The organism is Waltera acetigignens, assembly GCF_025567015.1.
Classification (GTDB): domain Bacteria; phylum Bacillota; class Clostridia; order Lachnospirales; family Lachnospiraceae; genus Acetatifactor; species Acetatifactor acetigignens.
The window spans coordinates 1-51,335 of record NZ_JAOQJO010000024.1 but is presented as its reverse complement, the minus strand read 5'-3'; the positions used below and the strand labels follow the sequence as shown (position 1 = coordinate 51,335).

Genomic DNA, 51,335 nt, shown 5'->3' with positions numbered 1-51,335 from the left:
AGTACACACTTTTTGAACCGAAAACAAGAAAAACGCTTCTGGAGTGCTGACCAAAAGCGTTTTGTCTACAGTCTGAGGCATACGCGAGTATGCCTTTTTTGTTTGATGAATGGAAAGTTACGCTCATTGCGGTTGGTAGTTTCAAATCCACGAACGTCCACAGCAAACGGAACATCCTTCCGCGGTGGGCATCGCGGCATTTATTATAGCCTACGTTACGAAATGCCCTGTAATTTACGTTTTTTCTCTGCTGAGCCCCGGGAGTTTCCGACAAGCGGGGCGTAATTCATGTTTTTTCTCTGCTGAGCCCCGGGAGTTTCCGACAAGCGGGGCGTAATTCATGTTTTTTCTCTGCTGAGCCCCGGGAGTTTCCGACAAGCGGGGCGTAATTCGTGTTTTTTCTCTGCTGAGCCCTGGAAGTTTCTGACAAGCGGGGCGTAATTCGCGTTTTTTCTCTGCTGAGCCCCGGAAGTTTCCGACAAGCGGGGCGTAATTCGTGTTTTTTCTCTGCTGAGCCCTGGAAGTTTCTGACAAGCGGGGCGTAATTCGCGTTTTTTCTCTGCTGAGCCCCGGAAGTTTCCGACAAGCGGGGCGTAATTCGTGTTTTTTCTCTGCTGAGCCCTGGAAGTTTCTGACAAGCGGGGCGTAATTCGTGTTTTTTCTCTGCTGAGCCCTGGAAGTTTCTGACAAGCGGGGCGTAATTCGTGTTTTTTCTCTGCTGAGCCCTGGAAGTTTCTGACAAGCGGGGCGTAATTCGTGTTTTTTCTCTGCTGAGCCCTGGAAGTTTCTGACAAGCGGGGCGTAATTCGTGTTTTTTCTCTGCTGAGTCCCGAAGATAAAACCCTCCGCAATGAGCCACGCTATTCATAAGATTGTCAGCATAAAACGCTGCCAATCTTATTTCATATCGCGGCGTTCGCCGCATCTCGGCATAAGTAAAGACAGCGAATCATGCGCGAGCGCCCATCGCTGTCTTCACTATGCCTATGCGCGGCTCATTGCTCGCGTAACTTTCCATTTACCGATAAAATTCCACCAGAGAATCCAGCTTTGCGGACATATTCATCATCATGGCATCCAGGACGGTGATGGCGGTCATGCATTCCATGACGACTACAGCTCTGGGGACGATGATGGGATCGTGGCGGCCGCGGATGGTAAGCTCTGTATTTTCACCGGAGCAGTTCACAGTCTGCTGGGGGCGGAAGATGGAAGGAGTGGGCTTCACGTAAGCTCGGATGAGTAAGGGGCTGCCATCACTCATGCCACCTAAAGTTCCGCCGGAATGATTGCTGGCCTTGACAACTTTACCGTTCTCCATGCGGAAGGGATCGTTGTTCTCGCTGCCGGTATGGCGGGCTGCTTCGGCACCGTCACCAAGCTCCACAGCCTTAACGGCACCGATGGACATAATGGCCTTCGCCAGATTGGCATCCAGTTTCTCAAAGACCGGGTCTCCGATTCCGGCGGGAAGACCTTCCACGAGGCATTCCATGCAGCCACCAACGGAATCGCAGTTTTCTCTGGCCTGGTGCAGATAAGCACAGGCCTTTTCGTCAGCCTCTGCATCCGGCATGGCAGTAATGGTGGAGCGGGCAGTGTCCCGGTTATATTTTGCAGGATCCGCATCGATGGGGCCGATGGAACGGGTATAGGCGAATACGGTAATACCCATCTGTTCCAGAATCTTTGCAGCAATAGCTCCGGCCGCCACACGCCCGATGGTCTCACGACCGGAAGAACGGCCACCACCTCGATAATCCCGAAAACCGTATTTGGCATCAAAGCAGTAATCTGCATGGCCGGGACGGTAATTCTCTGCAATCTCGCTGTAATCTGCGGAGATCTGGGAGGTATTGCGGACCATCAGGGAGATGGGAGTACCGGTGGTCTTTCCGTCAAAGACACCGGACAGAATCTCCACCTGATCGGCTTCTTTACGTTGTGTAGTGATAGCACTGGTGCCGGGTTTACGGCGATCCAGATATTTCTGAATCTCTTCTTCGGAGAGAGGAAGTCCGGCGGGACAGCCGTCCACGACGACACCCAGTGCCTTTCCGTGGGATTCTCCCCAGGTAGTGATCTTGAAAATGTTACCAAATGTTGAACCGGCCATGACAGTTCTCCTTTTTCCACTGTTCAGAACCTCACCCATGCATTCGCAAAAGCGCACGATGAATTGTGCGTTCCGGTTGCTGCACAGTTAATTTTGCTCATTTATGGAGCGGTGACTCTATTCGAGTCACCTTACGAATCATAAAACTGCTATTTACATGCAAGCATGACATATCAGTTTTAACGATCCTTAGAGGTCAGAATAGTTACTTTTTATCATAAATTATACGCAATTACTGAAAAAATCGCAACTTTTTTATAGAAAAAGGATGCAACACAAAACAAAATATGCTATCATATGACATAAGTACTAACGGGAAGTAAAAGGTCGACACGGGAATGGAAAAAACTACGGAAGAAAAAGCCAGAGCGAAACTTCTGAAATTGGGCAGAAAGAACAAATGGAACAGAGCGGTAGCAGTGCCGTTGCTGTTTTTTGTGATGTCTTTTTTTCATATCCGGAATTATTGCCACAACAACGGAAAGCGTTTTGCAGTGATGCTCGGTACCTTTTTCCTGTTTGCGGTTTATAGCAGCTTTTCTTTTCCGGCCTTTATCACCGAGGATACCGGAACGGATTATGAACTGAAAAATACCGACACCCAGAACATCTCTCTGGCAGAGGAAAAGGAACCGGATATGGCAGGTCTGGAACTTTTGGAGGATGAGGATGTGTTGGAACAGTCGGATTACAACAGCACTTCCCATGGGTATGCACTGGTGGATAAGTATGACGCTTCCGATATTCTGCAGGCGTCCGAGGCTATTGTGAGCGAGAATGCGGATGCTGAGAAGACCGGAGAAGACGGCAGTGTGACAGAAGACGATAACGCAGAGCAGGAGGAATTCCGTTCCGATGACTGGCGTCTGGTTCTGATCAACAAACAGAATTCCATTCCGGATGATTATACGTTCCAGCTAGGTACTATCAAAGGAAAGATGCAGTGCGACAAGAGAATTCTGGAAGATCTGCTGGCTATGCTGGAAGCGGCGGAAGAGGACGGTGTGAATCTGACCATCTGCTCTCCATACCGGGATCTGGAATATCAGCAGATGTTGTTTAACCGCAAGATCGAGCGCTATATGAAGCGTGGTATGTCCTATATGGAGGCGTATCAGCTGTCCAGTCAGGCGGTGACCGTACCGGGAGCCAGTGAGCATCAGATCGGTCTGGCACTGGACATTGTCTGCAACGACTATATGTCGCTAGACGAAGGCTTTGGAGATACGAAAGCAGGAAAATGGCTGGCAACCAACAGCTGTCGTTTTGGCTTTATTTTACGATACCCTGAAGGCAAGGAAAACATCACGGGAATCGAATATGAACCCTGGCATTTTCGTTATGTGGGCAAGGCCGCAGCAACGGTGATTATGGAACAGGGAATCTCGTTAGAAGAATTCTGGGAGGAATATGTAGAAGATGTATCGATTGATTAAACAGGAAGGACGTGCCAAGAGAGGCGAATTTACCACTGTACACGGCGTGATCCAGACACCTGTATTTATGAATGTGGGAACTGTGGCTGCCATCAAGGGCGCTGTGTCCACAGCAGACTTAGAGCAGATCGGGACCCAGGTGGAACTGTCCAATACCTATCATTTACACGTAAGACCGGGAGACCAGATCATCAAGCAGATGGGCGGCCTTCATAAATTTATGTCCTGGAACAAACCGATCCTGACGGATTCCGGTGGATTTCAGGTATTTTCTCTGGCGGGGCTGCGCAAAATCAAGGAAGAGGGCGTAACTTTCCGCTCTCATATCGACGGACACAAGATTTTCATGGGTCCGGAGGAGAGCATGCAGATCCAGTCCAATCTGGGATCTACCATTGCCATGGCTTTTGACGAGTGTGCCCCCAGTAAGGCAGACCGGATGTATGTACAAAATTCCGTGGAACGTACCACCAGATGGCTGCAGAGATGTCAGGCGGAGATGAAGCGCCTGAACAGTTTAGAGGATACGGTGAACCCACACCAGCTGTTATTCGGCATCAATCAGGGGGCTATCTATGAAGATATCCGTATCGAGCATGCCAAGCGGATCGCTGAGATGGATCTGGACGGTTATGCGGTCGGCGGTCTGGCAGTTGGCGAGACCCATGAGGAAATGTACCACATTCTGGATGAGGTGGTACCTTATCTCCCGGTGAACAAGCCAACCTACCTTATGGGTGTGGGTACCCCGGCTAATATTCTGGAGGGTGTAGAACGTGGTGTTGATTTCTTCGACTGTGTATATCCGACGAGAAACGGACGCCATGGACATTTATATACCAACCATGGAAAGATTAATCTGTTTAATGCCAAATACGAACTGGATGGCAGACCCATCGAAGAGGGCTGCAACTGTCCTGCCTGCCAGAGATACTCCAGAGCTTATATCCGTCATCTGTTAAAGGCGAAAGAGATGCTGGGTATGCGTCTTTGTGTACTCCACAATCTGTATTTTTATAATACCATGATGACGGAGATCCGTGATGCCTTGGATGCAGGCCGTTTTGCAGAATATAAAAAACAGAAGCTGGATTCCATGGCTACACCGTTAGAATAAGTTACAACTGTCGGAGTTTAGAGGAATTTCATACAATTTTATGCAAAAAGACTTGCCCCTTAAGCTATTTTTGTGTATCATACTTACTTGTACAGAAAGTTTTACAGGCGTAACACGCCGGAATGGAGGAACAAATGGGTATTTTATTAACTGAGTCAGAGGCTGCTGCAGCAGGTTCCGGAACCAGCATGATCGTTATGCTTCTTGTATATGCAGTATTGATCGGTGCAATGTGGTTTTTCTTTATGAGACCGCAGAAGAAGGAACAGAAGAGAGTAGCTGCAATGCTGTCCAACTTAGAGACAGGTGACTGCGTTCTGACCACTTCCGGTTTCTATGGCATCGTGATCGACATTACCGATGATACCGTTATCGTAGAGTTCGGTAATAACAAGAACTGCCGTATTCCTATGGAGAAATCTGCCATCAGCAAGGTTGAGAAGGCTGGAGAGAACTAAGAAGAAGTGAAAAAGGAGCAATGCCGGGATAAGGTATTGCTCCTTTTTGCATATACGGCACAACTAATGGCTTGATCTATTTTAATGTCCATAATTGCATTTATGTTAATTTTCAATGTTGAAATTTAGTACTGTATCAGTTATTATGAAATAAGTATTTTACGTAAAAATACAGGAAATATCACAGGAAACGAGGAAAATAACACTATGGAGTTACGTATTACCTGTATTCCCGGCGATGGCATTGGACCTGAGATCGTCAGGGAGACAAAAAAAGTCTTGGACAAAGTTGCGCATAAATATGGTCATAAAATGATCTATAAAGATATTCTGATGGGAGGAGCTTCCATTGATGTCCATGGAGTCCCTCTGACAGAGGAAGCGATTGCGGATGCCAAAGCAGCAGATGCGGTGCTGATGGGATCCATTGGCGGCAACACTACTACCTCTCCCTGGTACAAGCTTCCTCCAGAGAAGCGTCCCGAGGCGGGACTGCTGGCACTGCGTAAGGCATTGAATCTGTTTGCTAATTTAAGACCCGCAGTACTTTACGATGAACTGGCAGCAGCGTGCCCTCTGAAAGAGGAGATCAGCAAAGCCGGATTTGACATGCTGATCATGAGAGAGCTGACCGGCGGACTTTACTTCGGTGAGCGTAAGACTATCGAAGAGAACGGTGTGAGAAAAGCTATTGATACCCTGACCTACGATGAGAACGAGATCCGTCGAATTGCTATCAAAGGTTTTGATATTGCCAGAAAGCGGAAAAAGAAAGTTACCAGCGTGGATAAGGCTAACGTACTGGATTCTTCCAGACTGTGGAGAAGGGTTGTAGAGGAAGTGGCAAAGGGCTATCCGGATGTCACTCTGGAACATATGCTGGTAGACAACTGTGCCATGCAGTTAGTTAAGGATCCTGCCCAGTTTGATGTTATTTTGACGGAGAACATGTTCGGAGATATTCTTTCCGATGAGGCAAGTATGGTGACCGGTTCCATCGGAATGCTGGCCAGCGCCAGCCTGAACGACACGAAGTTCGGTCTGTACGAGCCCAGCCACGGTTCTGCACCGGATATCGCAGGAAAAGATATTGCAAATCCTATTGCTACTGTACTCAGTGCCGCTATGATGCTCCGTTACAGCTTTGATTTGGATGAAGAAGCGGATGCCATTGAGGCAGCGGTGAAAAAAGTATTGCAGGACGGCTACCGCACCATCGACATTATGTCTGAGGGCTGTACACAGGTAGGCTGTACCGAGATGGGTACCCTTCTGGCAGAAAGAATCTGACAACAATTAAGCGGTTACATTTGCGAATAGAGAAGAGAAAGAGAGACAAAGATATGAGAAGTGATTCTGTAAAGACAGGAACTGCCCAGGCACCCCACAGAAGTCTGTTCAATGCCCTGGGATTTACCGAAGAAGAGAGAAGACGCCCCATGATCGGTATCGTCAGCTCCTTCAATGAGATCGTACCCGGACACATGAATCTGGATAAGATCACCGAAGCTGTAAAAATGGGCGTAGCCATGGCCGGAGGTATGCCGGTGGTATTCCCCGCCATTGCTGTATGTGACGGTATTGCCATGGGACATGTGGGAATGAAATATTCCCTGGTGACCAGAGATCTGATCGCCGACAGTACTGAGTGTATGGCTATGGCACACGGCTTTGACGGTCTGGTATGTATCCCCAACTGTGATAAGAACGTTCCCGGTCTGTTGATGGCAGCAGCCAGAGTGAATATTCCTACGATCTTCGTATCCGGCGGTCCCATGTTAGCCGGACATGTACACGGACAGAAGAGAAGCCTGTCTTCCATGTTCGAGGCAGTGGGAAGTGTGGCAGCAGGTACCATGACCATGGATGAACTGGCAGAGTTTGAGGAAAAGGTGTGTCCTACCTGCGGTTCCTGTTCCGGTATGTACACCGCGAACTCCATGAACTGCCTGACCGAGGCTATCGGTATGGGACTGAGAGGCAACGGCACCATTCCTGCCGTATATTCCGAGCGTATCCGTCTGGCAAAACATGCCGGCATGAAGATCATGGAACTGGTAGAGAAAAATATCCGTCCCAGAGACATTATGACACCGGAAGCATTCCAGAATGCACTGACGGTAGATATGGCGCTGGGCTGCTCCACGAATACTATGCTGCATCTGCCCGCTATTGCAAGAGAAGCCGGCGTGGAACTGAATCTGGAGATTGCCAACGAGATCTCCGCCAAGACTCCGAACCTGTGCCACCTGGCACCGGCGGGCCCTACTTATATGGAAGATCTGAATGAAGCAGGCGGTGTCTATGCGGTAATGAATGAACTGTCCAAGAAGGGACTTTTGAACCTCGATTGTCTGACAGCAAACGGCACTACCGTAGGCGAGAATATTAAGAATTGTGTAAACAAGAATCCGGAAGTCATCCGTCCTGTGGAAAATCCTTACTCCCAGACCGGAGGTATCGCTGTACTGAAGGGGAATCTGGCACCGGACAGCGGCGTAGTCAAGAGATCCGCTGTAGCACCTGAGATGCTGGTACACGAAGGCCCTGCCAGAGTATTCGATTGTGAAGAAGATGCTATTGATGCTATCAAGTCCGGTAAAATCGTCGCAGGCGATGTAGTAGTGATCCGTTACGAAGGCCCCAAGGGAGGCCCCGGCATGCGTGAGATGCTGAATCCTACTTCTGCCATCGCAGGAATGGGACTGGGTTCCAGCGTGGCACTGATCACGGATGGACGTTTTTCAGGAGCATCCAGAGGAGCATCCATCGGACATGTATCCCCTGAGGCAGCAGTGGGCGGCCCAATCGCACTGGTGGAAGAGGGAGACATCATCCGTATCAATATCCCGGAGAACAAGTTGGATGTACTGGTATCTGACGAAGAACTGGCAGCGAGAAGAGCAAAATGGCAGCCCAGAGAACCCAAGATCACCACAGGCTATCTGGCAAGATATCATGAACTGGTGACCAGCGGCAACCGTGGTGCGGTACTGGAAGCACCTTCTCAGAAGAACTAAGCAATCATTAAATAACCGGAGGGATTTTGAAATGCAGTTAACGGGATCGGAAATTCTGGTAGAATGTCTGAAGGAGCAGGGGGTAGATACCGTATTCGGTTACCCCGGCGGAGCAATCCTTAATATTTATGACGCACTTTATAAGCACAGTGGGGAGATCAAACATATTCTGACTTCCCATGAACAGGGGGCGGCACATGCGGCGGACGGCTATGCGAGAGCTACGGGAAAAGTAGGTGTCTGCATGGCTACCAGCGGTCCCGGCGCCACGAATCTAGTCACTGGTATCGCTACGGCTTACATGGATTCTGTACCGATGGTAGCGATCACCGCCAACGTTACCTTGCCTTTACTCGGTAAGGACAGCTTCCAGGAGGTGGATATCGCCGGCGTGACCATGCCTATTACGAAGCATGGCTATATTGTGAAAAATGTGGAGATCCTAGCAGATACCATCCGCAAGGCATTCCATATTGCCAGAAGCGGCAGACCGGGCCCTGTGCTGATAGATATTACGAAGGATGTGACTGCGGCAACCTGCGAGTATACACCTGTGACCATTCAGCCGGAGGAAAGAGTGACCCGCTACACCAGAGAAGAACTGATGCTGGTAGCGGAAATGATACATAAGGCAAAGAAGCCGTATATCTATCTGGGCGGCGGTGCTATTATCTCCGGAGCAAGTGCAGAGGTGGCAGAGTTCGCGGAACTTATCGATGCACCGGTATGCGATACCCTGATGGGAAAAGGCGCTTTTGACGGCAGAAGCGAGCGCTATACAGGAATGATCGGTATGCACGGCACCAAGACTTCCAATCTGGGCGTCAGTGAGTGTGACCTGTTAGTAGCACTGGGAGCCAGATTCTCAGACCGTGTGACGGGTAACCCGAAGAAGTTCGCGGAGAACGCAAGAATCATCCAACTGGATGTGGATGCTGCGGAGATCAACAAGAATATCCGTGTGGATGCATCTCTGGTAGGAGATCTGAAGAAGACTCTGACCGAATTAAATGCCTGCCTGTCGAAACAGGAACATCCCGAGTGGATGGCACATATAACGGAACTGAAGGAAAAATATCCTCTGAAATACGATGACGAAAATCTGTCCTGTCCTTATATCATGCAGGAGATTGACCGTGTAACGAACGGAGAAGCCATCATCACCACAGACGTGGGACAGCATCAGATGTGGGCGGCACAGTATTATCATTATACGAAGCCCCGTACCTTCCTGTCTTCCGGAGGATTAGGCACCATGGGTTACGGTCTGGGAGCCTGCATCGGTGCGCAGATCGGACAGCCGGATAAGGTCTGCATCAACATTGCAGGCGACGGATGTTTCCGCATGAACATGAACGAACTGGCTACTGCCAGCCGTTACAACATTCCCATCATCCAGGTGGTCATCAACAATCAGGTGCTGGGTATGGTGAGACAGTGGCAGACACTGTTCTATGGGAAACGCTATTCCCAGACAGTACTGAAGGATAAGGTGGATTTCTGCAAGGTGGCAGAAGGACTGGGCTGTACCGCCATCCGCGTGACCAAAAAGGAAGAAGTGGCACCGGCCATCGAGAAGGCCATTGCCCTGAAAGCACCGGTACTGATCGAGTGCATGATCCCGGAGGATGATAAGGTATTCCCCATGGTTCCGGCAGGAGCCCCCATCAGCGAAGTGTTTGACGGAGATGATTTGAAAAGGCAGTCCTGATGAAAAAGACGACGAAAAGATTAGTTTTGGCAGTACTTTTATTTTTGCTGTTATTACTGACCGGATATTTTATTCTGGCATTTTATTACAGAGAAGGCTTCTCTGTAAATACCTGGATCAACGGTGTCTACTGTACCGGAAAAACGGTGGAGGAAGTGAATTCGGAGCTTTTGTTGCGTACAGAGGCTCCGAATATTGTCATCGTGGACAGAGAGGGGACAGAGTATACAATCTCTCTTGCGGAAGCAGATTATCAGGCAGATTACAGTAACGTACTGGAACATTACCGGCAGGAACAGAATCCGTTCCTGTGGGTGGACAATGTTCTGTTTCACTCCCGGAGGGAACTTTCTCCCACAGTGACCGTGGATGTGGATGGGCTTCGGAGAGCTTATGATTCTCTGGAATTTGTACGGGCCGAACAACAGAAGAACAAGGATTACAGCCTTGCCCGGGATTCGTCGGGCGAGTACGTCTTCACGGATGGACTTGCGGGACGCATTGACTTGGAGAAGGCTTTTTTGGCGTTGGAGAACACAGTAGAAAACGGGCAGGAGACGTTAAACCTGTCAGATAGTGGCTGTTATTATGACATCACTCCAAATGAGAACCAGAAAACTCTGCGGAATCTCTGGAAGGAGATTGAACGTTATCAGAGATGTGATATTGTCTATTGCTTTGGACAGGAGAGACATCCGGTGACGGCAGCGGACTGTGCCTCTTTTCTGGTGACGGAGAATGGTCTGCCGGTGACGGATCAGACCGGTAACTTTGTACTGGATGAAGAAGCCGTGACGGCGTATGTAGAGCAGCTGGCCGAAAAGTATGACGGTTATGGCCGTACCAGACAATTCCACAGTACCAGAGGAGATGTGATCACCATCGAGGGCGGCACCTATGGAAGCAAGCTGGATCAGAAAAAAGAGACTGCATACCTGATGGAGCATCTGCTGGATGCCGGTGTACATACGGGGACACAGCAGTCCCATGTTCCCACTTACGAGAGAGAAGCTTTCTGTTATGGCAGGGATGACATCGGAGATACCTATATCGAAGTGGATATGACACAACAGAAAATGTACTATTATGAAAAGGGGGAACTGCGGCTGGAGACGGATGTGGTGACCGGCAACATGCGCAGACGTATGGGAACACCGGAGGGGGTGAATTTCGTCTATAACAAGCAGAAGGACAGAGTACTGCGGGGACCGGGCTATGCCTCCCCTGTGAAATTCTGGGTACCTGTAAAGGGCAGCATCGGTATCCACGATGCCAGCTGGAGAAAAGAGTTCGGAGGGGACATCTACCAGACTGCCGGTTCCCATGGCTGTATCAATACACCGAAGGACAAAATGGAAGAATTGTACGACATGGTACAGATCGGTACCCCTGTCGTAATGTTTTATTAATAAAACAGACATTTTCTGACAAAATGTGTGCGGGATGCGAACATTTTGAAAATAATTTAACAATGTAGTTGACTAAAGCAAATGAAAAGCTTATTCTATACCTATGCTTTTTATAAAAAATTTAGAAAATATCGAGGAGGTCTTTGAAAATGGCAAGAGTGTATAACTTTTCCGCAGGCCCTGCAGTACTCCCTGAGGAGGTATTGCAGGAAGCAGCCGATGAAATGCTGGATTATAGAGGAACCGGCATGTCCGTAATGGAGATGAGCCATCGATCTAAAGCCTATGATACGATCATTAAGGAAGCGGAAGCTGATCTCAGAGAACTGATGAATATCCCGGACAACTATAAGGTACTGTTTTTGCAGGGTGGTGCGAGTCAGCAGTTTGCCATGATCCCCATGAACCTGATGAAGAACCGTGTGGCAGACTACATCGTAACCGGTCAGTGGGCGAAGAAGGCATATCAGGAGGCTTCCCTGTACGGCAAGGCAAATAAGATCGCTTCTTCTGAGGATAAGACCTTCTCTTATATTCCCGATTGCTCCGATCTGCCCATCAGCGAGGATGCCGATTACGTGTACATATGCGAGAATAATACCATCTACGGTACGAAATTCAAGACCCTGCCCAATACCAAGGGTAAGCCCCTGGTTGCAGATGTATCCAGCTGCTTTTTATCCGAGCCGGTAGATGTGACAAAATACGGTGTGATCTATGGCGGCGTACAGAAAAATATCGGACCTGCAGGTGTGGTTATCGTGATCATCCGTGAGGATCTGATCACCGAGGATGTGCTTCCCGGTACACCGACCATGCTTCGTTATAAGATCCATGCAGATGCGGATTCTCTGTACAATACGCCTCCCGCATACGGCATCTACATCTGCGGCAAGGTATTTAAATGGCTGAAGAAGATGGGCGGTCTGGAGGCAATGAAGGAGCGCAATGAGAAAAAGGCGAAGATCCTGTATGACTACCTGGATGAAAGCAAGCTGTTCAAGGGAACCGTCCGCAAGGAAGACAGATCCCTGATGAATGTTCCGTTCATTACCGGTAATGAGGAGTTAGATGCCAAATTCGTCAAAGAGGCGAAGGAGGCAGGCTTCGAGAACCTGAAAGGTCACAGAACCGTAGGCGGCATGAGAGCAAGTATCTACAATGCGATGCCCATCGAAGGTGTGGAGAAGCTGGTAGAGTTCATGAAGAAGTTTGAAGCGGAGAACGCTTAAGGGGGAGAAAAATGTTTCAGATCAATTGCCTGAATCCCATTTCCAAAGTGGGACTGGATCGTCTGACAGCAGACTATAAAGTAATCGATAATATGAATGACGCAGAGGGCGTTCTGGTCCGCAGTGCTTCCATGCATGAGCTGGAGCTGCCGGAAAATCTGCTGGCAGTAGCGAGAGCCGGTGCCGGAGTCAACAACATTCCTCTGGATAAATGTGCGGAAAAGGGTATCGTAGTATTCAATACTCCCGGTGCCAACGCCAATGGCGTAAAGGAACTGGTGATCGCTGGTATGCTGTTAGCTGCCCGTGATGTGGTAGGCGGTATCGAATGGGTCAAGGCATCCAGGGATAATGCGGATATTGCCAAATCTGCAGAAAAAGAAAAGAAGAAATTCGCCGGTACGGAAGTAATGGGCAAAAAGTTAGGTGTCATCGGTCTGGGCGCTATCGGCGTTAAGGTGGCCAATACAGCAGTAAGCCTCGGTATGGAGGTCTATGGCTATGATCCTTATGTATCTGTCAATGCTGCATGGAACTTAAGCCGTTCTGTCAAGCATGTGACGAATGTGGAAGAAATTTATGCAGACTGTGATTACATTACGATACATGTACCGCTTCTGGATTCCACAAAGGGTATGATCAACAAGGAAGCTATCAGCAAAATGAAAGATGGCGTGGTCCTGTTAAACTTTGCAAGAGATCTGCTGGCAAATGAGGCAGATGTCCTGGAGGCATTAAAGAGTGGCAAGGTAGCCCGTTATGTATCTGATTTCCCGAATCCTACGACAGCAGGACAGCCCGGCTGTATCGTGATCCCTCATCTGGGCGCAAGCACCGAGGAATCCGAGGATAACTGTGCGAAGATGGCTGTGGAAGAACTGATGGATTATCTGGAGAACGGCAATATCCGCAACAGCGTAAATTATCCTGCCTGCGATATGGGCGTATGCAGCCAGGCCGGAAGAATTGCAATTTTCCATAAAAATATTGCCAATATGTTGAATCAGTTTACCGCAGTGATCGGTGAGAAGAACATCAATATCTCCGATATGACCAATAAATCCCGCGGTGAAGTGGCATATACCATGCTGGATATTGAAAATGCGGCAACACAGGATCTGGTAGAATCCTTACAGAAGATCGACGGTGTCTTCCGCGTACGTGTGGTAAAGTAAGACATTTGTCTGAATAGCAGAAAAATATGCAGGCATCGGCTATAAAAGGCCGGTGCTTGCTTTACGTTTCCGGTGTAATGCCAAAAACAGCGGAAATAGTGGTAAAATCAGTGTAAAATGTCAGAAACTTACAGACATTTTTTCGTAAAAGCGTTGTATGATATGAGGGAATCTGTTATACTTGGCATGGACCAAAGACGTAAGCCACAAGAGAAAGAAGGAACAAAACAGATGAAATTTGATATGCATTGTCATACAAAAGAAGGATCTATGGATGGAAAGGTTCCTATTGACGATTTTATTGCGGAATTGATCCGCAAGGGTTTTAACGGTATGCTGGTCAGTGATCATAATTCTTATAATGGTTACCGCACGTGGAAACGAAATATAAAAGATCAAAAATTTAAAGACTTTGTGGTGTTGAAGGGGATTGAATACGATACCATTGATGCAGGACATATTCTGGTGATCATGCCGGAGACCATTAAGCTGAAAATTCTGGAGCTTCGTGGATTGCCGGTGCAGATCCTGATCGATATCGTGCATAAGAACGGTGGAATATTAGGGCCGGCACATCCCTGCGGAGAGAAATATTTAAGCTTCACCAATACCCTGAAGAAGCGGAATCAGATGGCGGTGATGAATCAGTTTGATTTTCTGGAAGGCTTCAATGCCTGTGAGAGTGTAGAGAGCAACCATTGCGCAAAGGTACTGGCGGAAATGTACGCACTGCCAACCTTCGGTGGAAGCGATGCTCACAAAACGGACTGTATCGGTATGGCGTATACCGATATACCAGAGAAGATCAGTTGTGAATCCGATTTGATCCGGGCAGTGAAGCTGGGAGAAGGAATCAAATGCGGAGGCTCCTATTACCGCGGCACTACCAAGGAGAAAATCGGAAAAGCCAATAATATTCTGGTACAGTCCTTCTGGTTCTACAACAGACTGGGAAGCCTGTACCGGCATCACAGAAGAAAGGCAGAAATGCATAAGATGGTATAGGTCCTTTGGGCCTATACTTTTTTTATACACATCGTAATCTAAGTTCATAAATTCTTAAGATGCTTTTACTATAGAAATAGGGTATAATGTGCATAGATAAGTAAGAAATATGGATTGCTCCGTAGAACTTGCTGTCAGGGGGAACCCGTAGGATTACAGACCGTAATAAAGAGGAGAAAAATGTATGAGAAAAAATTTAAGGGGCAGAAAAGCAACTGCGATTGCTCTGGCATCCGTTATGGCAATGTCGCTTGCAGCCTGCGGCAAGCAGGATGGATCGAATCAGGGGGGACAGACAGAACAGAAGGAATATGTATATGTTCCCGAATACCTGGAGCTGGACGATAATACGAATTCCAGCTACAGTAACATGACAGTACAGGGGGATAAACTGTATTATACAAATTACCAATGGGATGAAGCTTCCGGTGAGAGCAAGGTCGTGCTTGGAGCTTATTCGCTGACAGACGGTTCCAGGGAGGACCTGCCGATCACCATTAATGCTGACGGCGGTGGGATCTATTCCATGCAGGCAGACGCAGAAGGTAATATTTATACTGCGGAATTTGAGTGGAATGCCACAGAAGGTGATGACGCTTATACACAGCAGACGACGGTATTGCACAAGTACGATGCATCCGGTACGGAACTGATGGCACAGGATATCACGGACATCATGCAGCAGGATGAGAACAATTCTTATGTGGGCAGCATGTGCCTGGACGACCAGGGCAGATTTTATATCAGCTCTGATTCACTGATCCGGCTGTTTGGCAGTGACGGACAATTTCAGGGAGCTGTGCAGACGGACAGCCAGTGGATCCAGGGCATGGGAAAAGCAAAAGACGGCAAGGTATACCTGGCTTATTATGACCAATCCGGCAACGTGAAGCTATCCCAGATCGACTTTGACGGCAAAGCATTGGGACAGACATATGATAACTTCCCGAACACGAACGGCAACGGAGGCTTGTGTGCCGGAATAGAAAATGATCTTCTGGTGAATACGGATACTGCCCTGTATGATTATAGTCTCGCAGACCAGAAGACTACCGAAATACTGAGCTGGCTGGACAGTGATATTAACGGCAGTTATGTTACCTATGCCGCAGCCACCGCAGATGGTAAGATCCTGGCAGTGGTCAATGACTGGAACACAGGGGAAACTGACCTGGTGAAGCTGACCAGAACCAAGGCCAGTGAGGTGGCACAGAAGTCCCAGATCACGATCGGAACCCTGTATACCTCCCAGAGCCTTCAGGCGGCAGCCGTAGCCTTCAACAAGCAGAGTAATGAATATCATGTCAATATTAAAACATATATTGATGATAATAATTGGACCGAAACTTCCTGGTCAGATGGCATTACAGCCATGAACAATGATATTACCTCCGGAGCCGGGTGCCCGGATATCCTGGATCTGTCCAACCTGGATGTCAAGGAACTGGCTTCCAAGGGTGTATTTGAGGATATGACACCATATCTGGAGAAGAGCAGTGTATTAAGCAAGGATGATTTCTTTGAAAATATTGTAGACAGTTATACCTTTGACGGAAAACTGGTGGGAATTCCCAAGAGCTTCACCTTAAGCACGATCGTCGGCAGAACCTCCGAAGTGGGTGATAAGAAGGGCTGGACCATTGATGATATTATAGCCTATGCAGGCCAGCATGAAGGTGCTTCCCTGTTTGAGGGCATGACCAAGAGCGGCATGCTGTACACACTGTTAGCCTATGATCTGGACAGCTATATTGACTGGGAGACGGGAAAGTGCAGCTTTGATTCGGAAGATTTCCAGAAAGTACTGGAATTTGTCAATACCTTCCCCGAAGAGTATGACTGGCAGAATGATGACAGATCTACACCGGCGAAGATCCAGTCCGGTGAAGTACTGTTGAATATGACAGGCATCTATCAGCTGAACAGTATTCAGGAGGAGGAAGCTATGTTCGGTGAGCCGGTAACCTATATCGGATATCCTACCTCCGGCGGTGGCAGCGGTACTTATATGCAGGCCAGTGAGCTGTATGCGATTACCGCCAAATCCTCCAACAAGGACGGCGCATGGGCATTTATTGAGAACTACCTGAATCAGCCGTTTGATGATCTATATTCCTATGGACTTCCCGCCAGAAAGTCTGCACTGGATGATATGGTGGAGAAGGCACTGAATGTGACATATATGACAGATGAAAACGGTGAGCAGATCCTGGATGAGAACGGGAATCCGATTCCGGAGGACGGTACTTCCGGCATCAGTTACGGAGACTGGGAGTACACCTATCACACTCCTACCGAGGAAGAAATCAATATTCTGAAGGAGCTGATCAGTGTGGCTGAACCTTCCAGTGCAACCGGTAATGATGAGATCACCAATATCATCACGGAGGAAGCGGAAGCATTCTTCAAAGGTCAGAAGTCCGTAGCGGATGTGGCAGGTGTCATTCAGAGCCGTGTACAGGTCTATGTGAATGAAAACAGATAAAGGAAAGGCTTAAAATATCGTGAGCAGACAGCATGTGAAACATACGCGTAAGCATCACAAATTAGATAGAAGAATGCGAAAACTCAAGAGGAGCTCGGGGCTTTTTATAGCCCCCAGCTTCCTTGGAGTTCTTGCGTTCTTTTTTCTACCCTTTCTGGTTGTGATCTTTTATTCCCTGGTGGACAATCCCATCAGTATGAATTTTGTCTTTTTAGACAACTTTAGAAATGTAGTGCAGAATGCCGCTTTCCGTACAGCGGTACATAATACTGCTGTGTTCTCGGCCATTGCCGTACCGCTGGCAGTGGTATTGTCCCTGCTGCTTGCCATTGTATTGGAATCCAAACTTCCGTTCCGGAGCCAGTTCCGTACGTTTTTCTTAAGCCCCATGATGGTACCGGTAGCCTCCATCGTGTTGATCTGGCAGGTATTGTTTCATTATAACGGTGCAGTCAATGATCTGCTGGGAGTCTTCGGCGTAGAGAAGATTGACTGGCTGAAGTCCAGCTATTCCATCATTGTTATCGTAATCCTGTTTTTGTGGAAGAATCTTGGATATAATATGATCCTGTTCATGGCAGCCCTGGCCAGCATTCCCAATGAGCTGCTGGAGGTGGCGAGGCTGGAGAGCGCAACACCGCTGCAGACCTTTTTTTACATCAAGATCCGGTATCTGTCCTCGACTTTTTTGTTTGTGACGATCATGTCCCTGATCAGCTCATTTAAGATCTTCCGTGAGATCTATCTGCTGACCACGGATTACCCTTATGACTCCATCTATATGCTGCAGCATTTCATGAACAATAAGTTCAAGAGTCTGGATTATCAGACGCTGTCTGCAGCGGCCATATTGATGTCCTTAGTCATGATTGTGATCATCGGACTTCTGTTCGCAGTGGAAAATCATTTCGGAAAGGATGTGGAAGGCTGATGGAGCAGAAGATGAAAAAACCTGTCCCACCGGAGCTTAGAAGGGCGATCCGGTTCAAGAAGAGAAAGAAGATATTTGAGAATATCCGCATCAGCATAGCAACAGTGATCGCAGCCTTTTTTGCCATACTGTTCCTGATGCCGATCGTTCTGACGATCACCAATTCTTTCATGTCATCTTCGGAGATATCAGCGAACTATGGTTCCGTATTTGCCACAAATGATAAGGGCGGCAAGGTCTATATTTCCGAAAAAGTGAATTTGAAATTTATACCGGATATTGTATCCTTTAGCCAGTATACTACGGTACTTTTGAAAAGCCCGGAATATCTGCTGAAATTCTGGAATTCCGTGATCCTGGTGGGACCGATCGTACTGTTTCAGCTGATCGTGGCATCGCTGGCGTCTTATGGATTCGCCAGGTACTCGGGGAAGCTGAGGTCATTGGTATTTTTTTCCTATGTGATATTGATGCTGATGCCGTATCAGGTAACGCTGGTACCCAATTATCTGGTGGCGGAAAAGCTGAATATATTAAATACGTACTGGGCCATCTGGCTGCCCGGGATCTTTTCACCCTTTGCAGTCTATCTGCTGACGAAGTTCATGAAGAGAATTCCTGTGGGGGTCATGGAGGCGGCACAGATTGACGGTGCCGGAGAGTGGCAGATCTATCGGCTGATCTGTATGCCATTGTGCAAAGGTGCGCTGTGTTCCGCAGCCATCCTTGTATTTATCGATTACTGGAATATGGTGGAACAGCCTCTGATCCTGTTATCCGATGCGGAGATGCATCCCTTGTCCGTATTCTTAAGCAAGATCAATTCCGGAGAGATCGGACTGGCATTCGCCGTGGCTACGATCTACATGGTGCCCAGCCTTTTAGTATTTCTCTATGGAGAAGAATATCTGGTAGACGGAATTACCTACCAGGGCGGTGTCAAAGGCTAGGATCACTGATTTTTGAGGATATACCGGCATGGATCCGACTGTCGGAGTACAGATAGAAAGAGAAGTATAGAGGAGAAGCAAGATGAACGAGAACGGTGGAAAAAAGAGAAGAGAATGGGTTAAAAATGCAGCCATTATATTCTTGTCTGTAATGTTAGTGCTGACATTTTTCTCCAACACATTTATGAACTATTCCCTTCCGGAGGTGGCGGCACAATATGTACAGTCTGGCACCATCACGGCGAAGATCCGCGGTACCGGTACGGTGGAAAGCGGAGATCCTTATAATGTGAAGATCAGTGAGACCCGTACGATCTCCAGTGTTCTGGTAAAGACCGGGGACAAGGTAGAGAAGGGAGCTCCCCTGCTGTTACTGGAGGATAAGGAAAGCAAGGAACTGACCGATGCCCAGGCTGCGTTGGATAAGGCAATGCTGGATTTTGAGCTGGCATTGTTATCCGGTGACATTTCCAATTCTACCTTCCAGAATGTACAGAACGGAAATGTGGCTTCCATAAACACTTATCAGAGTCGCATTGTGGCGGCGGAGGCAGAGATCGACAGATGGCAGAAGCAGGTGGATGAAGCCACCAACGCAATCAATCAGCTGAAGACCGCACAGGTGAACGTGGATGCCGGAGGAACGCCAGACACCGGTTCGGAGCAGAATAAGGTGAACGCAGCCCAGGCAGCATTAAACAGTGATGAAGTCAAGATTGCGAAAGACAAGATCAGCGAATGGCAGGCAGCTCAGGCCACCTGTCAGGCCACCATCGATAAATACAATGAGAACATTGCAAGTTCGGTATCCGGTAATGGCTTTGTCAATCAGGTGACAGAGGACGAATACCAGCTGGCACTGAAGAACAGGGAACAGTATCAGTCGCTGATCAATGAACGACAGGCATTTATCAATAACAATCCGGACAAGGTGAAAGCATATGATGAGAAGGTAAAAGCGCTTGCAGATGCCAACAAGGCACTGGCAGATAAACAGAACAGCAAGGAGAACAGCACCAATTCCCTGACGGTGCAGACCCAGAACTGGCAGACCGAACTGGATAAACGAAATATCCAGCTGAAAGCAGCACAGGATACCAAGGAACAGCTGCTGAAGGATATTTCCACGGAACTGAATCTGGATTACCAGTTAGACAGTCTCCAGAAGCAGAGAGATGATATCGCAAAATTACAGGAGAATGCGGTAGGTGCCAGCATCGAAGCCCCCATTTCGGGTACCATTACCAGCGTAACAGTCAAGGCAGGAGACGAGGCACAGCCGGATACTGCACTGGTGACCATGCAGCCGGAGGGTAAGGGCTTTACCATGAGCTTCTCCGTGACCAATGATCAGGCGAAGAGACTTTCTGTGGGAGATAAGGCAGACCTGGTGAACTCCTGGAGATACAGTGATATGGATATTACCCTGGCCAGCATCAAGCCGGATACCACAGATCCAGGACAGAAGAAGCTGCTGACCTTTGATATCACCGGAGATGAAGTGACACCCGGACAGTCCTTAAATGTATCCGTAGGACAGAAGAGTGCCAATTACGATCTGATCGTACCCAACAGTGCCATCCGTGAGGACAGCAACGGTAAGTTTATCCTGATCGTGGAATCCAAGAGCAGTCCTCTGGGCAATCGTTATGTTGCAACCCGTGTAGATGTGGAAGTGTTGGCAAGTGATGACACCCAGTCCGCAGTGAGTGGGGCGTTATATGGCTCTGAATTTGTCATTACGACATCTACCCAGCCGGTAGAGGCAGGAAAGCTGGTCAGACTGGCAAATAATTCATAAAAGGTCTTTCAGACGGAAAATAATTTAACAGGAAGGAAGAAACAGATCAGATGTTTCGGATTCGAATACAGAATAAAAAGAAATGCATATGGTACTGCAGTGCAGTAGTATCCTTTCTTCTGTTCCTGCTTTTGCTGGGATGGACCAACCATCTGGCAAATACCCAGGATGCCCAGCAGATGGCCGGACGCTGGAGTGAAAAAAAGGATGTGGCACAGATCAGCTGCTTTTTCTCCTCCAAAGCGGAAGTGACGGAGGATACCATTCAAAGCTTTGAATATTCACTGAAAAATGTGCTGCAGGAGGCCTCTATTACAGAGACCTCAGAGAACCCCAGTGCAAGACTCTGGGTGGATGCCTACAGTGCGGACGGCAAGATCACCCTGGTCAACGGGAAAAATACGCTGGATGCCAATGCCATCGGTATCGGCGGAGACTTTTTTATGTTCCATCCGTTGAAACTGATCACCGGCGCCTATTTTTCCGGTAATGATCTGATGCAGGATTATTGTATCATCGATCAGGATGCGGCCTGGCAGCTGTTCGGCTCTAATGATGTGGTGGGCATGACAGTATATATCGGCAATGTACCCCATATCGTCACCGGTGTGGTGCAGCGCCCGGACAGCAGAATGGATAAAGCGGCGGGACTGAATTCCACGGTGGTCTATGTGTCTTATGAGACACTGTCTGCTTATGGTACGAATAACGGGATCAATCATTACGAGATCGTGATGCCGAACCCTGTGGATGAGTTCGCCTACGGCAAAGTAAAAGAAGGGATCGGCATAGATGAGAAAAACGTTGAGATCGTGGAAAACAGCAGACGTTATTCTCTGCCCAACCGGATCAAAACAATCCTTGCCTTCGGAACGCGTTCCATGAACGGAAAAGCCATCATCTACCCCTACTGGGAGAATCTGGCGAGAGGCTATGAAGACATTATTGCATTGCTTACGGTAGTTATGCTGCTTCTGTTATTATATCCGGTAGTGACCGTTATCTGGTGCTTTGTACACTGGTGGCGCCATAAGGGCTGGACCTTGAAGGAGGTATGGCATACCGGTAAGGATAAGGCAGAGCGGGCTGTGGAACGCCGCAGAGAGAAAAAGCACCCCCACAAGGAGAGGGATGTCCTGGAGGAATTGGAACGGGAACTGGAGGAAGACCCTTATGCAGACAGTGAATTCTCCTGGCTGACGGATGAACCGGCGGAGGAAACAGAGCTTGCGGATGCAGCTTCGGAAGAGCCGGAGAAAGCGCAGACAATGAACATGCAGACAGAGGAAACGCAGACACCGGAGGAGACAAAAGAGGAACAGCAGTCGTAAAACAACAGACACAGACAAGAAAAGGAGAGGGAGAATGAAAAAGAAAGGGAAAAAACTGATCAGTATCGCGTTGACCGTGGCAATGATCGCAGGTCTGACTGCCTGTGGAAAGGGTAACGGCGGGAACGGAAACGGCGGCAGCAGTGCGGCCGATGCCAGTCTTGCAAAACAGTATGTATTTAAGGAACAGGCCCTGGATCTCAATATGGATTCAGACAATATGAATATTGATCTGCTGACCAGAAAGGGAGATACGGTTTACCTTCTGTTTGAGACCTATGAATATTCCGATAACGGCAGTCAGAGTACGCTGCATCTTACTACAATGAAACAGGATGGTACCGTCATTGGCACCGTAGAACTGCCTATGTGGAAGGAAGGAGAGGCTCCGGCTACTCCGGCACCTGCACAGGGCGGTGAGGCTTCTGGGGACGGAAATGAAGCAGTGCCTCTTACGGAGCAGGCGGCCAGCACACAGGATATTGCGGCAGCGGATATGGATGTGGTAGATGCACCGGCAGGGAACAGCAGTTATACTAGCACATCGCTCAACAATTGTACGGTCGGCTCGGATGGAAATGTCTACGGAATACGCAATTACTATAGTGAGACATATTCCGAAGATGATTACAGCAGTACGAATGATTATACATTGATCTGCTGGAGTGCGGATGGGACTATCTTATGGGAAGCTGATCTGAATGATATGAATACAGAAGAAAGCTATTCCTGGGTACATAGTATCATCCCCAATGAGGATGGGACCCTGACACTGATGTTAAGCGGTGATAAAATAGAGAAATGCACTGTGACGGAAGAGGGTATCACAGACCGGAAGGAGCTGCCAGAGGCAGCAGCAACACTTTTCAACAATGCAAGCTCGAATATCATTACGCCGGATGGCAAGCTGCAGATCATCTATTATGATGAGAGCAATTACACGGATATGTATATCGCAACCTATGATCCTGCAACAGATGCGGTATCAGAAGGAATAAAGCTTTCCTCGACACTGACCAACGGCGGTTATTATAATATGGTGCCCGGAGACGGTGACATCCTGTACTATGCCGATAGTAACGGATTGTTTGGTTATAATGTGCAGACACAGGAGTCGAAGCAGATCATGAGTTATATCAATTCAGATCTGGCTGCCGGCAGCCTGAACAATTTCCTGATACTGGACGAGGAACAGTTCCTGGGCTTTTACTATGATAACAACGAAGGCAAAATATGCGGCGGTCTGTTCACCCACGTGAAGCCGGAGGATATCAAGGACAGGATCGTTCTTACACTGGCCGGTAACTATATCGACTATGATCTGAAGAGAAAAGTAGTAGAGTATAATAAGTCCGGTGACACTTACCGTATTGTAGTCAAGGAATACAATACCTACAACACTTCAGAGGATTATACTCTCGGTGTGAAGCAGTTAAATAATGATATCATCTCCGGAGGAATGCCGGATATTCTGGTCGTGGACAGCAATATGTCAATGGACAGCTATATTGCCAAGGGACTGGTGGCAAATGTGGATGATCTCATTGCGGGGGATGAGGAATTATCGAAAAACGACTATCTGCAGAATGTCTGGGATGCGTACCGTGTGGACGGTAAACTGTACTATGTGATTCCTTCCTTCTATATCTCTACTATGGTAGGAAAAGAATCTATTTTCGGTGACCGTACCTCCATTACTATGGAAGAACTGCAGACGATCCGGGATACCATGCCGGAAGGAACCGCACTCTTCAGTGATGAGACCAGAGACAGCTTCCTGTATACCATGATGAATTATTGTGGCAGTGATTTCGTGGATGTATCCACCGGAAAATGTGCATTTGATACGGATAATTTCGTGGCAATGCTGACCTATGCAGCCGGGCTGCCGGTAGAATATGGAGAGGATTACTGGGGAGAGGATTACTGGAATAATTATGAATCCCAGTTCCGTGAGGACAGAACCCTGCTGGATACCATCTCCATCAGCAACATCCGTGACCTGAACGGTACGATCAACGGTGTCTTCGGTGAGGATATCTCCTTTGTAGGCTTCCCGACCGATGGAGACATGGGATCCGTATTATGGGCAGGTAACAGGATGTATGCGCTGTCTGCAAAATCCAAGAACCTGGACGGTGCATGGGAATTCCTGCGCTACTATCTGACACAGGAATATCAGGATAAAATACAGGAACAGGAATACAATCTTCCGGTACTTCGCAGCACCTTTGAGAAGAATGTGCAGGATGCTACGAAGAAGCCGTACTATATGGATGAGAACGGCAACAAAGTGGAATACGATGAGACCTATTACATCAATGGGGAGGAAATACTGCTGCCGCAGCTGACACAGGAGCAGGTGGACAGGATCGTAAGCTTTGTGGAAAGCGTGAACAAGAGAGGATACTATAATGAGGCAATCTCCAATATCATTTCGGAAGAAGCCGGAGCATACTTCTCAGGACAGAAGAGTGCGAGAGATGTGGCAGGTGTCATTCAGAGCCGTGTACAGGTCTATGTAAACGAGAACAGATAAACGGAAGATAGCACTGCGTAGAGCAGAATAGTAAAAGATGGCGGTCTGTTGAAAAACAGGCCGCCATTTATAGCAAGGTGCCTTAGCCAAGGCGGATGGGAATGCCCTGCTTTTTCAGATGTGTCGTCAGGGTAAGCTCCTGTCCGTGCTCCCTTAACCACTGCTTATAGATCCGGTAATCCGGCATGATGCGCTCGACCATGTTCCAGAAGTCCTTCGAATGGTTCATATGAGTCAGGTGGCAGAGCTCGTGGACTACCACATAATCCAGAGGACCGGCGGGACCGTAGATCAGGCGGTAATTGAAGGATAAAGTTCCTCTCGAGGAACAGCTTCCCCAGCGGGTCTTCTGGTCACGGATGGTGATAGTAGTGTAGTGCCCACCGGTGAACCTGTGGTAGTATTCCACACGGTTCGTAAACACTTCTCTGGCAGCATTCCGATATCGGTTTTCCAAAGCCTGCAACCTGCGGAGCTCCGCAACGGTCAGCGGCTGATTGTCATATAGATTCATGAGAGTGCCTTTCACATACAGGGATGTTCATCCTCTGAGTATCGTTGTAAGTTTGAACAGATTAAATATACTGCGTATGGCTTGAAAAGTAAACGCAGAAATTGTAGAATAGTGCGTGACGGCTCGCAGACGAAACGTCTGTTTCGGAAATAAGGCCTGCCGCAAAGCAGTGCAGGCGTATTCATGTGATTTGGAGAATGATAAGGACGGAACCGTTACAGGAAAGGAAAACTGTAAATACTATGGGTAAATGTATTTTGATCGGCGCAGGAGATCTCACGATGGGAGAGCTGTCTGTGACGGAGGAAGATTATGTGATCGCGGTGGACGGCGGCTTAAGCTACTGTGGGATACTGAATGTGGAGCCGGATCTGATCATCGGAGATTTTGACTCGATGAGCGAACAGGAGAAGCTTGCTGTGGAACAGCTACAACAGACCGTTCCGGAGAAGATCTGCCGCCTGCCGGAGTGCAAGGATGACACAGACATGCTGGCAGCTATCAAGCGGGGGCTGGAGCTGGGCTATACCGATTTCCGTATTTATGCGGCCACCGGCGGGAGATTTGATCATACTCTGGCGAATATCCAGTGTCTGCTGTATCTCAAAAATCACGGCGCGGTGGGGTACCTGGTAGACGGTACGGGAATGGTGCTGGTACTGCAGAACGAAGCCGTGCATTTCCGGAAGGAGCTGGAGGGCACCATGTCGCTGTTTGCCCTGACGAAGGAGGCAAAAGGCGTGAATATCCGCGGCATGAAATATTCTTTGGAAAATGCTGTGATCACCAACGATTTCCCCATCGGGATCAGCAATGAATTCCTGGGAGAGGAAGCAGAGGTGTCCGTGGAGGACGGTGAACTGGTATGCATGATCCGGTATTATGAGGATGAAGTATAACCATGGCAGCCGGAAATGTACGCTTCGAAGATGATCAAGGAGGTGGCACCGAATGTCCACCTCCTTGGTGTTTTTGCGAAAAAAATCTTTAGAAAATCTTTCGTTTTTTCAGTAGGTGAAATTAGAAATTATAAATTAGAATCAGAAACAGACAGGGGAGAGGATCCCCTTGCCGCATGTGGCAGAATGAGAGGGAGTCATGGAGAACAATAAATATCATATTCTCATCGTGGAGGATGATAAGGAAATCCGGGATGGTGTGGAAATCTATCTGAAAAATCAGGGGTATCAGGTATGGAAAGCTGCCAACGGTAAGGAAGGACTGGAGATCGTAACACGGGAAGAGATTCATCTGGCTATCCTGGATATTATGATGCCGGTGATGGACGGTGTGACAATGTTAATGAAGCTGCGGGAACAGAATCACGAGTTCCCGGTGATCATGCTGTCCGCCAAGTCCGAGGAAGTAGATAAGATCATGGGATTAAATATGGGAGCGGATGACTATGTGACCAAACCCTTCACACCGTTGGAGCTGTTGGCGAGGGTGAATTCCCATCTGCGCAGATATTCCAAATATCTGACGGCGGTCAGTGGGGAAGAACAGGAAAAATCCCATGTGTATACCATCGGTGGACTGGAACTGAACGAAGAAACCGTGGAAGTGACGGTGGACGGAGAAGCAGTGAAGCTGACTCCTATGGAATTCAAGATCGTACAGCTCCTGATCAAGAATCCGGGCAGAGTATTTTCCGCGGATGAGATCTACGAGCGTATCTGGAACGAGAAAGCAGTCAACACGGATACTATTATGGTACATGTGCGGAACATCCGGGAGAAGATCGAGATCGATCCACGCAACCCCAAATACCTGAAAGTGGTATGGGGTGTAGGTTATAAGATCGACAAACAATAAATGCGGATGTGGGAAACAAAGCGTTTCGGCAGGCAGAGGGAAATGACTGGAGAGGTGTAAGAATGGAACAGGTAACAGAGGCTGTGAAAGAAGCGGAGACAACAGAACACAGAGAACACAGAGAACACAGAGAACACAGAAAGCCCGCAGTCAAATGGCTGATCATCGGATGGATTGTCAGTCTGGCAGCTTCCGGCATTTTTACCGCCTGTTACGGAATCTTCGAGCGCAGGGCGGAGAGCAGGAGAAATGAACAATACATTGCGGATCCGCTGGAGACGTCGAATACGATTACTTATCTGTATCAGAACTGCTATCTGCTCTACCGTGATCTGTACAACAAAGAACACCAGACTTCCTTAAGCTATGGAGAATTATATATGCAGTCCACGGAGGGGAATGAATGGCTCAATGATGACCAGAAGCGGGCAGAAATGGCGGACGGAGATACGGAGGACCTCACCATACCGGAAGGAGAAGATCCCGAAGACTATGTAGCCCAGGGAAGCTTTGCAGTACAGACCAGGGAATACCTGGAAGAGCACTTCAATACCCTGGAAAGCTCCTTTGGTCAGCTGAATAATTTGTATGATTATAGGATCCGGGATACTAAGACCGGAGAGATCCTAAGTAATCTGGCGGATACGGATATTGTGGCGGAGGACCAGAGCTTTTATCTGACTTTTGTATTTGACGACTATGGAAATGATGCCACCTTAGGGAATACGGTGATCGGATCGGATACGACAACCCTTCGCAAGACAGCGGCGGAAGTGATCCGTAATTGCGGTCTTACGCGCATGGTGGATGCCAATATGGGCAGCGAAATCTCTGCCGGTCATAATACCATGTTCCGGCTGGAAATGCCGAGAAATTGTGAGATCACCTACTGCATCTCCAGACAGGCGGCACAGAGTCTGGGACAGAACGGTCAGTATATTTATTATGATCAGGACATGAACAATGTCAGTGTTTACTTTTCCATGGGAGACCAGTATACATCCTACTATCTGTCCGGATGCCAGCAGATGTTTCTGATCCTGTGTCTGTTGATCTTCCTGCTGGCGCTTGTATTGCCGGGACTTGAGGAAGAGAGAGCCTGGGAGAAGGTGGTTCTGCTGAAGCTGCCTGTCGAGGCGATCGTTGTGATCCTTGTGGTGATCGCCGGCATTGGAAGTGAACAGGTGGTAGGACTGGTATCCTGGGTAAGGAGCGGTCATGCGCTGAACACGGTTTTACAGGGAAACAGTGCGCAGATACAGATGTCGACCACAATACTGACCTATGCATTAAATGTTCTGGCAGTGGCAGCCTTGTTTTTCATTGCCTGGTGCTTGGGAGTATCCCTGCGGGCAATGCGGGTTCAGGGAGCCAGAGCGTATTTGAGACAGCACAGCTTGTGCTATCTGTTAGTGCCTTTCTGGAAAAAACTGTGGAGAGGAATGAAGAAGGGATTCTCCATTGGCAGGGATAAGGTGGTGGATGTCTATCATGATGCAGAGCATTTTGATGTGACGAAGGATGCCAAAAAGCTGATCCTGCGGATTGTGCTGTGGAATGCCCTGATCCTGGTGGTGATATGCAGTCTGCCGCTGGGAGGACTGACCATCGCAATCATCTATTCTGTGATACTGTACTTTCTGCTGCGGCGCTATATCAGCAAATTACAGAAAAAGTATGGTTTGTTATTAAAGGCCACTAATGAGATCGCCCAGGGCAATCTGAATGTGACCATTGAGGAGGATCTGGGAGTATTTGAACCCTTCAAGCCGCAGATCTACCGGATCGAAGAGGGCTTTCGTAATGCAGTGGCGGAGGAAGTAAAGAGCCAGCGGATGAAGTCGGAACTGATCACGAATGTATCCCACGATCTGAAGACCCCGCTGACGGCTATCATTACTTATGTAAAGCTGCTGCAGGAGCCGGGAGTGACGCAGGAGCAGCGCAAGGAGTATCTGGAGACGCTGGATCGGAAAGCTTTGCGGCTGAAAGCACTGATTGAAGACCTGTTTGAAGTCAGCAAGGCAAATTCCCGGAATATCACGCTTGATATCCGCGATGTGGATATCGTAAGCATGGTCAAGCAGGTGGAATTCGAGATGGAAGACAAGCTGACGGATGCCGGACTGGAAGTGCGGATGAGCCTGCCGGAAGAGAAGGTCATCGTGCCGTTGGACAGTCAGAAAACCTTCCGTATTTTTGAAAATCTGTTTGGCAATATTGCCAAGTATGCGTTACCCGGCACCAGAGTCTATGTCAACGGTTTCACGGCAAAAGAGGATGTGACGATCATCTTAAAAAATATCACGGCACAGGAGTTGTCCGTATCCGGAGAGGAACTGACGGAACGGTTCGTCAGAGGAGACACCTCACGTAATACCGAGGGCAGCGGACTGGGGCTGGCCATCGCCAAAAGCTTCACGGAACTGCAGAGCGGCAAATTCCGGATCGAACTGGACGGAGATCTGTTCAAGGTGGTATTGACCTGGAAAGTAAAGTCACAGAATGGTCAAAATATGGTTCCCAGAGAGTCTGAGACGGCAGAAAAGAACGAAAACAGTGACTGTTTATCATAAAATCTGTTGCATGATAATAATAAAATAAATCAATGTTTTAATACTAAAACATCCACATTTACGTAGAAATATGTTAAATGTGGATGTTTTCAATTACAAATGAGTGTGCTACAATAATGAAAACTTCAAAGAGAAGTATTACGGATCTGAAGTGTGGAACAGCTGTGCAGAACGCACAAGCTGTATGAAGAGAAAAAGGAGCAGTAAACAATGGGAATGACAATGACACAGAAGATACTTGCCCGTGCAGCGGGTCTTGAGCAGGTACAGGCAGGACAGCTGATCGAGGCACAGTTGGATCTGGTGCTGGGCAACGATATCACCAGTCCGGTGGCAATCAAGGAAATGGATAAAATGAAGGTGCAGGGGGTGTTTGATAAGGATAAGATCGCACTGGTACCGGATCATTTTGTTCCCAATAAGGATATTAAGTCTGCGGAGCACTGCAAATGTGTCCGTGAGTTTGCAAGACGCAATGAGATCACCAATTATTTCGAAGTGGGAGAGATGGGTATCGAGCATGCCCTGCTTCCGGAGAAAGGACTTACTGTAGCCGGAGATGTGATCATCGGTGCAGATTCCCATACCTGTACTTACGGTGCTTTGGGAGCATTTTCCACCGGTGTGGGAAGCACGGATATGGCAGCCGGTATGGCTACCGGTAAGGCATGGTTCAAAGTACCTGCAGCAATCAAATTCAATCTGATCGGCAAACCCGCAGAATGGGTCAGTGGTAAGGATGTGATCTTACATATCATCGGCATGATCGGTGTGGACGGTGCACTGTACAAGTCTATGGAATTTGTAGGGGACGGTATCGCCAATCTGTCCATGGATGACCGTTTCACCATTGCCAATATGGCCATTGAGGCCGGTGGCAAGAATGGTATTTTCCCTGTGGATGAGAAAGCTATTGCTTATATGGAAGAACACTCCAAGCGTCCCTATAAAGTATTCGAAGCAGACCCGGATGCACAGTATGATGCGGAGTATACCATTGACTTAAGCACTTTACGGCCTACCGTGGCCTTCCCTCATCTGCCGGAGAATACACATACCATCGATGAGATCCACGAGATGGACGCCATTGCCATCGACCAGGTAGTCATCGGTTCCTGCACCAACGGACGTATTGACGATCTGCGCACCGCAGCAAAGGTACTCAAGGGCAGACATGTGGCGAAAGGCATGCGCTGCATCGTAATTCCTGCCACCCAGTCCATCTATATGCAGGCCATGGAAGAGGGACTTCTGAAGACCTTTATTGAAGCGGGAGCAGTCGTAAGCACTCCTACCTGTGGACCCTGCCTTGGTGGATACATGGGTATCCTGGCAGAAGGCGAGAGATGTGTCTCCACGACCAATCGTAACTTTGTCGGACGTATGGGACATGTAAAATCCGAGATCTATCTGGCAAGTCCCGCAGTAGCGGCAGCCAGCGCCATCACCGGCAAGATTTCCTGCCCTTGTGAACTGAAATAGATGAATATAAGAAATAGAAAGGTAACGGAAAATGAACAACGCAAAAGGAATAGTTTTCAAATTCGGAGATAACGTGGATACTGACGTTATCATTCCCGCAAGATATCTGAATTCCTCCGATCCTGCAGAACTGGCCACTCACTGCATGGAGGATATTGACAAGGACTTTATTAAAAATGTAAAAAAGGGTGACATCATCGTAGCGGAGAAAAACTTCGGCTGCGGCTCATCCAGAGAGCATGCCCCCATCGCCATCAAGGCTGCAGGTGTCAGCTGTGTCATCGCAGAGACCTTCGCCAGAATCTTCTACCGCAATGCCATTAACATCGGACTGCCCATCATTGAGTGTCCCGAGGCATCCCGGAAGATTCAAAACGGCGATGAAGTCGAGATAGATTTCAATACCGGAGTGATCCAAGATCTTACCACAGGCGAAAGCTTCCAGGGACAGGCGTTCCCCGAGTTCATGCAGAAGATTATCGCCGCAGAGGGACTGATCAACTACATCAACAGTCAGAAATAAATTGAGTGCATGGCTCGTAACGTAGGGTTGCCATAACCCCCACGAACGCCTGCATCGGATGGAACATCCTTCCGGGGTGTCAGGTCTCCCGGAGGGAATTTCCTGACGAAAAGTGACATAGCGGTCGAGAAAATATCACCATCGTCTGACAAACATTCCCGGAAGGACATTCCATCCGCTGCAGGGGTTCTACATTTTCTCATAATGTCTGTACGTCATAGGCATTTCTATTGTTTTGGTGAAAATCGCATCAAAATAGAAAAATCAGTACAAAAAATCTTCTAAATCAAACATTTTTTGTACTGATTTTATTATTTTTCCCATTTTAGCGAAAATAAGCTCTTATAAAAGGCCAAAATCTCCTGTTTTTGTATTTTTTATGCAAAAAAAGGCGTTTTTAATACAAACTTTATTGTACCACTGCCTTATCCACATCAATCACTGCGTAGAAATCCGGGTGGTTCATCTGGATCCGTTTCGTGACGGAGTCAACCACATCCTGATCGGAAACGGGATAATCATAGGGGACTACGATGTCAAAAATGAGGTTCGTGTGGGTCAGTCCCTTGACGATGCGGAAATCATGCATGCTGAGTTTTGGATCGATCTGATCCAGATAAGCTTTTACCTCTGCTTTCAGGGACAGTGTCTCGGGGTCATTGGTGCTGACGGGATCCATGTGGATCACAGCGTTACAGTTTAATTTGCTGCGCAGTTCATGCTCTATGGTATCGATCGTATCGTGCAGGGTCAGAATATTACCGTCGGCAGGAACCTCCGCATGCAGAGAGATCAGAGTCCTTCCGGGGCCGTAATTATGCACGATCAGATCGTGAATCCCGGTGACATCATCATAAGAGAGAACGATGTCGTTAATCTGCTGTACCAGTTCAGGCTCGGGGGGCTGCCCAAGCAGGGGACTGATCGTGTCTTTGGCTGCGACAAATCCGGAGTACAGGATGAACATACCCACCAGCACACCACAGTAACCGTCGATAATGATGCCCGAGGCGGCGGAGACGATAGTGCCGATGAGAACCACGGTGGTTGCTATCATATCGCTCAAACTGTCAATGGCGGTAGCCTTCATTGCCACAGAACCGATCCGGGAACCGATGCTGCGGTTATATAGAGCCATATAGCACTTTACCAGGATCGAAAATACCAGGATGCCGATAATGACAGGGGAGTAGTCAGGAACTTCCGGATGGAAAATCTTACTTACAGAGCTTTTTACCAGTTCGAAGCCCATGAGCACGATTAAAATAGAGACTAACAGCCCGGAGATATATTCGATCCGTCCGTGTCCGAAGGGATGGTCAGAGTCCGGCTTCTGTCCCGCCATTTTGAAGCCTGCCAGCGTAATGATGGAGGATGCTGCATCCGACAGGTTGTTGAATGCATCCGCCGTGATGGCGATGGAATGACTGAAAAAGCCTGCCAGAGCCTTGGTAGTGAACAGGATCAGGTTGAAAAAAATCCCGACGATACCGCAGAGCATTCCATATGCCTGGCGAACGCCGGAATCCGTGACGTTTTCATGATCCCTGATAAATAATTTTGCCAATAATGTAACCATAAGATAACCCCTTTTCCCAAATGAGAGTTTAAGGGATATTTTAGCGCATATGCAGGAAAAATACAAGTAAATCCGGATGATTTGCAGAAAAATGATTTGCAGAAAAAACGCCCAAAGATGCAGATCAAGAAATCTGCGGTTGCTATTGCGCATCCGTCGTTTTCAGTGTATAATCTCGGTGGACGTAATGTAAGCTTTCAGAACGGATCCGGGACGCAGACCATTTTCCGGAGCCGTACTGGTAATTTATAATAATCAAAAGTAAAAATGGAGGAACGATCGATGAGAAAGAAACCGGTTGTATTAATGGTCCTGGATGGTTATGGATTGAATGATAAGGTAGAGGGCAACGCTGTAGCACAGGCCAATACCCCTGTGATGGATTCCCTGATGAAGGAGTATCCTTTTGTACATGGTAATGCCAGCGGTATGGCAGTAGGTCTTCCCGAAGGTCAGATGGGTAACTCTGAGGTAGGTCATATGAATATGGGTGCCGGCCGTATCGTATATCAGGAGCTGACCCGTATCACCAAGGAGATCCAGGACGGCGACTTTTTTAAGAATGAAGCTCTGTTAAAAGCCATTGATAATTGTAAGAAGAACAACAGTGCCCTGCATCTGATGGGTCTGTTATCCGACGGTGGCGTACACAGCCACATTACCCATCTGTACGGCCTGCTGGAGCTGGCGAAGCAGCAGGGCCTGGAAAAAGTATATGTTCACTGCTTCTTAGATGGACGTGATACCCCTCCCGCCAGCGGTAAGAGCTATGCAGAGCAGTTAAATGAAGAAATGAAGAAAATCGGTGTAGGTAAGATCGCTTCTGTAATGGGCCGTTATTATGCTATGGATCGTGATAACAATTATGACCGTGTACAGCTGGCTTACGACGCCATGACCGAGGGCAAAGGTCTGACCGCTGCCTGCGGTATCTGTGGTATCCAGGAGTCTTACGACAGAGAAGAGACCGATGAGTTTGTAAAACCTACTGTTGTTGTAGAAGATGGCAAGGCAGTCGGACTGGTGCAGGACAAGGATTCCGTAATTTTCTTCAACTTCCGTCCCGACCGTGCAAGAGAGATCACCAGAGCCTTCTGTGATGATGACTTCAAGGGATTTGACCGTGTGAGAAAGGATATTACTTTTGTATGCTTCTCCGATTACGATCCTACCATTCCTAATAAAGAAGTGGCATTCCACAAGATCGCCATTACCAATACCTTCGGTGAGTGGCTGGCAGCCCATGACATGAAGCAGGCACGTATCGCCGAGACTGAGAAGTATGCACATGTAACCTTCTTCTTCAACGGCGGCGTAGAGCAGCCCAACGAGGGAGAGGATCGTATCCTGGTAAATTCTCCCAAGGATGTGGCGACCTATGATCTGAAGCCGGAGATGAGTGCTCCTCAGGTTTGCGAGAAACTGCTTGATGCGATCCGCTCTGAAAAATACGATGTGATCGTGATCAACTTCGCGAACCCCGATATGGTAGGTCATACCGGTGTGATCTCCGCAGCCATCAAGGCGATTGAGACCGTAGATGAGTGCGTAGGCAAGGCAGTACAGGCAGTGAAGGATGTAGACGGCGTTCTGTTCATCTGTGCAGACCACGGTAATGCAGAGCAGATGATCGATTACACCACCGGTCAGCCTCATACCGCACATACCACCAATCCGGTTCCGTTCATCCTGGTAAACTACGATCCTGCTTATACGCTGAAAGAGGGCGGATGCCTGGCAGATATCGTACCTACCCTGATCAACGTGATGGGTATGGAGCAGCCAGCAGAAATGACAGGAAAGTCTCTGTTAATTAAAAAGTAATCACCGGAATATTTTCGGTAAGATCGCAGAAACCATAAAAGCAGATGAAGATTCCTCAGGCACTTTGCACGGTGCCTGAGGATTTTGTAACTGATTTTTACATGATATCTTCTTATTAGCAGGAGGAAGAATTATATTATATGGAACAGAAGAAAAATCTGGTAACTCTGGGCAGCACCGGAATCACCGTAGAGAAGAACTCCTTCGGAGCGCTGCCCATCCAGCGGATCTCCAAGGAAGCAGCCATTGGACTGCTTCGCAAAGCCTATGCGGCAGGCGTGAACTTTTATGACACTGCCAGATACTATACCGACAGTGAAGAGAAAGTGGGCGCTGCCTTTGAGGGTATGCGGGACAAAATATATATCGCTACCAAGACAGGAGCCACCACAACAGAAGGCTTCTGGAAGGAGTTGCATACTTCCCTGGAAAAATTAAAAACAGACTATATCGACATTTATCAGTTCCATAACCCGGCATTCTGCCCGAAGCCGGGAGATGGCACAGGATTGTATGAGGCTATGCTGGAAGCAAAGGACAAAGGCATGATCCGCCATATCGGCATCACGAACCATCGCCTGAATGTTGCGCATGAAGCCATCGAAAGCGGACTGTATGAGACTCTGCAGTTTCCCTTCTGCTATCTGGCAACGGACAAGGATCTGGAGCTGGTACAGGATTGTAAAAAAGCAGGCATGGGATTTATCGCCATGAAAGCACTGTCCGGCGGACTGATCAATAATTCAGCAGCGGCATATGCATATCTGGCACAGTTTGATAATGTACTTCCGATCTGGGGAGTGCAGCGGGAGAGCGAACTGGATGAATTTCTGTCCTATATAGATAATCCGCCTGCATTGACACCCGCATTGCAGGCGGTGATCGATCATGACAGAGAAGAACTGCAGGGAGAATTCTGCAGAGGCTGCGGCTACTGCATGCCATGCCCCGCGGGAATCGAGATCAACAACTGTGCCCGCATGAGTCTGATGATCCGCAGAGCACCTTCCGCCGCACAGCTGACAGACGAGATGCAGGCGAAGATGCGTAAGATTGAAGAGTGCCTGCATTGTGGCAGATGTAAATCCAAGTGTCCCTATGGACTGGATACTCCGGCACTGCTTGAGAAAAATTATAAGGATTACTGTGAGATCCTTGCCGGAAAAGCGTATTAACGCATAGCAGATCTGAATAATAACCTTCTTATGGGACATACTTACCTAAGAAAAAGTAAGTTAAGGATGCCTGTAAGGAGGTTTTTTATGGAAAAATATCTGGAGATCGTCGAAGTACATGGAAGGGAGATCCTGGATTCGAGAGGAAATCCCACGGTGGCAGCGATTGTTACTGTGAAGGACAAAGAGACCGGCAGATGCACAAAAGGTATTGCGGCAGTGCCTTCCGGAGCCAGCACCGGACAGTTCGAAGCCGTGGAACTCAGGGACGGTGAGATCAGATATTTCGGTCTGGGTGTGCAGCATGCCGTGAAAAACGTGGATGAAAAGATTGCAAGTGTTTTGGTGGGAGAGAATGCATTGGAGCAGATCCGTATCGACCGGATCCTGCGGGAGACGGATGGCACAGATAATAAAAGTAATTTAGGCGCTAATGCCATGCTGGCAGTGTCCATGGCGGTGGCAAGAGCAGCTGCGGAGGCACTGGGCCTTCCGTTGTACCGTTACTTTGGAGGAATCTCTCCGAGACTTCTGCCGGTACCCATGATGAATATCTTAAACGGCGGAAAGCATGCGGCGAACACCGTGGATTTCCAGGAGTTCATGATCATGCCCGTACAGGCGGAAAACTTTGCGGAAGGGTTACGGATCTGTGCGGAAATTTATCATAATCTGAAAAAACTGCTGGAGGAGAAAGGCTTGTCTACCGGAGTCGGGGACGAGGGTGGTTTCGCACCGGACCTGCCGGATGCGGAGAGCGTGCTGGATTTCCTCGTGGAGGCGATCAATGCTTCCGGATATGTGCCGGGGCAGGATATCAAGATCGCCATGGATGCCGCCAGCAGTGAACTATATAATGAAAAAACGGGAATGTACCATTTCCCGGGAGAGAGTAAGCTGAAGGGAGAGGAAGTCCTGCGGGATACCGGAGAAATGATCTCGTATTATGAACGGCTTGTGGAGAACTATCCCATTATCTCTATTGAGGACGGACTGGATGAAAATGACTGGGACGGTTGGCAGGAGCTGACGAAACGGCTGGGAGAGAAAATCCAGTTAGTGGGAGATGACTTGTTTGTCACAAATACAAAACGGCTGGATGCCGGGATCAAACTTCATTGTGGTAATGCCATTTTAGTAAAGGTCAATCAGATCGGAACGCTGTCTGAAGCCTTCGAAGCGGTGGAGATGGCACACAAGAACGGCTATAAGGCAGTGATTTCCCACAGATCCGGCGAGACGGAGGATACCACCATAGCAGATATAGCGGTGGCACTGAATGCCGGACAGATCAAGACCGGAGCACCCTGCCGCAGCGATCGTGTGGCGAAGTACAACCGGCTGCTTGCCATTGAAGAGGAGTTAAAGGATGCCGCGGCATATATGGAGCCGTTTTGCAAAATCTGAGTGACTGCGCAACAAAATGAAAACTACAAAAAATAAAAAATGTATAAAAAAGAAGAATTTTCTGCACCGGAAATTCTTCTTTTTTTTGAGGAAAACTATAGAGACATACATGGGAGAAAGAAAAAAGAACAAAAATATAATGTGTAAATATACATCATATACTGGAAAATATACACTATATACAGGAATTGAAAAACAGAGACTATTTTTATTGAAAAACTTTTTCATAAATATACAGACAAATGTGCGTAGCACACGAACACGGTGGAGATAAATCAGGAATAAGAAAAACACGGAAACTGGCAGATGCTTCATATGTAATTCAGTTGACAGCCTTGAAAAAGTGTTGTAATATAACAAAAGTCGTTGTCGGAAAAGTAAAGTACATTTTACGTACGTGTATACTTGCATACAAATACGAAAAGTGTATTTTATGAATGTCCGTAGGCAAAAGAAAAGCAAGGAGTTGAAGAGATGCTTAAATATATTGCAAAACGTATCGGTCTGGCGCTGATCACGATTTTTACAGTAGCAACACTCACCTTTTTCCTGATGAACATGGTCCCCGGTGGTCCGTTCCTCTCGGAGAAAGCAGTAAGCCCTGCTGCACAGGCAGCCCTGGAGGCAAAATATGGACTGGACAAGCCTTTGTCCCAGCAGTATCTGACGTATATGAAAGATGCTTTGCACGGTGATTTCGGAGAGAGTCTGAAGCAGAGAGGAAGAACCGTTACTTCTATTATAGTATCCAAGTTCCCTGTATCTGCAAGAGTAGGTGGACTTTCCGTTATCGTAGCGCTGTTGGTAGGTATCCCATTGGGATGTCTGGCAGCTACCCATCGTGGCAAGACGCTGGACAGCGTGATCTCCGTGATCTCCACTTGTGGTATTGCGGTACCAAGCTTCGTTATATGTACTCTGCTTCTGTATTTCCTGGGAAGTAAGGTAAAGATACTGCCCACCTACGGAATCGGTACCTGGAAGCATTATGTGATGCCCGTGATCGCATTGGCATTGTACCCAACTGCTTATATTATGAGACTGATGCGTTCTTCCATGCTGGATGTTCTGGGGCAGGATTATATGAGAACCGCTACGGCGAAGGGAGTAAAACCTTTCTTCCGTCTGTTCAAGCATGCACTGAGAAATGCACTGCTCCCCGTTATCACCTATGTAGGTCCTATGATGGCTTATACTATGACAGGAAGCTTCGTAGTAGAGAAGATTTTCACGATCCCCGGTCTGGGCAATGAATTTGTCAGCTCGATCATTAACCGTGACTACACCATGATCATGGGTACCACCATTTTCCTCGCAACACTGATGGTTGTCATGAATGTGCTGGTGGATATCGTATATAAGCTCGTCGACCCCAGGATCAAGTTGAAGTAAGATTAACAGGAAGGAAGATACCGATGAAAGAACCGAATGCTATGAGCTTTCATGTAAAATATAAACCGGAAGATTTTATGCCGGCGAACGAAGAAGAGAAGCAGAGCCAGGTCATCATGCGTGAGAGCGTGGGCTTCTGGCAGGATGGCTTCCGCAGACTTCGTAAGAATAAGGTTGCCATGGTCAGCCTCTTCGTTATTATTGTAGTTATGATCTTTTCCTTTATCGTGCCGGCATTTTATCCCTATGATTACAAGACACAGATCAAAGGAAGCGAGAATCTGCACCCCATGCAGTATTCCGAGAAAGAGATAGAGCGTATGGATGCGGGAGAGAAGGTATTCCCCCATGTGCTCGGTACCGATAAAATGGGCCGTGATTATGCTATCCGTGTTATGATGGGAAGCCGTATCTCCCTGTTGGTTGGTCTGATCGCTACTGCCATCATTTTCGTGATCGGTTCCCTGATCGGTTCCATCTCTGCATTCTTCGGTGGATGGGTGGATCTGATCATCATGCGTATTGTGGATATTATCTATACGATACCGGATTTTCTGCTGATCGTGCTGCTGTCCTTTGCGTTAAAGGACCCTCTGGCGAATCTGGCACAGCTTCCCGGGTTCGGATGGATGCAGATCGTAGGATCTAACCTGATCAGTATCTTCATCGTATTCGCATTGCTGTACTGGGTAGGAATGGCACGTATGGTACGAAGCCAGATCCTGACCCTGAAGGAAAATGATTATGTCATGGCAGCCAAGGCTCTGGGAGCCAAGGATGGCCGTATCATTAAAAAGCATCTGCTGACCAACTGTATCGGTACGCTGATCGTTACCACCACACTGCAGATCCCTTCCTCTATTTTTACCGAGAGCTATCTGAGCTTCTTAGGTATGGGTGTGGCAGTTCCTCTGCCTTCCCTGGGAAGCCTTGCAAGTGATGCCATTAACGGCATGATCACATTCCCGTACCTGTTGTTTGCACCCTGTCTGCTGATCAGTCTGATCATCTTAAGCTTTAACCTGTTTGGTGACGGACTTCGTGACGCATTTGACCCGAAGCTTAAGAATTAATGGAAGGAGTAGTGAAGATGGATAACAATTATCTGGTAGATATACAGCATGAACGTCTCTCTTTCTTTACTCCTGCCGGAGAAGTAAAGGCACTGAACGATGTCTCCATTCACCTGAAGGAAGGGGAAGTACTGGGCATCGTAGGAGAGAGTGGTTCCGGTAAATCCGTAACCGCATACAGTCTGATGGGACTGACCGCTTATCCCGGTAAGCTGATCGGCGGAGAACTTCACTTCAATGGACACGAAGTGGAGAAAATGACCGAAAAAGATTTTTCCAAAATGCGTGGTAAAGAGGTTTCCATTATATTCCAGGATCCTCTGACCAGCTTAAATCCCGTATATACCATTGGTAATCAGATCATGGAAGTAATCCGTCTGCATACCGATGCGGATAAGAAAAAGGCATATGCAAGAGCAGTGGAGCTTTTGTCTCTGGTAGGTATCAATGAACCGGAGAAACGTATGAAGCAGTATCCCCACGAGCTGTCCGGTGGTATGAGACAGCGTGTCATGATCGCAATTGCGCTGGCATGTGAACCGAAGCTTCTGATCGCCGATGAGCCTACTACCGCACTGGACGTTACCATTCAGGCGCAGATCTTGGAGCTGATGATGGAGCTGAAGGACAAGCTGGGCATGGCGATCATCATGATCACCCATGACCTGGGTATCGTGGCGAGCATGTGTGACCGTATTGCAGTCATGTATGCCGGCCGTATCGTGGAGACCGGTACCTGTGACGAGATCTTCTATCATCCGAAGCATGAATATACCAAGGGTCTTCTGGAGAGTATCCCCCGGCTGGACAGCACGAAGCATGAGAAGCTGATCCCCATCGAGGGTAACCCGGTGGATCTTCTGAATCCTCCCGAGGGATGTGCATTCGCACCCCGCTGTAAGAACTGCATGAAGATCTGCCTGAGAGAGAATCCTCCTAAGACGGATTTCAGCGAGACGCATTACGCACATTGCTTTATGAACCAGAAAGCCGAGATGGAGGGAGGAAATACCAATGAGTGATAAGTTACTTCAGGTTGAACATTTGAAGCAATACTTCCCCGCAGGCGGCATGGGTAAAAACCGTAAGTTCGTGAAGGCCGTGGATGATGTCAGCTTTTTTGTAAATAAAGGTGAGACTCTCGGACTGGTAGGAGAGAGCGGCTGTGGTAAGACCACCACCGGACGTTCTATCTTACGATTATATGAGCCCACCGGCGGCAAGATCACATTTGACGGCAATGTGATCCTGGACGTTGAAAATAAAGTAAAGGTGGATATGCTGCCTTACCGTCAGAAGATGCAGATGGTATTCCAGGATCCTTATGCAAGTCTGGATCCCAGAATGACCGTAGGAGATATCGTAGGGGAAGCCATCGACATCCATAAGCTGGCTGCCAATAAGAAGGAACGTCATGACAGGATCATCTCCATGCTGGAGAAGGTTGGACTGAACTCTGAGCATGCGAACAGATATCCTCATGAATTCTCCGGCGGACAGCGTCAGCGTGTCGGCATTGCGAGAGCACTGGCAGTGAACCCGCAGTTCATCGTCTGCGATGAGCCGATCTCCGCACTGGATGTATCGATCCAGGCACAGGTGGTGAATATGTTCGAGGAGCTGCAGGAGCAGATGGGACTGACCTATCTGTTCATCGCACATGACCTCTCTGTCGTAAAACATATCTCCGACCGTATCGGCGTTATGTACCTGGGCAAAATGGTAGAGCTGGCAGACAGCTACGAGCTGGTAGCACGAAGCCTGCATCCTTATACCAAGAGCCTGATCTCTGCAATCCCCATTGCAGATCCCATCAAGGCAAGAGCAAGTAAACGTATTGTTCTGCAGGGAGATGTACCCAGCCCCTTAAATCCTCCTACCGGATGCCGATTCCGCACCAGATGTCCTTATGCGGATGAGTGCTGTGCACAGAAGGAACCCGAATGGAGAGAAGTGGAAAAGGGTCACTACGTGGCATGCCACCATGTGGAGAAGATCAATGCCTGAAATTAGGTATTGACAGCTGAGCAATTTAGCTGTTTAATATAAAGCTATACAAAGCATAGTGCTTTTGTATGAAAAGAAAGAGGAGGATAACTTTATGAAAAAGAAGTTAGCTATGCTGCTCACCGCAGCAATGCTGGTAGGTTCTCTGGCAGCATGCGGCAGCAGCGACAATGGTTCTTCTGCAACCGGCAGTGCCAGTGCAACTGACAGCACCAAGACCGATGCAGCAGCAACTGAAGTTAGTACCGAAGGCAAACAGCTTACCGTTCAGATCGGTCCCGATCCCGAGACCATTGATCCCGCACTGAACAGTGCAGTAGATGGCGGTAATATGCTGCTTCACTCTTTTGAGTGTCTTCTGACAATTGACCAGGATGGTAAGATCGCTCCCGGACAGGCTGAGACCTGGGAAGTATCTGAGGATGGTCTTACCTGGACTTTCCATCTTCGTGATGGATTAAAGTGGTCTGACGGCAGTGATCTGACCGCAGACGATTTCGTATACAGCTGGAAGCGTGTATGCGATCCCGCAGTAGCAGCTCCTTATGCTGAGACTGTTCTGGGTATGGTTAAGGGCTTTGACGAGGCACAGGCCGGTGATCTGGATGCTCTGGCAGTATCCGCTCCCGATGCTAAGACCTTGGTTGTAGAGCTTTCCAATCCCTGCCCTTACTTCGAGTCTCTGGCAGCATTCGCTACCCTGAGCCCTGTTCAGCAGGCAACCGTAGAGGCTAACGGCGATGCATGGGCTACCGCAGCTGAGACCTATATCTCCAACGGACCTTTCTACATTACCGAGTGGGTACCCGATTCTCACATTACCATGTCCAAGAACCCTAACTACTGGAATGCTGATGCGATCAAGCTTGGCAGCATCAAATTCGTACTGATGGAGGATTCCAACGCAGCTTATACTGCATACCAGTCCGGTGATGTACTGTTCATCAAGGATGTTCCTACCCAGGAGATCCCCAGCTTACAGGGTAACCCCGAGTTTCATGTAGAGCCTATCCTGGGAACTTACTATCTGTCCATGAACCTGGAAGATCCTGCATTTGCAGATGTAAATGTTCGTAAGGCTCTGAGCCTGGCAATTGATCGTGATTATGTAGCAAATACCCTGATGCAGGGAACCTACTCTCCCGCATACAACCTCGTAGGTGAGGGCTGGGTAGATACCGACGGCAGCTCCTTCAATGCAAATGCTAACGGTGGTCAGAGCTATATCTCCGAGGATTTCGATGCTAACCTTGAGGAAGCTAAGCAGCTCTTAGCTGATGCCGGCTACCCTAACGGTGAAGGACTTCCTACCATCACCTATACTACCAACGATGCAGGTTACCACAAGGTTGTTGCTGAGTACTTACAGCAGGCATGGGGCGAGCTTGGTATTAACGTAGAAGTAAATATCGTTGAGTGGTCCAGCTTCACTCCGATGAGACGTAACGGTGAGTACATGGTAGCACGTAACGGATGGGTAGGAGATTACAGCGATCCTTCCAATATGCTAGACCTGTTCTGCACCGGCAACGGTAACAACGATGGTAAGTTCTCCAACGCTGACTTCGATGCAGCTATGGAGAAGGCAGCTTCCACCATGGATACCGCTGAGCGTTCCGCAGCTCTTCATCAGGCTGAGGATGTTCTGATGGAGCAGGTAGGATGCATCCCTGTTGCTTACTACAATGACTTCTGGCTGCAGAGCGAGAAGATCACCGGTATCTGGCATTCCGCTTATGGTTTCTGGTACTTCATGTATGGTGACATCGCAGAGTAAGCTGCGGATCTGATCATTCAGAATAAAAAACAAAGGATCCCCGTGAGATCGTAAAGATTTCCGGGGGTTCTTTTTTGTGCCGCCTTTTCGGTACAGTCTTGTAAAATGTTGTTGCAATTGTGTACAATATATGGTAATATAAAATCTGCTTGACATTAGGAGGTGTGAAATGGAAGCATTAAGAGTAGTAATCAACATAATTTTTATATTGGTATGTGTAGCACTGACAGTGTTAGTATTGATGCAGGAAGGTAAATCCGCAGGACTGGGTTCCATCAGCGGTGCAGCTGAGACCTACTGGGGCAGAAATAAAGGACGTTCCATGGAAGGTATGCTGGTGAAGATCACGAAGATCCTTGCAGTATTCTTCATGTTACTTGCAGTCGTACTGAATCTGAACGTATTTTAATCATTACGAAGGATGACACTCTTGTGTGCAGAGCATACAAGAGTGTTTTGTTATATGTAACTATTCAGAGCCTCGTAGAGGCGGTTTTGCGAATGGAGTTCTGAATAGTTACTTTTTGAGCGAGGTTACATGATAAACGAAATCAGAGAGAAGAGAAAAAAAGTAATTTGTGATCTGGTGAAGGATGATTTTTACGTTCCGATGAAGGAAAAGGAACTGGCAATGTTTCTTCAGGTCGCAAAAGAAGAACGGGAAGAGTTTCGTGAGATTCTGCGGGAACTTTTAGCGGAAGGAAAGCTTACCCTGACCGTTAAGGGAAAATATATGAAGTCCAACGGTAAGGTTCTGACGGGAACCTTTATCAGCAATGCCAAAGGCTTTGGATTTGTGGAGGTAGAGGGCAGAGACGAGGATCTGTTCATTCCGGAGGACAAGCAGGGTGGAGCATTCCATAAGGATACCGTGGAAGTGGCACTTCTGCCTGTGAAGACCGGCAAACGGCAGGAAGCGCAGGTCCTTCGTATTATTGCCAGGGGAATGACTCAGGTGGTGGGAGCCTATGAGCAGTCCAAGAGTAATTTCGGCTTTGTCATTCCGGATAACACGAAGATAGCACAGGATATTTTCGTGCCGAAGGAGTGGTCGAAGGGAGCCATGACCGGACATAAGGTCGTGGTAGAGATCACCGGATACGGCACGAATACGAAGAGCCCTGAGGGCAAAGTCGTGGAGATCCTGGGACATATCAACGATCCCGGTGTAGATATCATGTCTATCGTACGTGGCTTTGATCTGCCGGTGGAATTCGGCGAGAAGATCATGAACCAGGTAGAGAGGGTATCCCAGGAGGTATCCGGGGCAGACTGTGCCGGCCGCAGGGATCTGCGGGATGTGACCATGGTGACCATCGACGGAGAGGATGCCAAGGATCTGGATGACGCTGTCAGTGTATCCTTTGACGGGACATATTACCACTTAGGAGTACACATTGCAGACGTGACGAACTACGTGCAGGAGAATTCCGCACTGGACAGAGAAGCATTAAAGCGCGGCACCAGCGTCTATCTGGTAGACCGTGTGATCCCCATGCTGCCCCATGCACTGAGCAACGGTATCTGTTCCCTGAACGAAGGTGTGGACCGTCTGGCATTAAGCTGCCTGATGAAGGTGGATGAAGAGGGCGAGATCGTGGACTATGAGATCTGCGAATCTGTGATCCGGGTCAATAAGCGAATGTCTTATACTGTGGTGAAAAAGCTGCTGGAGGAGCCGGAGTGTGTAGAGAATAACGCCGGTGCGCCGGATGGAACCGCCGGGGAAGGCACAGGAACCGTAACAGACTATTCCCAGTACAGGGAATTGCTCCCCATGTTCCAACAAATGGCTGAGCTCGCGGACAAACTGCGGAAGAAGAGACAGAAGCGGGGATCCATTGATTTCGATTTTCCGGAGTGCAAGATTCTGTTAGATAAGGAAGGACATCCACTGGATATTAAGCCTTACGAGCGGAATATAGCGACTATGCTGATCGAGGATTTCATGCTCGCAGCGAATGAGACAGTGGCACAGCATTTTTACTGGCAGGAGCTGCCCTTCGTCTACCGCGTCCATGATGTACCGGATCCGGAGCGGATCCAGAAGCTGTCTACGTTCATCAGCAATTATGGCTATTACATGAAGGCGCTGGGGCGCAGGAACAGCAAGGTCTCCACGGAGGAGATCCATCCCAAGGAGATCCAGAAGCTGTTACAGAAGATTGAGGGAACTCCCGAAGAGCCTATGATCGCCAGACTGACCCTGCGCAGCATGAAACAGGCAAAATACAGCACGGAGTGTACCGGACATTTTGGACTGGCCTGTCAGTATTACTGTCATTTTACTTCGCCGATCCGCCGTTATCCGGATCTGCAGATCCATCGTATTATCAAGGAACAGCTGCGGGGACGTCTGAAGGAAGAGCGCATAGAGCATTATCGTGAGATTCTGCCGGAGGTGGCGAAGCATTCTTCTGAAATGGAGCGCCGTGCCGATGAGGCGGAGCGGGAGACGGATAAGCTGAAGAAGGTAGAATATATGGAACAGCACATCGGAGAGGAATACGAGGGTGTGATCTCCGGTGTCACCGGTTGGGGACTGTATGTGGAACTGCCCAATACCGTGGAAGGGCTGATCCATATTTCCACGATCCCGGGCGACTATTATCACTACAATGAGGCAGCCTGTGAGATGGTGGGAGAAGCCACCGGACGTTGCTTCAAACTGGGAATGCCGGTACGGATCGAAGTGGAAGACTGCGACCGTTTTATGCGGACCATTAATTTCCGGCTGGTGGATAAATAAACCTATGAATCAAATGAACTGTTAGTTCATTGACAAATACGGAAAATATAGTAAACTATAACTATTCAGAGCCGTTAAAAAGAAGCTCCGCAGGTGCGCCTTGTGAATGGGTTTCTGAATAGTTACAAGGTTTTAAGAGGTAGCCATGGCAAAAGGAAAAGAGTCCCAGAAGCTGATCGCAAACAATAAAAAAGCATATCATGATTTTTTCATTGATGAGACCTATGAGTGCGGCATTGCCTTGCACGGCACGGAAGTAAAGTCCATGCGTATGGGCAAGTGCAGTATCAAGGAGGCGTTCGTCCGCATTGAAGACGGAGAAGTATTCGTCTACGGAATGCATGTAAGTCCTTATGAGAAGGGGAATATTTTCAACAAAGATCCTCTTCGTGTGAAAAAACTGCTGCTGCATAAGTACGAGATCAACAAACTGCTGGGCAAGATCAAGGAAAAAGGGTATACATTAGTCCCTTTGCAGGTATACTTTAAAGACGGTAAGGTAAAGGTAGAGATCGGGCTGGCACGTGGTAAGAAGCTCTATGACAAGAGAGAAGCCATTGCCAAAAAGGATCAGCGCAGAGAGGCAGAGAAGGAATTCAAGGTCCGCAATTTGTGATCCACAGGCTCTGATCCTGCAATGCTTTACCGCAAGTGCTTGACAGTGTGTGTGCCATCAAGTATACTTGGTCTGACAACTGAATAAGGGGTAGTAAAGGTTTCGACAGGGGTTTTGCAGCTGGAGAAGCGAGTCGCATGGTAATGCGTTAAATGGCCAAATTAAAATTAAACGCTAACGATAATTTAGCATACGCTGCCTAATGGTAGCAGTCGGCCCTAGGGCACTCACACCTTAGGATCCCGGCTTCAAACATGTGAGAAACGACATATGCAAAGCTTTGCGCATATGGGCGTAACATGAAGCTACTGAAATGCTCAGGGTGTTTATTCCCGGGGCGCAGAGGGAATGTCAAAAAATAAACTACACTCGTAGAAGGACAGGGAATAGGCTTTTGGACACGGGTTCGACTCCCGTCTACTCCACTAAACCGTAACAAGTCGAACACCCTGTATAACATTGTGGTATACAGGAATATGTTCTGCTTGGTTTCACAGAGGGAATGGTAATTGTGAGAACGGTTATTGTAGATAGAATCTACAGGAAAGCAGCGATATTGTAGGTAGGTGATTACACCTCATACAGTATCGCTATTTTTTGTAGAAGCATCCCCATGCCTGACGGCACAGAAGAAGTAGGGATGCTTTGAAATTTTTAGAACAGTGCAAATAAAAGAAGAATATATCAAAGGGCAAGCCGCCAGGAAGATGTAGAGCAATCTATTAACATCTTCCTGGCGGCTTTTGCATTTGTCAATGCCGGGAGAGACCATGAAGGAGGTAACGGCAATGAATATAGATGTTGTAGATGTGAGACTGGATGAAAGGAAACTGCCGTATCTGGTCAGTGAGACGGTGGCAGAATACCGAGGGGGATATGTGGGAGAGCAACGGCTGAAAGTAAATTCCCCGGAGAAAGTGGTAAACGTGCTGAATAATGTTTTTCACATGAAAGATTTTTCGGAAGAAAAACTGTATGTGATGTTCTTATCCGCCAGTCTTCATGCGATAGCCTATGCAGAGGTCAGTCACGGAGTAATTGATTCAGCCACCGTAGGAATCCGGGAAATAATGCAAAGAGCGCTTCTGACCAATGCGGCAGGAATCATTCTGGCACATAATCACCCCGGGTTGGGTAGTACGGCGAATCCATCAACGCAGGACATTGATGTGACACAGGGGTTGATGCGAGCCTGTGAAATTATGGGGATTCATATGTTTGACCACATTATTGTAGCAGGAGACGATTATTACAGTTTCAGAGAAAAGCACGCAGAACTTTACGTGAAGCGTGAGGAAAGCAGGAAAAAGAGGGGAGGGAAACGAATTGAGATATAGTTTTTGAATGATTTTTATAAAAAATATCGACAGGGGCGTTAGCTCCTGTCGTTTCTATTTTGTCTTATCATGTTCGATAATGTCAGAAACAGGACAATCGAGGATGTAGCAGAGCACATCGAGTGTCTTTGTAGTGATGGCTTCTCCCTTTTTCATGCGGTGGATGGTATTGGCGGAAATACCGTGCTTAAAGATCAATTCATATTCTGTCACATTTTTGCGAAGTAGGGTGTCAAAAAAAGGTTTGTATGATATCATGTTATTAGATTGAACCTCCTATCACATATTATAAAAAGAGTATCATACTTAATTTCTTGACTATACCTAATATATTGACTATAATGTAAGAACGATAGAGAACGATCACATGAAAACAAAAGTTAATCGCTCGAAATAAATTCTCTCAACGAAAGCGAGGAAAACCAACTATGAAACACAGAACACACAGGCTCGCTGCGAAAGCCGTAGCAGCAATCCTTTGCGCAGCACTGATGCTGACCGCATGCGGCAGCAAAGAGACAACCAGTAACGAAACTGCCAGCACAGAGACTACCTCTGTAGAATCCACAGAAATGACAACCACAGAAGCAGCCGTAGCAGAACCCACGGTAGAGCCTACTGAGACTCCCACAGAATCAGAAGCTGTTCCCACAGAGACTACTCCTGCAGAATCTCCTGCACCTGCCGTGGAACCCACAACAGCACCCGTAGAACCCACTGCTGTAAGCACAGGGTATACTTATTCGGAATTGAACCAGACCATGTATGCAAAGTCCGCAGTAAATGTCAGAGACCTGCCCAGCACCGATGGTAAGAAAATTGGCAGCCTGAAAGCCAGCCAGGAAATTGTCGTTACGGGTAAATGTGACCAGACAGGTTGGTATCGCTTTGAATTAAATAACACCACTGGCTATGTAAGTGACAAGTACATCGTATCCGAAAAACCTGCTGTGAATACCGTTGCAGCAAATAACACAACAGCTGGTAACAGCAATACTGCTGGAAACCAGTATGCAAGTAATACAGGAACTGATGAATTCGGTATCTCTGATGCTGTTATCGAGAACTTCATGAAAACTCACGGTGACGGCGGTACTGGAAATACAGCCACTACAACAAGCAAAGATGCATACTTCGACAGAGCCATGGCAGAACAGGTATTTGCAATGGTCAATGCCGAACGTAGTGCAGCAGATATCCCCGAACTGACATGGTCAGAAGACCTGTACAATCTTGCAGTAGAAAGATGTAATGCAGATAATGGACATGCAGGTGCCACCACAGCAGAAAATTATCAGGCAGGACAGCCTGACGAAGTAAGCGCATCCTTCATCCACCAGAAATGGCATGACAGCCAGGGACATTATGACAACTACATGGACAGCAGACATGTAGCTGGTGCTGTAGCAATAAAGAGAATCCCGCTGAACATGGGTGGACTGGATGTGAATGACACCATCGTAGCATACGAAGTATTCACGAACGCAGACTCTTCTGTTGCATCCTGCACAGAACCTGTCGTGACGGAAAACACCGTCGCAGCAGCTCCTAAGACTGCCGACGAGAACTGACACGTCATCCTCGAACGTAGGCTGGTCTATGACCCCACCCACGCAGGAAGACGGCTTGAAGAAGTGGCAGGAGCAGAACCCTGATGTGGAAGTGTCGTTCGGAAATTAAATAACAAGTGCCAAGGCGGACGCTGATGCGTCCGCTTTTCATATTTTAATGAAGGTCTGATGCACAGACCGGGCGCAATACGAAAAAGAAAGGCTGTCGTTAGACAGAATGGTAAAGAATTATGGATCGAGATATGGACTTATGGAATGCTCTACAGAAGCACATGGGGCATAATGTAAAAATCACGTTCGAGGGTGCGGAAGATAACCCCGAAAATATCTTACTGCAATGTGAGGACTGCCATTTCGATATTTTGAGTGCTGACATTGAGACCGTGTGTGCGAGAGAGGATTGTTGACAAAGGAATAAGGAAAAGCATACCGCAAAGAATAATAGCATACTCCATTGACCGCATAACAAAATTTGTGTATAATTTTACTATCACAGAAGGAGGTGCTTTTATGCCGACCATTAAATCAAGTGCTGACTTGCGGAACAATTATAATGAAATATCGACCTACTGTCATAACTACCCGGAACCTGTTTTTATTACGAAAAATGGAAAAGGTGACCTTGCTGTAATGAGCATTGAGGCATACGAAGAATTAACCAGCCGCTTTGAACTATATAGCCAGATTAAGGAAGGAATGGATGATATTGCCGCTGGCAATACCAGACCGTTTCAAGAAGCCATGGCTGATATTCGGAGCCGCCGCAGAAGATGAATTATCAGGTACACATCACCAAAACTGCGGAGCATGACATTGCGAAAGCAGCAGATTACATCGAATTTGTCTTGAAGAACCCACAGGCAGCAGACCATCTGCTGGATGTTGCAACGGAAAAAATCGGCGAACTGACCCAGATGCCGGAGAAACTACAGCTGGTGGATGATCCCGTTTTGGCTGGTTGGGGAATTCGATTTATTAGGGTAAACAATTATCTTGCGTTTTATACCATAGACGAAGACAAGAAGGTGGTAATCATTGTACGTTTTCTTTATCAAAAAAGCAACTGGAACACCATTCTTCGACAAGGATTTTCACTCATTTAAGGAACCTGCTTTTGCAGGTTCTCAGACTGTAGACAAAACGCTTTTGGTCAGCACTCCAGAAGCGTTTTTCTTGTTTTCGGTTCAAAAAGTGTGTACTTG

The 51,335-nt window shown here is 47.9% G+C and carries 40 protein-coding genes, 1 other RNA gene and 1 pseudogene; 38 read left to right on the top strand and 4 right to left on the bottom strand.

The window, feature by feature from the left end; all coding sequences use genetic code 11:
- Window positions 1-1,018: 1,018 nt before the first annotated feature.
- Entirely contained in the window at window positions 1,019-2,116 is a 1,098-nt protein-coding gene (gene aroC, locus OCV96_RS17905) for a chorismate synthase (RefSeq protein ID WP_262595074.1), read from the bottom strand.
- 338 nt (window positions 2,117-2,454) lie between these two features.
- Between aroC and OCV96_RS17900 the strand changes: the two are divergent.
- The 16 genes and pseudogenes from OCV96_RS17900 to OCV96_RS17825 form a co-directional block, all read left to right on the top strand.
- Window positions 2,455-3,469, top strand: a pseudogene (locus tag OCV96_RS17900) (M15 family metallopeptidase); the annotation flags it as partial.
- Between the two features lie 66 nt (window positions 3,470-3,535).
- Window positions 3,536-4,669, top strand: a complete 1,134-nt coding sequence (tgt, locus tag OCV96_RS17895) for a tRNA guanosine(34) transglycosylase Tgt (RefSeq protein WP_118505085.1) — start codon at window positions 3,536-3,538, stop codon at window positions 4,667-4,669.
- 134 nt (window positions 4,670-4,803) lie between these two features.
- Window positions 4,804-5,127 carry a preprotein translocase subunit YajC gene (yajC, locus tag OCV96_RS17890; protein WP_118505042.1) on the top strand — a complete coding sequence of 108 codons (324 nt, stop codon included), beginning with the start codon at window positions 4,804-4,806 and terminating at the stop codon, window positions 5,125-5,127.
- 207 nt (window positions 5,128-5,334) lie between these two features.
- Window positions 5,335-6,417 (top strand): 3-isopropylmalate dehydrogenase, encoded by a 1,083-nt coding sequence (gene leuB / locus OCV96_RS17885; protein ID WP_262595072.1) that lies wholly within the window; start codon window positions 5,335-5,337, stop codon window positions 6,415-6,417.
- A 53-nt stretch (window positions 6,418-6,470) separates the two neighbouring features.
- Entirely contained in the window at window positions 6,471-8,147 is a 1,677-nt protein-coding gene (gene ilvD / locus OCV96_RS17880) for a dihydroxy-acid dehydratase (protein WP_176864643.1), read from the top strand.
- 31 nt (window positions 8,148-8,178) lie between these two features.
- Complete coding sequence (gene ilvB / locus OCV96_RS17875) at window positions 8,179-9,858, top strand: biosynthetic-type acetolactate synthase large subunit (protein ID WP_227733325.1); 1,680 nt, start codon at window positions 8,179-8,181, stop codon at window positions 9,856-9,858.
- Window positions 9,858-11,267 carry a L,D-transpeptidase family protein gene (locus OCV96_RS17870; RefSeq protein WP_227733324.1) on the top strand — a complete coding sequence of 470 codons (1,410 nt, stop codon included), beginning with the start codon at window positions 9,858-9,860 and terminating at the stop codon, window positions 11,265-11,267. Before ilvB ends, OCV96_RS17870 begins: the two co-directional genes overlap by 1 nt.
- A 149-nt stretch (window positions 11,268-11,416) precedes the next feature.
- A complete protein-coding gene (serC, locus tag OCV96_RS17865) occupies window positions 11,417-12,499 on the top strand; it encodes a 3-phosphoserine/phosphohydroxythreonine transaminase (RefSeq protein ID WP_022153863.1) in 1,083 nt (360 codons plus the stop codon).
- 11 nt (window positions 12,500-12,510) lie between these two features.
- Window positions 12,511-13,674, top strand: a complete 1,164-nt coding sequence (locus tag OCV96_RS17860; protein WP_227733323.1) for a phosphoglycerate dehydrogenase — start codon at window positions 12,511-12,513, stop codon at window positions 13,672-13,674.
- Between the two features lie 231 nt (window positions 13,675-13,905).
- Window positions 13,906-14,679, top strand: coding sequence for a PHP domain-containing protein (locus tag OCV96_RS17855; RefSeq protein WP_118669464.1), 774 nt, complete (start codon window positions 13,906-13,908; stop codon window positions 14,677-14,679).
- Between the two features lie 184 nt (window positions 14,680-14,863).
- A complete protein-coding gene (locus OCV96_RS17850) occupies window positions 14,864-17,164 on the top strand; it encodes an ABC transporter substrate-binding protein (RefSeq protein ID WP_227733322.1) in 2,301 nt (766 codons plus the stop codon).
- Between the two features lie 196 nt (window positions 17,165-17,360).
- Window positions 17,361-18,095 carry a carbohydrate ABC transporter permease gene (locus tag OCV96_RS17845; RefSeq protein ID WP_262595071.1) on the top strand — a complete coding sequence of 245 codons (735 nt, stop codon included), beginning with the start codon at window positions 17,361-17,363 and terminating at the stop codon, window positions 18,093-18,095.
- A complete protein-coding gene (locus OCV96_RS17840) occupies window positions 18,095-19,045 on the top strand; it encodes a carbohydrate ABC transporter permease (protein ID WP_262595070.1) in 951 nt (316 codons plus the stop codon). The genes OCV96_RS17845 and OCV96_RS17840 overlap by 1 nt, the downstream gene beginning before the upstream one ends.
- Window positions 19,046-19,127: 82 nt before the next feature.
- Window positions 19,128-20,846: an HlyD family efflux transporter periplasmic adaptor subunit gene (locus tag OCV96_RS17835; protein ID WP_119623593.1), complete on the top strand. Its 1,719-nt coding sequence runs from the start codon at window positions 19,128-19,130 to the stop codon at window positions 20,844-20,846.
- A 50-nt stretch (window positions 20,847-20,896) separates the two neighbouring features.
- Window positions 20,897-22,177, top strand: a complete 1,281-nt coding sequence (locus OCV96_RS17830; RefSeq protein WP_119623594.1) for an ABC transporter permease — start codon at window positions 20,897-20,899, stop codon at window positions 22,175-22,177.
- A 34-nt stretch (window positions 22,178-22,211) separates the two neighbouring features.
- Window positions 22,212-24,716 carry an extracellular solute-binding protein gene (locus OCV96_RS17825; protein ID WP_262595069.1) on the top strand — a complete coding sequence of 835 codons (2,505 nt, stop codon included), beginning with the start codon at window positions 22,212-22,214 and terminating at the stop codon, window positions 24,714-24,716.
- Between the two features lie 82 nt (window positions 24,717-24,798).
- On the opposite strand, the gene OCV96_RS17820 is transcribed toward OCV96_RS17825, so the two are convergent.
- Window positions 24,799-25,230 carry a M48 metallopeptidase family protein gene (locus OCV96_RS17820; RefSeq protein ID WP_262595068.1) on the bottom strand — a complete coding sequence of 144 codons (432 nt, stop codon included), beginning with the start codon at window positions 25,228-25,230 and terminating at the stop codon, window positions 24,799-24,801.
- Between the two features lie 242 nt (window positions 25,231-25,472).
- On the opposite strand from OCV96_RS17820, the gene OCV96_RS17815 reads away from it, so the two are divergent.
- The 5 genes from OCV96_RS17815 to leuD all read left to right on the top strand — a co-directional run bounded on the left by OCV96_RS17815 (window position 25,473) and on the right by leuD (window position 31,626).
- The gene (locus tag OCV96_RS17815; protein ID WP_118731341.1) at window positions 25,473-26,129 is read left to right on the top strand and encodes a thiamine diphosphokinase; all 657 of its coding nucleotides are present in this window, start codon (window positions 25,473-25,475) and stop codon (window positions 26,127-26,129) included.
- Between the two features lie 199 nt (window positions 26,130-26,328).
- Entirely contained in the window at window positions 26,329-27,045 is a 717-nt protein-coding gene (locus tag OCV96_RS17810; protein WP_117466933.1) for a response regulator transcription factor, read from the top strand.
- 62 nt (window positions 27,046-27,107) lie between these two features.
- The gene (locus OCV96_RS17805; protein ID WP_262595067.1) at window positions 27,108-29,621 is read left to right on the top strand and encodes a sensor histidine kinase; all 2,514 of its coding nucleotides are present in this window, start codon (window positions 27,108-27,110) and stop codon (window positions 29,619-29,621) included.
- A gap of 210 nt (window positions 29,622-29,831) precedes the next feature.
- A complete protein-coding gene (gene leuC, locus OCV96_RS17800) occupies window positions 29,832-31,103 on the top strand; it encodes a 3-isopropylmalate dehydratase large subunit (protein ID WP_262595066.1) in 1,272 nt (423 codons plus the stop codon).
- A 31-nt stretch (window positions 31,104-31,134) separates the two neighbouring features.
- A complete protein-coding gene (gene leuD, locus OCV96_RS17795) occupies window positions 31,135-31,626 on the top strand; it encodes a 3-isopropylmalate dehydratase small subunit (protein WP_262595065.1) in 492 nt (163 codons plus the stop codon).
- A 409-nt stretch (window positions 31,627-32,035) separates the two neighbouring features.
- Here leuD and OCV96_RS17790 read toward each other — a convergent pair whose 3' ends face one another.
- A complete protein-coding gene (locus OCV96_RS17790; RefSeq protein WP_118505064.1) occupies window positions 32,036-33,205 on the bottom strand; it encodes a cation diffusion facilitator family transporter in 1,170 nt (389 codons plus the stop codon).
- Between the two features lie 282 nt (window positions 33,206-33,487).
- Here OCV96_RS17790 and gpmI point away from each other — a divergent pair, with 282 nt between their 5' ends.
- The 13 genes from gpmI (at window position 33,488) to OCV96_RS17725 (ending at window position 48,562) form a co-directional block, all read left to right on the top strand.
- On the top strand, window positions 33,488-35,029 hold the full coding sequence (gene gpmI / locus OCV96_RS17785; RefSeq protein ID WP_262595064.1) for a 2,3-bisphosphoglycerate-independent phosphoglycerate mutase: 1,542 nt from the start codon (window positions 33,488-33,490) through the stop codon (window positions 35,027-35,029).
- 140 nt (window positions 35,030-35,169) lie between these two features.
- A complete protein-coding gene (locus tag OCV96_RS17780; protein ID WP_262595063.1) occupies window positions 35,170-36,204 on the top strand; it encodes an aldo/keto reductase in 1,035 nt (344 codons plus the stop codon).
- Window positions 36,205-36,291: 87 nt separating this feature from the next.
- A complete protein-coding gene (eno, locus tag OCV96_RS17775; RefSeq protein ID WP_262595062.1) occupies window positions 36,292-37,611 on the top strand; it encodes a phosphopyruvate hydratase in 1,320 nt (439 codons plus the stop codon).
- Between the two features lie 474 nt (window positions 37,612-38,085).
- Window positions 38,086-39,003 (top strand): ABC transporter permease, encoded by a 918-nt coding sequence (locus OCV96_RS17770; protein ID WP_117466943.1) that lies wholly within the window; start codon window positions 38,086-38,088, stop codon window positions 39,001-39,003.
- A 23-nt stretch (window positions 39,004-39,026) separates the two neighbouring features.
- The gene (locus tag OCV96_RS17765) at window positions 39,027-40,076 is read left to right on the top strand and encodes an ABC transporter permease (RefSeq protein ID WP_117466945.1); all 1,050 of its coding nucleotides are present in this window, start codon (window positions 39,027-39,029) and stop codon (window positions 40,074-40,076) included.
- Window positions 40,077-40,093: 17 nt separating this feature from the next.
- Window positions 40,094-41,098, top strand: coding sequence for an ABC transporter ATP-binding protein (locus tag OCV96_RS17760; RefSeq protein ID WP_118505070.1), 1,005 nt, complete (start codon window positions 40,094-40,096; stop codon window positions 41,096-41,098).
- A complete protein-coding gene (locus OCV96_RS17755) occupies window positions 41,091-42,083 on the top strand; it encodes an ABC transporter ATP-binding protein (protein ID WP_117466947.1) in 993 nt (330 codons plus the stop codon). The genes OCV96_RS17760 and OCV96_RS17755 overlap by 8 nt, the downstream gene beginning before the upstream one ends.
- Window positions 42,084-42,177: 94 nt before the next feature.
- Window positions 42,178-43,860 carry a peptide ABC transporter substrate-binding protein gene (locus OCV96_RS17750; RefSeq protein ID WP_262595061.1) on the top strand — a complete coding sequence of 561 codons (1,683 nt, stop codon included), beginning with the start codon at window positions 42,178-42,180 and terminating at the stop codon, window positions 43,858-43,860.
- A 169-nt stretch (window positions 43,861-44,029) separates the two neighbouring features.
- The gene (gene secG / locus OCV96_RS17745) at window positions 44,030-44,269 is read left to right on the top strand and encodes a preprotein translocase subunit SecG (RefSeq protein ID WP_118537268.1); all 240 of its coding nucleotides are present in this window, start codon (window positions 44,030-44,032) and stop codon (window positions 44,267-44,269) included.
- 129 nt (window positions 44,270-44,398) lie between these two features.
- A complete protein-coding gene (gene rnr / locus OCV96_RS17740; RefSeq protein ID WP_262595060.1) occupies window positions 44,399-46,609 on the top strand; it encodes a ribonuclease R in 2,211 nt (736 codons plus the stop codon).
- 145 nt (window positions 46,610-46,754) lie between these two features.
- A complete protein-coding gene (gene smpB / locus OCV96_RS17735; protein ID WP_022152980.1) occupies window positions 46,755-47,225 on the top strand; it encodes an SsrA-binding protein SmpB in 471 nt (156 codons plus the stop codon).
- 87 nt (window positions 47,226-47,312) lie between these two features.
- Window positions 47,313-47,653: a transfer-messenger RNA gene (ssrA, locus tag OCV96_RS17730) on the top strand.
- A gap of 360 nt (window positions 47,654-48,013) precedes the next feature.
- Entirely contained in the window at window positions 48,014-48,562 is a 549-nt protein-coding gene (locus OCV96_RS17725) for a JAB domain-containing protein (RefSeq protein ID WP_262595059.1), read from the top strand.
- Window positions 48,563-48,616: 54 nt separating this feature from the next.
- On the opposite strand, the gene OCV96_RS17720 is transcribed toward OCV96_RS17725, so the two are convergent.
- On the bottom strand, window positions 48,617-48,820 hold the full coding sequence (locus OCV96_RS17720) for a helix-turn-helix domain-containing protein (protein ID WP_262595058.1): 204 nt from the start codon (window positions 48,818-48,820) through the stop codon (window positions 48,617-48,619).
- A 170-nt stretch (window positions 48,821-48,990) separates the two neighbouring features.
- Here OCV96_RS17720 and OCV96_RS17715 point away from each other — a divergent pair, with 170 nt between their 5' ends.
- The 4 genes from OCV96_RS17715 to OCV96_RS17700 all read left to right on the top strand — a co-directional run bounded on the left by OCV96_RS17715 (window position 48,991) and on the right by OCV96_RS17700 (window position 51,236).
- Window positions 48,991-50,133, top strand: a complete 1,143-nt coding sequence (locus OCV96_RS17715; protein ID WP_227733309.1) for an SH3 domain-containing protein — start codon at window positions 48,991-48,993, stop codon at window positions 50,131-50,133.
- A gap of 230 nt (window positions 50,134-50,363) precedes the next feature.
- Complete coding sequence (locus tag OCV96_RS17710) at window positions 50,364-50,540, top strand: hypothetical protein (protein WP_262595057.1); 177 nt, start codon at window positions 50,364-50,366, stop codon at window positions 50,538-50,540.
- Window positions 50,541-50,643: 103 nt separating this feature from the next.
- Window positions 50,644-50,907, top strand: coding sequence for a type II toxin-antitoxin system prevent-host-death family antitoxin (locus OCV96_RS17705; protein WP_022313293.1), 264 nt, complete (start codon window positions 50,644-50,646; stop codon window positions 50,905-50,907).
- Entirely contained in the window at window positions 50,904-51,236 is a 333-nt protein-coding gene (locus tag OCV96_RS17700; protein ID WP_118546765.1) for a type II toxin-antitoxin system RelE/ParE family toxin, read from the top strand. Before OCV96_RS17705 ends, OCV96_RS17700 begins: the two co-directional genes overlap by 4 nt.
- Window positions 51,237-51,335: the final 99 nt, after the last annotated feature.

Bases quoted from the DNA above. Each gene is read 5' to 3' on its own strand.
- OCV96_RS17770 (WP_117466943.1), top strand. From the start codon at position 38,086: ATGCTTAAATATATTGCAAAACGTATCGGTCTGGCGCTGATCACGATT.
- OCV96_RS17850 (WP_227733322.1), top strand. From the start codon at position 14,864: ATGAGAAAAAATTTAAGGGGCAGAAAAGCAACTGCGATTGCTCTGGCA.
- OCV96_RS17790 (WP_118505064.1), bottom strand. From the start codon at position 33,205: ATGGTTACATTATTGGCAAAATTATTTATCAGGGATCATGAAAACGTC.
- OCV96_RS17810 (WP_117466933.1), top strand. From the start codon at position 26,329: ATGGAGAACAATAAATATCATATTCTCATCGTGGAGGATGATAAGGAA.
- leuB (WP_262595072.1), top strand. From the start codon at position 5,335: ATGGAGTTACGTATTACCTGTATTCCCGGCGATGGCATTGGACCTGAG.
- OCV96_RS17720 (WP_262595058.1), bottom strand. From the start codon at position 48,820: ATGATATCATACAAACCTTTTTTTGACACCCTACTTCGCAAAAATGTG.
- OCV96_RS17765 (WP_117466945.1), top strand. From the start codon at position 39,027: ATGAAAGAACCGAATGCTATGAGCTTTCATGTAAAATATAAACCGGAA.
- OCV96_RS17870 (WP_227733324.1), top strand. From the start codon at position 9,858: ATGAAAAAGACGACGAAAAGATTAGTTTTGGCAGTACTTTTATTTTTG.
- serC (WP_022153863.1), top strand. From the start codon at position 11,417: ATGGCAAGAGTGTATAACTTTTCCGCAGGCCCTGCAGTACTCCCTGAG.
- smpB (WP_022152980.1), top strand. From the start codon at position 46,755: ATGGCAAAAGGAAAAGAGTCCCAGAAGCTGATCGCAAACAATAAAAAA.
- tgt (WP_118505085.1), top strand. From the start codon at position 3,536: ATGTATCGATTGATTAAACAGGAAGGACGTGCCAAGAGAGGCGAATTT.
- secG (WP_118537268.1), top strand. From the start codon at position 44,030: ATGGAAGCATTAAGAGTAGTAATCAACATAATTTTTATATTGGTATGT.
- OCV96_RS17840 (WP_262595070.1), top strand. From the start codon at position 18,095: ATGGAGCAGAAGATGAAAAAACCTGTCCCACCGGAGCTTAGAAGGGCG.
- ilvD (WP_176864643.1), top strand. From the start codon at position 6,471: ATGAGAAGTGATTCTGTAAAGACAGGAACTGCCCAGGCACCCCACAGA.
- yajC (WP_118505042.1), top strand. From the start codon at position 4,804: ATGGGTATTTTATTAACTGAGTCAGAGGCTGCTGCAGCAGGTTCCGGA.
- OCV96_RS17705 (WP_022313293.1), top strand. From the start codon at position 50,644: ATGCCGACCATTAAATCAAGTGCTGACTTGCGGAACAATTATAATGAA.
- OCV96_RS17725 (WP_262595059.1), top strand. From the start codon at position 48,014: ATGAATATAGATGTTGTAGATGTGAGACTGGATGAAAGGAAACTGCCG.
- OCV96_RS17715 (WP_227733309.1), top strand. From the start codon at position 48,991: ATGAAACACAGAACACACAGGCTCGCTGCGAAAGCCGTAGCAGCAATC.
- OCV96_RS17820 (WP_262595068.1), bottom strand. From the start codon at position 25,230: ATGAATCTATATGACAATCAGCCGCTGACCGTTGCGGAGCTCCGCAGG.
- OCV96_RS17855 (WP_118669464.1), top strand. From the start codon at position 13,906: ATGAAATTTGATATGCATTGTCATACAAAAGAAGGATCTATGGATGGA.
- OCV96_RS17835 (WP_119623593.1), top strand. From the start codon at position 19,128: ATGAACGAGAACGGTGGAAAAAAGAGAAGAGAATGGGTTAAAAATGCA.
- OCV96_RS17815 (WP_118731341.1), top strand. From the start codon at position 25,473: ATGGGTAAATGTATTTTGATCGGCGCAGGAGATCTCACGATGGGAGAG.
- OCV96_RS17700 (WP_118546765.1), top strand. From the start codon at position 50,904: ATGAATTATCAGGTACACATCACCAAAACTGCGGAGCATGACATTGCG.
- gpmI (WP_262595064.1), top strand. From the start codon at position 33,488: ATGAGAAAGAAACCGGTTGTATTAATGGTCCTGGATGGTTATGGATTG.
- OCV96_RS17860 (WP_227733323.1), top strand. From the start codon at position 12,511: ATGTTTCAGATCAATTGCCTGAATCCCATTTCCAAAGTGGGACTGGAT.
- ilvB (WP_227733325.1), top strand. From the start codon at position 8,179: ATGCAGTTAACGGGATCGGAAATTCTGGTAGAATGTCTGAAGGAGCAG.
- leuC (WP_262595066.1), top strand. From the start codon at position 29,832: ATGGGAATGACAATGACACAGAAGATACTTGCCCGTGCAGCGGGTCTT.
- leuD (WP_262595065.1), top strand. From the start codon at position 31,135: ATGAACAACGCAAAAGGAATAGTTTTCAAATTCGGAGATAACGTGGAT.
- OCV96_RS17830 (WP_119623594.1), top strand. From the start codon at position 20,897: ATGTTTCGGATTCGAATACAGAATAAAAAGAAATGCATATGGTACTGC.
- aroC (WP_262595074.1), bottom strand. From the start codon at position 2,116: ATGGCCGGTTCAACATTTGGTAACATTTTCAAGATCACTACCTGGGGA.
- OCV96_RS17710 (WP_262595057.1), top strand. From the start codon at position 50,364: ATGGATCGAGATATGGACTTATGGAATGCTCTACAGAAGCACATGGGG.
- OCV96_RS17780 (WP_262595063.1), top strand. From the start codon at position 35,170: ATGGAACAGAAGAAAAATCTGGTAACTCTGGGCAGCACCGGAATCACC.
- rnr (WP_262595060.1), top strand. From the start codon at position 44,399: ATGATAAACGAAATCAGAGAGAAGAGAAAAAAAGTAATTTGTGATCTG.
- OCV96_RS17760 (WP_118505070.1), top strand. From the start codon at position 40,094: ATGGATAACAATTATCTGGTAGATATACAGCATGAACGTCTCTCTTTC.
- OCV96_RS17845 (WP_262595071.1), top strand. From the start codon at position 17,361: ATGAATTTTGTCTTTTTAGACAACTTTAGAAATGTAGTGCAGAATGCC.
- OCV96_RS17825 (WP_262595069.1), top strand. From the start codon at position 22,212: ATGAAAAAGAAAGGGAAAAAACTGATCAGTATCGCGTTGACCGTGGCA.
- OCV96_RS17755 (WP_117466947.1), top strand. From the start codon at position 41,091: ATGAGTGATAAGTTACTTCAGGTTGAACATTTGAAGCAATACTTCCCC.
- eno (WP_262595062.1), top strand. From the start codon at position 36,292: ATGGAAAAATATCTGGAGATCGTCGAAGTACATGGAAGGGAGATCCTG.
- OCV96_RS17805 (WP_262595067.1), top strand. From the start codon at position 27,108: ATGGAACAGGTAACAGAGGCTGTGAAAGAAGCGGAGACAACAGAACAC.
- OCV96_RS17750 (WP_262595061.1), top strand. From the start codon at position 42,178: ATGAAAAAGAAGTTAGCTATGCTGCTCACCGCAGCAATGCTGGTAGGT.